Raw genomic sequence first — 56,435 nt, 5'->3', positions numbered from 1 at the left:
AGCTTTTCGGGCATGAGGTTACCGAATATCCGCAGGACGACGGCGGCAGCTACAGTACGTTGATGGTCAACGGTGACGAGGTGGCCGGCATCGTTCCTGCCGATGAAGGCGAGGACGCTGCCTGGCAGATCTACTTTGGCGTGGCCGACGTGCGTAAGGCCGCTGAAGCCGCTCTGGCAGCCGGAGGGGAACTGCTGGTCGAGCCGGAAGAAGGGGCCGAGACAGGCTCACTCGCCACGATTCAGGACCCGCAAGGCGGAATCCTGAGCTTGATCCAGGTGTGAAGACACTGGAGGCCCGGCCACGCTGAAAGCCTGAAGACACTGAAGGCGCTGAATGCGCTGAAGGCCTGAACACACCGAAGCCCCGGAAGGCCCCGGAGACGCACCCAAGGCGTCAACACACCGAAGACGCCGGAAACGTAAAAGAGCGGCCGGGCAGTTCATCACTGCCTGGCCGCTCTTTTATGAAGCAATAACGCGCTTAGGCGTAGGCGTTCACCAAACGCACAGCGCCGCCGTCGACGCCCTTGGCACCCTGGACGTAGTCCGGGCCGGTCTTGTCGATCGAGTCGCTGTCAGCCGAAACGGTACCCATGACCCAGGACGGCAGGCCGCGGTCGTTGAGGCGGGCCACTGCAGCGTCGGCTGCTTCGGCGGAAACAATGGCAACCATGCCCACGCCGAGGTTGAGCGTGCGCTCCAGGTCGGCCAGGGGGACGTTACCAAGCTCGGAGACCAGCTTGAAGATGGCCGGCAGTTCCCAGGTGTTGCGGTCAACCGTAGCTACCAGGCCCTGCGGGAGGACGCGTGCCAGGTTGGCGGCGAGGCCACCACCGGTGACGTGGCTGAAGCCGTGCACTGCCGCGCCGCCCGTGACGGGGAAGGTGCGGGCGAGGTCGAGGCAGTCAGCTGCGTAGACGCGGGTGGGCTCCAGAAGCTCTTCTCCCAGCGTGCGGCCGAGTTCGGATACCTGGCGGTCCAAGGCCCAGCCGGCGTGGTTGATGACGCGGCGGACCAGGGAGTAGCCGTTGGAGTGCAGGCCGGAGGATGCCATGCCGATCACGACGTCGCCGGCGCGGACGCGGTCCGGGCCGAGGAGGGCGTCGGCTTCGACGATGCCGGTGGCAGCACCTGCGACGTCGTATTCGTGCTCACCCAGGAGGCCCGGGTGCTCAGCGGTCTCGCCACCCACCAGCGCGGTGCCGGCCACGGAGCAGGCAGCTGCGATACCGCGGACGATGTCAGCGATGCGTTCCGGGACAACCTTGCCGCAAGCGATGTAGTCGGTCATGTAGAGCGGCTCAGCGCCCACCACAACGATGTCATCCACCACCATGCCAACCAGGTCAAAACCGATGGTGTCGTGGATGTCCATGGCCTGCGCAATGGCAACCTTGGTGCCCACGCCATCGGTGGACGTTGCGAGAAGCGGCTTCTTGTAGGTCAGCAGCTTTGAGACGTCGTACAGGCCAGCGAAACCGCCGACGCCGCCAATCACCGACGAGTTGTGGGTGGCCTTGATGGCACCCTTCATGAGTTCGACTGCGCGGTCTCCCGCTTCGACGTCCACACCCGCGGAGGCGTAGGTGATACCGGAGTTATTCTCAGCGGCGGGTGTTGCGGAGCTCATACAGACTCTTTCTTGTCGGCGTCGGTCAAACGATCAGCGTCGGTAAGCAGGTTTTCGAATTCGGCGTCAGGTCCGGGATCGCAGCCCGTGGCGCCGGGCTTCTCGGCCGGGTCCTCGGTATCGTCCACGGAATCGGCCTCAGAGGCAGCAGGCAGGCCGCCAAGGTCGGTGCGCTCCAGCAGGTTCTTCCCGAGCTTGTCCGCGTGGGGAAGCTCGATGGGGTACTTGCCGGTGAAGCAGGCGGTGCACAGACGTTCGCGCGGCTGCTGGGTAGCGCCGATCATGCCGTCCTCGGAGATGTAGGCCAGCGAGTCAGCGCCGATTGCCTGGGAGATCTCCTCGATGGTGGCGCCGTTGGCGATCAGTTCCGCGCGGGACGCGAAGTCGATCCCGTAGAAGCAGGGCCACTGGACCGGGGGAGAGGAAATCTTTACGTGTACCGCGGCGGCACCGGCTTCCCGGAGCATCCGTACGATGGCACGCTGCGTGTTGCCGCGGACGATCGAGTCATCCACCACAACAATGCGCTTGCCGCGGATCACCGACTCCAAAGCGTTGAGCTTGAGGCGGATACCCAGCTGGCGCAGGGTCTGCGAGGGCTGGATGAAGGTGCGGCCCACGTAGGCGTTCTTGACGAAGCCGTGCGCGAACGGGATTCCCGACTGTTCGGCGTAGCCCACGGCTGCGGGGGTGCCTGACTCGGGAACCGGAATAACGAGGTCTGCCTCGTGGGTGTTTTCGCGGGCCAACTGGCGGCCCATCTCCACACGTGCCTCGTACACGGAGCGGCCGGCAATGGCAGCGTCCGGGCGGGCGAGGTAGACGTATTCGAAAACGCAGCCGGCGGGGGTTGCCTCAGCGAAGCGCTGGGAGCGGACGCCGTCCTCGTCGATGGCAATGAATTCGCCGGGCTCGATTTCGCGGATGAAACTTGCGCCAACGGTGGCCAGGCCGGCCTGCTCGGAAGCGACAACCCAGCCGCGCTCCAGGCGGCCCAAGCACAAGGGGCGGATGCCGTAGGTATCGCGGGCTGCGTAGAGCGTTCCTTCATCCATGAAGACGAAGCAGAAGCCGCCCTTGATCTTGGGCAGCAGCTCCAGCGCGGTCTGCTCCAGGGTCTTGCCCTCTTCACCCTCAAGGAGTGCGGTCACCAAGGCGGTGTCCGAGGTGTTTCCCTGCTTCATTTCACCGGTCAGCTGGCCATCGTTGCGCTCAAGGATCATTTCCCGGAGCTCAGCGGTGTTGGTCAGGTTGCCGTTGTGGGCCAGGGCAACCGTGCCGGTTGCTGTTGCACCCAGAGTCGGCTGCGCGTTGGCCCAGTGGCTTGCACCGGTGGTGGAGTACCGGCAGTGGCCAACGGCCAGGTGCCCGGTAAGGGTGTTCAGGGTTGTCTCATCGAAGACCTGGGACACAAGGCCCATGTCCTTATAGACATTAATGCGCTTGCCGTCACTGGTAGCTATACCAGCCGATTCTTGTCCGCGGTGCTGCAGCGCATACAGCCCGTAATAGGTGAGTTTTGCTACTTCTTCACCGGGAGCCCAAACCCCGAAGACGCCACAAGCGTCCTGGGGGCCTTTTTCGCCGGGGAGAAGATCATGAGAAAGTTTTCCGTCGCCACGTGCCACTGGTCGATTGTCTCATGATGTCGGCGTGGTACGTTCCCCCGCAGCTTATGTGACCCCCGGAACGGGCCTTGATCAAGGGAGTTCGGCCGAAAATGCGGTGCGTCTCACACTTGGCACCCCCGCAAGCAGGTGGGCCGGGCGCCTGAGTTAGCGGACGCCGTCGTTCTCTGGTCCTTCGTCCGGAACCGAATCCGGAACGGGCTCAACCACGGCACGCTGTGTGCGCTTGATGCTGATCCGGTCCAGGACCAGGGCGAGGATGGAGAAAAGAATGACGCCGCCGCCTGCGCAAACGATCAGGAAGAAGCCGAACACCGTGCCGGCGTCGAAGGCGGGGTCTGCCTGGCGGCCGTACGCGATGATGGCTGCCACGATTGCACCAACCACTGCTCCCAAAATCATGAAGGGTACAAACTTGGGTGCCCGGCGAACCGTGATCTCGCGACGGGCGGAGTTGGGGGTGGTGTCCTCTGAAGCCATGCGTTAAAGCCTACCGTTCTCCGCCCAAGTGACAGTTAATGCCAATGTCCTTGAAGAACATTGGCATTAACTGGAAACTCGGCGGGGGTGGGTCAGCTGCCGCGGTACGTCGAGAATGCGAACGGGCTCAGCAGGAGCGGCACGTGGTAGTGCTCACCGGCGTCGGAAACTGTGAAGTTGAGGTCCACTTCGGGGAAGAACGTCTCCGTGCCGAGGCCCTCGTAGTAGGCGCCGGTGGCGAAGTTCAGGCGGTAAGCGCCGCCGGGAATCCGCTCGGGGCCAAGGGTCTTGATGCGGCCGTCGGCATCGGTTTCGCCCTTCGCCACCAGGGTCCAGTCGTCGCCTTCGCGGACGTAGAGTACGACGGCGACACCCGCCGCCGGGCGGCCGGAACCTGTGTCCAGGATGTGGGTTGTTACTTGTGAAACGCTCATGCGTTGACTCCTTCGCTGATCAAGCCGGAGAGGCGCAGCAGTGCGATCTCCCGCAGTTGGCCAGCCACGATTGTGTCTTCTTCTTCGGGCGTGTGGGTGATGCGTTCCTGGAGTGTGCCGAGAATTTCCTGCGCACTGCGTCCCGCGGCGCGGATCAGGAAGACCCTGCCGAACTTTTCCTCGTAGGCGCGGTTTCCTTCGGCGAGGGCGGTGGTGACCGCGCTGTCTCCCGGATCCACTCCCGCTTGCTCCGACCGTGACATTGCTGCCTCGGTGGTCTGTGCCTTGGGCCGTTCTCCGATCCTGGGGTGGTGGGCCATGGCTGACTCCACCTCCTCGGAAGTGAAGGGCTCTGCGGCCTGCTGGGCCTGCCCCAACAATTCCTCGACACTGGAGAAGGGGCGGGCGTCGACGACCAACTCCACCCAGCGGGTGATATCCAGGCAAGGGGTCAGGATCCTGATGGCCTCGTCCCGGTCAACACTGTTGAATTCTGCAAGCTCCATGCTTGTGACATCCTTGTGCAAATGCTGGCATCCATGGTGTGGGCTATGCGGAACTCCTGCTGGTGCAAGAGGAAGCACGTGCTTCAATGCTTCCGCATCATGGAACTGTTATTTCAGCATACGTAATTCAGTTAAGCGGAGCAGCCCCGCCGGTGTCAAGAGACTACCCTGCGGGGACTGCCATGGCGTCGGGCCCGCACGGTTAGATACAGGCGATGGGCGGTGATCACCAAGGCCAGCCAGGCGATACCGATCGCCCACGCGGCCAGCACGTCCGTCAGCCAGTGGTGGCCCAGGTATACCCGACTCAAGCCCATGGTCATGGCGAATACGGCCGCTACCAAAATGGTGATGACCCTGGACCGGGTGGTGTTGAGCCTGAGGATGATCAGATAGGCGACGATGCCAGCGATCACGATCGAATTCAGCGAGTGGCCGCTGGGGAACGATGGCGAGTGCTCATACGGCGGGATGGCGTCGGCGAGATCGGGGCGGGTGCGGCCAAACAATGGCTTGCCCAGGATGGTGATGAGAAGCGAACCAAGGCCGGCGGCGAGCATCAGGATTACCGGAGTCCATGAGCGACGCCTCAGGGCAAGGGAAATCATGATCGCCACCGCTATCAGCGGCATGCCCACCGTTCCGCCGATGTTCGTATAGGCGGTGATGGCAACGTCTGCGGCCGGTGATCTGACGGACTTGGCGGCATCGAGGACCGGGTGGTCAAGGCCCGCGACGCCATCAGCCTCGGTCACGGATTCGTAGACTTCCCCAAACGCCCAGGCCAGGGACAGTGCCACGGCCAGGCCCACCACCAGCGTGATGATCAATGCGGCGTAGGGACCCAGGAATCTGGTGATCCCTTCTGCTCCGCGTGCCAGAGTGTGGCCAACCGGCGACTTCCAGCGGGTCAGGTCCTTTCCCGCGACAAATCTGTCCTGGTTTACCTCACCGGAGACGCCTTGCTCCGGCGCCTCTTTTCCTTCAGTCGTCACTCGTGTCCCCTATCCGTGGCGGCCTCAGTATTGGTGAGTAACCTTAGCAGTTGCTGCCCGGAGGTTACTGGGTGTTCTTTTCGGTGAGGGGCCCGCTACTTCCCGGTGACAGGCGGCAGTGAGCTGTCAGGCAACGTTTGTCCCACTTTGACCAGCAATGTCTGTTCGGGTTTGAGTTCCATGCCGCTGTCCCCGAGGGGCCGAAGTTGCGGGACCGGCTGACCCGTGGCTGGATCCATGAGGACTGAATGGTGCTCTTTGGCGCCAAATGCATTGCGCTCGCCCCACTGCCGAAGGCTGAGGATCACGGTGAAGAGGTCCCGGCCGGCCTCCGTCAGTTGGTACTCACTGCGCGTACCGCGGTCGTTGGGAGCCCTGTTCAGGACACCCCTGTCCACAAGGAGCCGGAGGCGATCCGAAAGGATGTTCTTTGCCACCCCGAGCGACCTCTCATATTCGGAGAAACGACGCTTGCCGTCCAGGGAGTCCCTGATGATCAGCAGGCTCCACTTGTCCCCCACAAGATCGGCGGCGCGGGCAACCGGGCACTCCGGGTCGGTCCACTCGACATCACTTGGTTGCAACATGAAACCATTCTGCCATAAGGTCAAACGGTTGCATATTGAAACCAATCTATGGAGAGGGGCATCTTGGGCACCAAACAACCCATGCATTCCCGTGAGGGAATCAGCCGGGCTCTCTTGCTGCTGTTGGCCGTTGTGGCCGGCTTCATGGTCTCGAACATCTACTACGGGCAACCATTGCTTGAGCGGATCGGGGCCGATCTGGATCTGCCCACAGCAAGCCTCGGCTGGATCGTCGCGTCCTCCCAGGCCGGCTATCTCCTGGGACTGGTCCTCCTGGTGCCGTTGGGGGACATGGTGAGCAGGCGATTGCTCATTCCAGTGCAGGTTGCAGCCAGTGCCGTGGGCGCGTGTGCCGTGACACTGGCGTCATCGCAGGCTGCGCTCCTGGTTGCCTTCGGGATCCTGGGATTGGCGTCGTCAGTGGTGCAGACCATCGTTGCCTACGCCGCATCGGCCAGCACCCCCGACCAAAGGGGCGGAAACATCGGAACCGTCACGTCCGGCGTCGTGAGCGGCCTCATCCTGGCCCGGACCGTAGCGGGCGGCATGACCGATCTCTGGGGTTGGAGGTCGGTCTACGTTTTCGCGGCGGTGGCCGGGATTGTCCTCGCCGTCGCGGTTTTCCGCGCCCTGCCCCAAGAAAAGGCCCAGAGGCGCGGGGTGGGTTATTGGCGCGTTGTCTCGTCCGTGGTGGTCCTCACGCGGAGGAATCCCGTGTTCCGGACCCGGTCGCTCACCACCTTGCTGCTTTTCGCGTCCTTCGGGGTGCTGTGGAGTGGGATGTCGCTGCTGCTCAGCGGCCCGTCATGGCACCTTCCGCCGGGCATTATCGGGCTGTTCGGGCTGGCGGGCATGGTGGGCGTTCTCGCTGCTTCCAAAGCCGGCACCGCGTCCGACCATGGTTGGGGTCAGCGGGTCACAGGGTGGGGCTTGGCGGCGCTCCTGGCCTCGTGGGTCACGTTGTCCTTCGGCAGTTGGTCGCTGCTGTGGTTCATAGCCGGGATCATCGTGCTCGACGCTGCAGTCCAGGCCGTGCACGTCAGCAGCCAAACGCTCATTGTTGCGGGCGCCGAAGAGTCAGCCAGCAGCATCATCGGCAGCTATATGGTGTTCTACTCGGTAGGGAGCGCCGTGGGGGCAGCGGCTGTTGCGCCCGTCTATGCGGTGTGGGGATGGACCGGCGCCAGTGTTCTGGGGGCGGTATTTGCGCTGGGTGCGCTCGCCGTTTGGGGAACGGATCGGTTTCGGCTGCGGCGTGCTGGAACGCGGTTGGTTCGCTCCGGGCAGCAGGCTGGGGCAGAATGACCTCAACCAGCTGAAGGAGTTCGCACATGCACGATATTCTGACGTCCCGGTTCCTGTTCGGCCCCGGCCCGAGCAATTGCTACCCCGAAGCCATGGCTGCGTTGGCCTATCCGGTCCTCGGGCATCTCGACCCTGTGTTCATCGAACGCCTGGACCACACCTGCGAGGGCCTCCGGACGGTGTGGGGTACGTCCAATGCACGGACACTTCCGTTGAGTGCCACAGGTTCAGGCGGCATGGAAGCAGCTTTCGTCAACACAGTGTCCGACGGCGACGTGGCAGTGATCGCTGTTAACGGACTGTTCGGGGCGCGCATGTGTGAAGTTGCCCGGCGCTGCGGTGCCACGGTGGTCCGTGTTGACCACGAATGGGGCCAGCCCGTGGACGCCGACCGTGTGCTCTCGGCGCACCCCAATCCGAAAGTGATCGCGGCGGTCCACGCCGAAACCTCTGTGGGGGTGCTCTCAGATATCGCGGCCCTCGGCGCGGGCAAAGGTGACGCCCTGCTGATCACCGACGCCGTTACCTCCATCGGAGGCCTGGAACTCCGCGCGGATGACTGGGGGATCGACGTCGGATACGCCGGCACGCAGAAATGCCTGGGTGTTCCGCCGGGACTTTCGCCGTTTACCGTGTCCGACCACGCCTTCGAGCGCCGCGTCAAGGATCCACGGTCCTGGTACCTCGATATCGGGCTGTTGGGAGGGTACGTTGGCGCGGCCAGCGGTGCCCGGACGTACCATCACACCGCCCCCGTCACCATGATCGCCGGCCTCGAAGCCGCCCTGGACCGCATCCTCGCCGAGGGGCTGGACGTGGTGCAGGCCCGGCACCGCGCCGCCGGGACCGCACTTCAGAATGGGCTGCAGGAGATGGGGCTGGAACTGTTCGCTGCTGAAGGCTCCCGGTTGTCGAGCCTCACCACGGTCAAAGTGCCCGACGGCGTCAACTCGGTTGCCGTCCGCGCTTACCTTCTGGAGAACTTCAGTATGGAAATCGGCTCGGGCGTGGGAGAGTTCGCGGACACCGTGTGGCGGATCGGCATGATGGGTCCGAATGCGAACAGTGCCTCGGTGACCCTGGTGCTGGGAGCGCTGAAAGAGGCGATCGCGAAAGCCTGACGCTCTTGCACATCCCCGGGGTTTGGGCCGGACCGTCTCTCACATCCCCCGGGTTTGGGCTGAACCCTCTTGCACATCCCCGGGGTTGGGGCGGAACCCTCTTGCACATCCCCGGGGTTGGGGCGGAACCCTCTTGCACATCCCCCGGGCTTGGAGCGGGACCCTCCTGCACATCCCCGGGTTTGGGCCCAACCGTCTCTCACATCCCCGCCGACAATCAATCGGTGACGTGACCGGCGTCGTACGTCAACGTTGCTGAGGCCGCGGAACTGCTGTCGGCGGGTCGAATAGACGTGACCGTCAGCAAGCCCGCGCCCGGCAGGGTGATCGACTGGCCCTCGCGGAACGCCTGCTTCCGCTGCTGTTCGGCGGTCCGGATCCAGAATTGGATGGCGGGAGCACCGTCGGCGATACCGATCTTGACTACGCCAACCTTGACGCCGTCGAATGTGGGCTGCATGCCCTGCTTGACTGTAACCAGCTGTTCCATGGCCATCCTTACTTCACGTCCACGGAGTACACGGAGTCGAAGTTTTCCTTGTACTCATCTTCGGTGAGTTCCAGCGTTCCGGACTTATGGTCGTCGTCGCCTTCCAAGTATCCGCCGGAGGGTCCCCACGGGTTGGCCAGGACGATCACTTTGTCGCCGTCGTCGTTGGTCTTTACATCGACCACAACATACGCGTGGTTGGGCACGACGTCGGTGCGGTTGACTTCGTCGGACTCCCAGACCCAGTCGAAGTCGTCATCCTTCACATCTTCGGTGCCCACGGAAACAGCTTGGCCATCCGAGAGTTTGTCCTCGATATCGTCAAAGTTCAGCTCGCCGTCCTTGTCTGCGGACTGGCCGGTCATCAGTTCCATGGCCTCGTTGCTGAAGCCGCCGTCGATGTCGTCGTAGGACCCGCCGCGGTGCTCAGCAGCCGCGCGTTCGTAAATGGAAAGCCAGTTCGGCTCGCCGTCGGCGCCGCGGACACCGCCCTCAGTCGACTTGGCCTCCACAGTTACTTCGACTGGTTCGCCGTCTTCGTACAGTGTGACCACCCAGTGCGTGGGCGGATCGCCGACCGGACGCATGTGCGATTCGAGGAACTCGTCCAGCTTGCCTTCGCGCTCCAGCACTTGGGCCACGGAGCCGATTCCTGCCAGCAACCAGCAGTCGCCGATTTGTCCCTGGTTGATGTCGGCGGGGTCGCCGGCGTCGGGGTCGTTGCGAACGTCGCCGGGCACATCGACGTCGGGAGCGTCCGGATTCAGGGGGCCCGGGTCGCCGGGTGGGTTCGAGTCTCCCCGCCCGGAGCGATCGGAGCCCGAGGACCCGGAACTGGACTTGTCCTGCTCGTCCGCATTGCGGATCAGCTCTGTGGCCTGGGCCTGCAGCTCGCCGGAAATCTTCTTCAGCATGGGGCGGTGCTCGGAGTCCCACGAGGCCCTGAACATCGCCGCGTCGCGGCCGTCCCACCGCGCATTGCTGATCAAGTGACCCAGCTCCGTGGAGAGGGAGGTCATCCGTTCCGAGTGCCGGGACATGGTCTTTGCCAGTGCCCGCAACTGTTCAATGTCAGCGCCGTAGAATCCGGGCATTACTTCTCCCCCTGGGGTAGTTCGCTGGCATCGCAGCTTTCGGACTGCACTGGTGCGGTGATGTCGAGGTAGGCCGGAAACTTCGAGCGGATGGTCACCGTGGCGCCGGCGGCGTCGGTGCTGCGGGTGACTACCCAGCCTCCCGGGGTGGGGTCAGTTCCGTCGAACGCCGGGAACCCGTGCTGCTGCAGGATGGGATCGGCCGCGGCGAATACCTCTTCAAAGCTCCGTGAGGGTTTCACGATGTCCGCGCTGCTTTTCATGCTCCGTAGGGCGAGCACGCATTGGCCATCTTTTACCCGGCTCAGGCTTACGGGGTCGTCCACAGACCAAGTGATACCCGGCAGCTTCGCTTCAAGAGCGGCAACAAGTTCGGTGGTCAGGGCGTCGTACTTGGCGACACTCTCCGCCACGGGCGCCGGGCTGGCCGTAACCGGGGGTGCACTGCTTGGTTCCCGGGTGGGTCCGTCCGGGGTATTGCCGCAGCCCGCAGTGGCCATCAGCGCCAGGGCAGCAGCCAGCGCCCAAGGCTTAAGGTACGTGCTGCGGTTCATTTCGGCCCCAATTTCCGGTTAACGTTCGACGGCGGATCTCACCGAATGCTGTCAGGTTGCGTTTCGCTTGGCGATGGGCAGAACGACCCATGCAGGTGGGAGATGGTTCGGCTTATGGGTGGGGGATGTGAGTGATGGTTCGGCTCAAGGGTGGGGGATGTGGGAGATGGTTCGGCTCAAGGGTGGGGATGTGGGAGATGGTTCGGCTCAAGGGTGGGGGATGTGGAAGAGGGTCAGGTGTTGCGGGTGAGGATCCAGGTGTTGGTGCCGTCCTGGCGCTCGAACGTCACCGTGGTCACCAGAGCCTCGATGAGTGCCAGCCCGCGCCCGGACTCCGCATCCTCGTCCGGCATGGAAGCCTGCATGTCGTTGGCGAACGGTTCGCGGGCGTTGTAAGCGCTGACCTTCGCGATCAGGCGGGAGGGCCGGACGCTGATGTCGACGTCGATCTCCACGGGCTTCTCCGCCACAGGGAGTGCGTGCTGCACAATGTTCGCTGCTGCCTCAATGACGGCCGTAGCGAAGGTCATCCGATCCATGTCCGGCACGAACGAGGCATCGTCCCACAAGGCGTCGAGCTCGTTGTGGATGGCCTCGATCGCTTCCTCGTTGGAAGGCCCGTGGAACCCCCGGCGGGCGATGACCTCAGTCATCTCCGAATGCCTCTTCGGCAGTGGAGTACGCCGTGAGGACCCGGTCCATGTTGGTCAGTTCCAGGACCATCTTCACCTGGGGTTGAACGCCGGCAATCCGGAGGTCGCCACCTGCCTGGCGGGCTGCTTTGAGGCAACCGATGAGGGCGCCGAGGCCTGAGGAATCCATGAAGTCCGTCTCAGTCAGGTTGACCACAACCCTGCTGGACCCACCGGCTACAACCTCGTTCACTACCTCTCGGAGCTTGGGCGCAGCCACCATGTTCAGGCGGCCGACGCTCTTCACCTCCGCGTAGGAGTCCTTGACCTCATAGCTAAACTGCATCTGCGTTCCTTTCCTCGGGGCGCTCGGGCCCAACATCTTCGGGGCCGATACCTACAGGCGCATCGCCTGCAGGCACAAAGCCCTTATACAAAACTGCCTTGACCAGCACGCTCAGGACCACAAGGTCGTAAGCAACCCAGGCAACATTGACCAGCGTTCCCAGGGGTTCAGAGAGGCCGGTCAACAGCCGGGCAACACCAACCACCAAGGCGATCGCCAACAACACCGCCACAATGATCTGCGGCCGGATCAGGCTCCAACTCGGGCCGCCGCTCTGGCGTGCCTTGGGGGTGACCGCAAACCCGAGGGGGCGTCCGAACCAAACGTTCCGCGCCGCCGTCGTACATGCCTTGATCCAGGTGGGGAACAGCGCGAGGCTGTATTGCTGCCCGCGCCAGGTGGGGATGCCATGGCCGGCCACCACAAACAGCAGCTGGTTCACCACCATGAACGGGATGAAACGGATGAAGAAGTCGAGGCTGAGGCTGCTCACCGGAAGGATGCCCAGAATCAGGTAAATGATGGGCGCCGCGAAGTACACCACGGCTGCGAAGCCGCTCAGGTAGCTCCACATGGTGGAGAAGTACATGAGCCGCTGGCCCCACGACATCCGGCGTTGCACCAGCGGGTTCTCGCGAAGGAGGACCTGCATGGTGCCTTGGGCCCAGCGGAGGCGTTGGGTGAGCATGGTTTTGAGGTCTTCGGGTGCCAGGCCGTTGGCCAGGATTTCGTGGTGGTACACGCTCTTCCAGCCCAGGCCGTGCAGGCGCATGGACGTGGCCATATCCTCGGTGACGGAGATGGTGGCCAGCGGCATGATTGGCTGCGCTTCGTCGGTGCGTTCCACGGAGATGGCGGACAGGATGGCATGGACCGATTCCAGCGCACCCAGGGGGGACCAATCGCGTCCGGACATGCGGTCGACGGCGTCACTCGCCACCGTGGTCACGCCCGACTCTCCGACGTGGGCCAGTTCCATCGCGGCGATTTCTTCGAGGTCGGCCTGCAGCGCGGAGAAGTCGGCGGCCACCAGGGTGCGCACGGCTTCGTCGACTTTGCGGCGGACACGGTAGGTGATTTCGCTGAGGGGTGCCCTGGCCTCGAGTTCCAGTTGGGCGGCGTTGGTGGCGGCCTCTACCTCGTTGAGCATCTGCTCCACGAGCGGGTTTTTGGCTTCGGCCGAGCGCCGCGCTTTCTTGATGGCCGAGCGGGAAGCTGCCAAGGCCCGGCGGACGCTGTCCTCGGTGGCTTTGACGTAGCCCACCAGGCCCAGCTGCATGAGGGCTTCCCGGCGGAGGATGGCGTTGGAGCCGCAGAAGAACGCCGCGTTCCAGCCGTCCTTGCCCTGTTGGATGGGTCCGTAGAACAGGGGAGCCTGGCTGCCCAGGGGATCGTCGGCGGGGACGTTGATGAAGTATTGCGGGGTCTGGACCAGCGCTACGCGGTCGTCGTTGAAGTAGCCCAGCGTCTTGTCCAGGATGTCCGGCTCGGGGATCTGGTCGGCGTCGAGGATCAGCAGGTATTCGCCCGAGGTGACCATGAGGGCGTTGTTCAGGTTGCCGGCCTTGGCGTGCCGCGGCATGTCAGGCGTCCAGTCCGCGCCACGCGTCACGTAGCCAATCCCGTGCGACTCGGCGAGTTGGCGCATCTCGGGGCGATCGCCGTCGTCGAGTATCCAGGTGCTGTGCGGCCAGCGGATGTCCTTGGCGGCCAGTGCCGTGGTCATCACCAGATCCAGCGGCTCGTTGTAGGTGGTGATGAAGACGTCCACAGTGGCCTCAGCCGGGGGAGCGGGAGGCGGCTTGCGGATCTTGAGGTTCCACACGGTCAGGCCGAACAGGATCACGTCAATGAGGCTGTACGTTTCGGCGATCACCAACGGAACGGCGATCCACCACGCCTCCCAGTTCAGCGACGCCATCCAGCGCCACGCCACATAGTTGACGCCCAAAATGACTGTCAGGACAACGAACAGCCGGGTCCAGAAACGTGTCACAATCCCCCCTTTTTGTGGTTCGTTAGAGTCGGACGTCAGGTTTTCTGCGAACGACGACGGCGGTCACGTCGTCTTCCGCTGTCGCCGCGGGTGCCAACTCAAGAAGGGCAGCGCATACGCCGTCCGAGGTTGCCTCGCTCCGCGCCGACTTTTCCACGTTCCGGATGAAATCTTCGAGGGAAGCATGGGCGTCCAGCACGCCGTCGCTGACGATCACCAGGGTGTCACCGGGCTCCATCAACAGCTCAGCGGCGGGCCAGTGCTGTCCTTCGAGGATGCCCACCGGCGGGCCGGCGGAAACCAACCTCTGGACCGCCCCCTCAGCCGGGATGTACAGCGCAAGGCCATGACCGGCGTCGATGTAGCTGAGCCTTCCGGAGGGGGCGTCCAGCCGTGCGTGGAACATGGTGGCGAAGGAGCCGGACTGATCCAGGTCTGTGGTGATGGTGGCGCTGGCCGAGGAGAAAGCGGCGTCGATGGCCGGGGTGTCCGCTACCGAACGCATCACGGCGCGGACGGTGGCTGCGATCAGGGCCGCACCCATGCCTTTGCCCATGGCATCGGCGAACGTCAGGTGCATGCCGTCCCTGGTCTGGTACCAGTCGTAGAAGTCCCCGCCGACGCTGCGTGTAGGACGGAAGGCGCCGGCGACGTCGTATCCCTCAAGCCGAACTGTTTCCCGGGGCAGGAGGCTCTGTTGCACCACGGCTGCGCGCGCAAGTTCGTCCATCTGTGCGGTGTCTTCGGCGGGAGCGGCGGGTGTGCGGGCCCGGCGGAACAGTGCGCGGATGCGGGCCTGGAGTTCCTTGGGGCTGAAGGGCTTGTTGATGTAATCGTCGGCGCCGATATCCAGGCCGTTGAGGCGGTCGATCTCATCGGCCCTGGCGGTCAGCATGAGGATGTAAGCGTCCGAGAATTCGCGCAGGCGCTTGCACACTTCCATGCCGTCGATGTCCGGGAGGTTCACATCCAGGGTCACCAATTCAGCGTTGGTGTTGCGGACAGCCTCGACGCCAGACAAGCCGTCAGGTGCTTCGGTCACCACAAAGTCGAGCTGCTCGAGGACCAGGACGAGGAGGCCACGGATGTCGGCGTCATCTTCGACGACTACAGCGTGGCGGACGGGCGTGGGAGAGACCATGGCTCCATTAACTAATGCTGCTGGGTATTTGTCACGTTTAGTCACGGTACATGAAACGCCCGCTCACAAAAGTGGGCGGGCGTTACAAGTTTTGTGCAGTTATGTGAGAGAGGGATTCGCTCAGGCCCGGGGGATGTGGGAGAGCGTTGGGCTCAGGCCCGGGGGATGTGGGAGAGCGTTCGGCTCAGGCCCGGGGGATGTGAGAGAGGGATTCGCTCAGGCCCGGGGGATGTGGAAGAGCGTTCGGCTCAGGCCCTGGGGATGTGCGAGAGGGTTAGACGCCCAGCTCTTCCTTCAGCGCCTGGACGTGGCCCTGGGCGCTGACCTGGTACTGGGTGAGCTTCACGGTGCCTTCGCCGTCCAGGACAACGGTGGAGCGGACCAGGCCTTCCACGATCTCGCCGTCAACCAGCTTCTCGCCCCAGGCGCCGTAGGCGAGGGCAACCTTGTGGTCTTCGTCGGAGAGCAGCGGGAAGGTCAGTGCAAATTCGCCGGTGAACTTGGAGAGTGCTTCGGGGGCGTCCGGGGAGATCCCGATGACCTCGTAGCCCTTGCCCTGCAGGCTGGCGAGGTTGTCGCGGAAATCGCAAGCCTCGGTGGTGCAGCCAGGGGTGGCTGCCTTCGGGTAGAAGTACACAATGACGTTGCGTCCGCGGTAGTCGGACAGCGAGACCTTGGTGCCGTCGGCGTCGAGAAGCGCGAAATCAGGTGCTTGCGTTCCGACGAGGAGTTTCTGGGTCATGGCGATCCTTTACGTTTCACCGGCAAACAGCCGGCCTTCATTTCAAACAACAGCGGTCAAGCAAATTGCGGGGCGTTGATCTTTTACAACAGCGAAATCAGATGCTGTATTCCGCAGGTCCGCGCACTGTGGCATATGGGCCTGGCACGAACTGGTAGCCGCCACCACGGACGGTGGCGACGGTGTGACGGGCGGAGCCTAGCTTCCGCCGCACCCTTCCAACATAAACGTCGATCGAGCGAAATGCAGCGCCGGGGAGGTCAAATGACTCCAAAAAACGTTGCAATTCTTCACGACTGATGGCTCGTGAGCAGTTGACCACAAGGTAGCGCAGCAGCTTGTATTCCATGCCAGTAAAGGAAACCGGCTCGCCGTCCAGCAGCACTACTTCAGCGGCGAGGTCCACCGCAAGTTGACTGCGGCGACTGGCCAACGTTACGGGCTCGACGGCGGTGCTGTCGCCCGCTTCGGTGCGGTCACCGTCGTCGGACATGGCTTCCGCACGCGCCTCTGCGAGGGCATCGGCGAGCGAGAGAGAGCCGTTGGTACCGGCGTCGGCGGCTTCCTGCGGAGTGCCGCCCCAGGAAGTGTCGCCGACGCCGGAGTGCTCTGCCCCGGTGGCGGGCCAGATGCGGACTTCCGCCTCCGGGGCAAGTTTCATGGCGCGGGCCAGCACAAGGCGTGCTGCCCGCTCCCAGACTGCGGGATCGATCTCGTCGCCCTCGGCCGGGTTGACCCAGAGGGCCAGCCCGTGGGCGGTGAGGCCGTTCCGTTCATTCACGCTGCGAGGGTTCTGGCCGCGTCCCGTGAAAGATCCGCGTGCTGCGGGCCCTCGCGACGGCGGCGGCCCATAGGCATTGACTGCCATGACGGTTGACCTAAACGTTGCCGCGGCGGAGCAGCTTGCCGCCGGGGTTCTGGCCATCGATCGGGGTGCCGCGCAGGTAGGTCTTGCGGACGACGCCGGCCAGCGGACGGCCGTCGTACGGCGTGATCGGGTTCTTGTGCTTGAGCTTGGTGACGTCTACAACGAACGCTTCGTCCGGGGCGAAGATGGAGAAGTCGGCGTCGTAGCCTAAGGCGAGCTGGCCCTTGTTGTGCAGGCGGGCCAGGGCGGCGGGCTTCTCGGCCATCCAGGAGACAACCTGTTCCAGCGGGATGCCGCGGTGGCGGGCTTCGGTCCAGATCAAGGACAGGCCCAGCTGCAGGGAGGAAACGCCGCCCCAAGCTACTGCGAAGTCGCCGTTCTCCAGGTCCTTCAGGTCCAGTGTGGAGGGGGAGTGGTCCGAGACGATGCAGTCGATGGTGCCCTCCTGCAGGCCCTTCCAGAGGAGCTCGCGGTTGGAGGCTTCGCGGATGGGCGGGCAGCACTTGTAGGCCGTGGCACCGTCGGGGATTTCTTCGGCCATGAGGGTCAGGTAGTGCGGGCAGGTCTCAACGGTGAGGTTGACGCCGTCGCGCTTTGCTGAGGCGATCATCGGCAATGCATCGGAGGAGGAGAGGTGCAGGATGTGGGCGCGGGCGCCGGTCCAGCGGGCACGTTCGATGACCTCGGCGATTGCCTTGTTCTCAGCACCGCGGGGGCGGGAGGCCAGGAAGGTCTCGTAGTGGTCGCCGCCCGGGTGCGGGGCGCGGTCAATGGCGTGGGAGTCCTCAGCGTGGACGATCATGAGGGAGTCAAAGGACTTGAGCTCAGCCATGTCCTCTTCCATCTCGTCCGCGTCCAGGTGCGGGAACTCGTCCACGCCGGAGTGCAGGAGGAAGCACTTGAAGCCGAAAACGCCTTCGTCGTGCAGCGGGCGGAGATCGCTCTTGTTGCCCGGGATGGCACCGCCCCAGAATCCGACGTCCACAAAAGCCTGGTCCTTGGCGACCACGCGCTTCTGCTCCAGGCCGTCCACACTGGTGGTGGGCGGGATGCTGTTCAGCGGCATGTCGATGATGGTGGTCACGCCACCGGCGGCTGCGGCGCGTGTGGCGGAGGCGAAGCCTTCCCACTCGGTGCGGCCGGGCTCGTTGACGTGGACGTGGGTGTCCACCAGGCCGGGGATGAGGGTTTCGTCGTCTGCGAGTTCAATGACCTCGTTGCCCGTCAGGCCGTTGCCCAGGGGTTCGATGGCGACGATGATGCCGTCGCGGATGCCAACTTCGCGTGCTGCGAGGCCGGCGGTGGTCAGGATGCGCTGGCCCCGGATAACGAGGTCATAGGCGCCGATTGCTTCAGACATTGAGGTACTCCTTATTTTCGGTCCGTTCCGCCAGGTACACGCCTATGTGCTTACCTAATTGTTCAAGCAACGGACCTGCTTCAGCGATACATTTTTGGACATCTTTTTCCAGATCGGTCAGTGCGTGGACCGTGTGGAAGCCGGCATCCGTGAGTTGTTCCCGGCTCAGGGTACTCCGGCCGCACACTGCGATCACGGGAACCCCGTTCCGTTGCGCCGCCCGCGAGACGCCCATGGGCGTCTTGCCGAGCAGGCTTTGCTCGTCCAGGCTGCCTTCTCCGGTGATCACCAGGTCGGCGCCCTTGAGCCGGTGCTCGAGTTCAGTGAATTCAAGCACGACGTCGATGCCCGGCCGCCGCTCTGCCTTCAGCGCCGCGATGGCAATGTAGCCAACGCCGCCCGCTGCTCCGGCGCCTTCTGCCTTGGCGGCGTACTTGGCGTGCTGCCCGGTGGTTGCCGCGAGCACGTCCACGAAGTGGCTTGCTGCCGCGTCGAGTTCGGCGACGTCGTCCGGCGTCGCGCCTTTCTGCGGACCGAAGATGGCTGGGGCTCCGCTGGCCCCCAAAAGGGGATTGTCGACGTCGGACGCCAACACGAACTCCGTTGCCTCGACGCGGACGTCGAAGTTGGAGAAGTCGATGGTCTCGATGTCCGCGAGAGCCGCACCGCCGCCGGGGAGCTCGTTGCCGTCCTTATCCAGGAACACGGCGCCGAGGCCCTGCAGGACGCCCGCGCCGGCGTCGGTGTTGGCGCTGCCGCCTACACCCAGGATGATCTTCCGGCAACCGAGGTCCAGCGCGGCGCGGATGAGTTCGCCTGTGCCGATGCTGGTTGCGGTTTTCGCGGTCTCAGACGTGGGGCCGTCCGGAAGGAGGGCGAGACCGGAAGCTGCCGCCATTTCGATGACAGCTTCCTGATCCCGCACTGCGAAGTCGGCCTTCACCGGCTCTCCGAGCGGGCCGGTGACGGTGGTGGTCCGGCGGCTGAAGCCGGAGCCGATGGCGGCGTCGATGGTTCCTTCGCCGCCGTCGGCCACCGGAATGCGTGTTGCCTCAATGCCTTTGCCGAACCCCGCCTGCAGGCCTGTTGCCAGGTGCTTGGCTACGTCCGGTGCGGACAGCGAGCCCTTGAATTTGTCCGGGGCGATGACAACACGCATTCCGGTGCCTCCTTACTGTTTTCTCTAGGCTTTGGTCAGGATCGCGGTGGGTGCGTCCGCCGCGGACTCTGCCAGCTCTTCGAACTCGTTTACGCCGTTGATCTCAACGCCCATGGAGATGTTGGTGATCTTTTCCAGGATCACTTCAACCACCACGGGAACCTTGAACTCGCCCATCAGTGCCTTGGCCTTGTCGAAAGCGGCCGGCAGATCGTTGGGGTCCTCAACACGGATGGCCTTGCAGCCCAAGCCCTCGGCAACCTTGATGTGGTCCACGCCGTAGCCGTTGGTCTCCGGGCTGTTGATGTTCTCGAAAGCCAGGGAAACGTTCTGTTCCATGTTGAAGCCGCGCTGGCTCTGACGGATCAGGCCCAGGTAGCTGTTGTTCACCACAACGTGGATGTACGGCAGGTTGAACTGTGCGCCAACGGCCAGTTCCTCGATCATGAACTGGAAGTCGTAGTCACCGGACAGGGCAACAACAGTGGCGTCCGGGGTTCCACGAACCACACCCAGTGCGGCGGGACCGGTCCAACCCAGCGGGCCGGCCTGGCCTGCGTTGATCCACTTGCGGGCACCGAACACATGCAGCATCTGTGCGCCGGCGATCTGCGACAGGCCAATGGTGGACACGTAGGTGGTGTCGCGGCCGAAGGCCTTGTTCATCTCCTGGTACACGCGCTGCGGCTTGATGGGCACGTTGTCGAAGTTGGTCTTGCGGTGCAGGGAGCCCTTGCGCTCCTGGCACTCGGCAACCCAACCCGAGTAGTCCGGCAGGGTCTTTGCAGCCTGACGCTCGCGGGCCAGCTCCAACAGACCGTCCAGCGCCGCACCGGCGTCGGACGCAATGCCCAAGTCCGGGGAGAAAACGCGACCAATCTGCGTCGGCTCAATGTCGATGTGCACGAACTTACGGCCGGCCGTGTAGGTGTCCAAGCCGCCGGTGTGGCGGTTGGCCCAACGGTTGCCGATGCCGATCACGAAGTCGCTCTGCAGGAACGTCTCGTTGCCGTAGCGGTGCGAGGTCTGCAGGCCAACCATGCCGGCCATCAGCTGGTGATCGTCCGGGATGGCGCCCCAACCCATCAGCGTGGGGATAACCGGAACATTCAGGATCTCGGCCAGCTCAACCAACTGGGCCGAAGCGCCGGCGTTGATGATGCCGCCACCGGCAACGATCAGCGGGTGCTGGGCTGCGGTCAGCAGGTCCAAAGCCTTTTCCAGCTGCTTGCGGGAAGCCTTGGGCTTCTCCACCGGCAGGGGCTCGTAGGCGTCGATGTCGAACTCGATCTCGGCCATCTGAACGTCGATGGGCAGGTCCAGCAGAACCGGGCCCGGGCGACCCGAGCGCATCAGCTGGAACGCCTTCTGGAACGCGCCGGGAACCTGGCCCGGCTCCAGGATGGTCATGGCGAACTTGGTCAACGGCTTGGCGATGGACTCGATGTCCACGGCCTGGAAGTCTTCCTTGTGCAGCTTGGCAACGGGCGCCTGGCCGGTGATGCAGAGCATGGGGATGGAATCGGCCTGGGCTGCGTAGAGGCCAGTGATCATGTCCGTGCCTGCGGGGCCCGAGGTGCCGATGCAGATGCCGATGTTGCCATCAGCTGCGCGGCTGTAACCGTCAGCCATGTGGCTGGCGCCTTCAACGTGGCGGGCCAGCGTGTGGCGGATGCCGCCGTGGGCACGCATTGCTGAGTAGAAGGGGTTGATCGCTGCGCCGGGCAGACCGAAAGCTTCGGTTGCGCCTTCCTTTTCCAGGATGGCTACGGCCGCATCAACGGTGCGCATCTTTGCCATGGTGTACTCCTTGTTTTTTGCCCTTGCGGGCGAAGTCTGTGGTGTTTTTGGGTGTGGTGAGGGAGCCGCCGTCGTTTAAGTACGACGGCGGGTTCCCTGCTTTTGTTGCTTAGTTGCCTCTTGGGCGGCTGAGGTTAGCTGCGGCCGCTGAGCTGGAGGACCTGCTTGAAGAGGCCCGAGTGGTCGAGGCCGCCGTCGCCCTGGTTGACGGTTGCGGCGACGAGCTGGGCGACGACTGCGCCGAGCGGGACAGCGACGTTGGCTTCGCGGGCTGCGGAGGTGACGATGCCGAGGTCCTTGTGGTGAAGGGCCAGGCGGAAGCCGGGGTCGAAGTTGCGGTCGAGCATCTTCTGGCCCTTCTGGTCGAGGACCTTGGAGCCGGCCAAACCGCCGCCGAGGACCTTCAGTGCTGCGTCGGTGTCTACGCCGTAGGCCTCAAGGAAGGCGATGGCCTCGCCGAGAACCTGGATGTTGACGGCCACGATCAGCTGGTTTGCTGCCTTGACGGTCTGGCCGGAGCCGGACGGGCCGACGTGGACAATGGTTTTGCCCACTGCGTTGAGAACATCCTGTGCAGCCTCGAAGTCTGCTGCTTCGCCGCCGACCATGATGGACAGGACGGCGTCGATTGCGCCCTGTTCGCCGCCGGATACCGGAGCGTCGAGCGGGCGGATGCCGGCTGCTACTGCGTCCTCCGAGAGGCGCTTGGCGACGTCCGGGCGGATGCTGGAAGCGTCGATCCAGAGGGTGCCCTTCTTCGCGTTGGCGAAGACGCCGTCCTTGCCGCTGACTACGCCCTCAACATCGGGGGAGTCCGGGACCATGGTGATGACGACGTCGGCGTCCTTGACTGCGTCCGCGATGCTCGTAGCACCCTGGCCGCCTTCGGAGACGAGCTTGTCGATCTTGTCCTGGCTGCGGTTGAAACCGGTGACCGTGTGGCCGGCCTTGACGAGGTTGATGGCCATGGGAAGGCCCATGATTCCGAGTCCGATGACTGCAACGTTGCTCATTGTGGTTCTCTTTCTGGGGAAGTCTGTGTTTTAACTCGTGCGGGCTATTTGGTGAGCGCCGCCGCTGTGGTGAGTGCCGCCGTCGTGAGTCAGTTGGCGTTGGCGCGCTGGCGGATGGCCCAGCTGAAAGCCGATTCCTGGGGTTCCTTGTACTCGAGGCCGATGTAGCCGTCGTAGCCGAGTTCGCGGCTGCGGGCGATCCATTCGCCCAGGGGGAGGGTGCCGGTTCCGGGAGCGCCGCGGCCGGGGTTGTCGGCGATCTGGATGTGGCCGAAGTCCTTGGCGTGGTTCTCGATGACGGATTCGACGTCGTCCCCGTTGACTGCCAGGTGGTAGAAGTCGGCGAGGAGCTTGATGTTCTGTGCGCCGGATTCTGCCTTGACGCGGGCGATGACCTTGAGTGCGTCTTCGGCGGTGAGAAGCGGATATTTGGGTGCGCCGCTGACCGGTTCGAGGAGGACGGTGCCGCCGATGCGGGCGATGCCTTCTGCTGCTGCGGCGAGGTTCTTGGCGGCGAGTTCGTCCTGCTCTTCAGGGGTGAACTCGTCCTGACGATTGCCGTAGAGGGCGTTGAAGGCCTTGCAGCCCAGGCGCTCACCGATGCCGGCTACGACGTCGATGTTGTCCTTGAACTCGGAGCAACGTCCCTTCCAGGAAACCAGGCCGCGGTCGCCACCGGGCATGTTGCCGGCGTTGAAGTTCAGGCCCGTCAGCTGAACGCCGGCGTTCTTGATGGCTGTTTCGAACTCTGTTGTCTCTTTGTCGGTGGGAACCGAAGTGGCGAAGGGCCACCAGAACTCGACGGCGTCAAAACCGGCTGCCTTCGCGGCGGCGGGGCGCTCGAGCAAGGGCAGCTCCGTCAGGAGGATGGAGCAGTTCACTGTGTACGTCATCGTAGGTCCTTCCGAGGAGGGGCTTGGATCTATCTTCGCTTGCTTGGCTGCTGCCTTAGTGCTTGGCTTCAGTTTCCGCTTTGTGGAATTTAGATTCTGCTTTATGAAAAGTTTAGGGAAGGTGGGGGTGGGAGTCAAGGGGGTGGGGGAGGTGGGGGTTTGGGATACCAAAGAGCGTCCGCCCGAGTCCCCGAACGCTGAGACGAAGCATGGGTTCGACTGCATTGGCGTAAATGCTCGTTGCGGGCCACAAGTGAGGCTGTTCGGCGCAGCGGTGTGACCCGGCACCAAAGTGTGGCCGTGGCTGAAGTGCGGGCAGGGCGCGGAAAGCTGGCAGCCCGGAAGTCCAGGTCAGGATTGGCCGCCTTGATTCATCCCAACTGATATGCAGGGGTCAACTGATACTTTCGTTGTTAGTGGCGATCAAGGCTCGCTGCGTCGAATGCCTGTTTTGGTTAGGCTCCGGTCCGCGGGCGCTTGTAGGTGTAGGCGTGAGCTCGGCTTTGCTCGGTGGTGTGGCAGCTGATGCCAAACGGTACTGCCAGATCCTTTTTTGCGAAGAATACGGCTTGCCGTTGCTGGCCGCGGTGACGACGTACCCAAGCGATGAAGTCGAGCGGGAAGTGGGCGACAACGTCTTGACCCCTGCAACACGTTCGGCGCTCCGCCTGTGCTGGATAGTGAAGACTCCGAAAGATGCTCTACGGGGTAGATGCTCTTCCAAGCAAACCCCGTCCTTCGTTGAAGGCCCAGCGCTCTACTTCATCCCCGCCGACCGGACGGTCCGGGGTCGTGAGTCCACGGGCCCATTCCTGCATCAGTTCGCAGGCTGCCAAATAGGTGGACACGGGATAGCTTGTGGAAGGTGGCCTGAACGTGGTCACCGGTTTTTGCATAAAGCGCTGCGAGCACCCGCGCATCAACGATCAAGCTTGGATGATCCAGATTGCCAGCCCCCGAGAAGTACAGAAACTTAGTGAAGAAGTTCGGTCCCCAGTGCTTCAATGCCGTGCGGTTTGACTTAAGGAGAAGGAACGCTGTTCGATACACTTCGCGGCGGTTACAAACCTAAACAAGGTTAACTGAGCGTCTCTTCAAGCCAGACAATATACGGTGCTGTGCAATCAAGCTGGTAACTTGCCAAGTGTGGGTTGAAAAAACCTAGTGGCCGAGATCGGTTCAGGCGAGGAAAATGCATATAAGTCAAGGTTCAGGAGCAGGGGGACGCTTCTCCGAGCTGAACGGCAGAATGAGGCGAATTATAGGCCAGCCCCAGAAGCTTCAGGGGCATTTCGTTGAAGGCTACGTCTCAACTGTTCCGTCGAAGCACAGGCTAAAGGACTTTGCCTTCGCTGTTCTGGATGTTGAAACTACTGGCTTGGAGAAATCCGACAGGGTCGTCGAAATCGCGGTGGTTCGCATGTCCGCGTCTGGCGACGTTCTGTCAGAGTTCTCTGGGGTTGTTCGGCCTATCAAGCGCTCAGTCTCAGACAGCGCCCGCTATGTCCATGGGCTGGGTGATGAGGACCTGAGGACCGCCCCGACACTTGGAGAAATTTGGCAGTATATCGCTCCCCATCTTGTCGGGGCCATCGTCGTAGCTTACAACGCCCCATTCGACGTTGCCCTTCTTGGGCGGGACTTGGGTGCCCTAGGCCTAGTGCAATATCCCGTTCTGGACCTGCTATACGCATTTCGGTCCCTTTTGACGGCGCGCACATACAAGCTGGAACATTTGCTGAGGAACCTGCGAGGCACGTGGCCCCGAGGTCTTCATCAGGCACACGCTGATGCGCGATGTGCGGCTGAACTCTTACTGGTTCTAATGAGCCACCCTCAGCCCTTGTTCTGGCACGGCCCTTTGCCCACGGGAACGTTTTCGGTACCGCCCACGTATTCTGGATCGGCACGCTGGTCAGAAATACGGCCCAAAGAAATTCCAGCACTAGCGCCGCAGGTCGGTAAGAACGTGAAGATCCGTGCACCCAAGTTTGTGCCACCTAGCGACATTTTGGTACGTAGTGCTATCCGAAGGCAGCGCTTTTACCCTGGAAATGACGATGCTAAGACACGAGAGGTCATTGATCTTTTGGTCCAGCATGGCGGCGTTGAAGCAAAGAAACTGACCTCGACTACCCGGTACTTCGTAGGAAACCACGAAGATTTCCCGTGTGAGGGCCTCCCACAGGGAGTACAGTGGCGCACAGTTGACTGGATGCTGAGATGGATAGAGCGGGAACTGGCTGCAATTCAAATGAGAGTGGAGGAGGAGATCCAGTATCTTCGTGAAGCACACAAAGAAGACTATGCAAGCAGACGGCACTACGCTGTCGATTGGCGGCCCGCGGCGATGACTCCGGTTCAATACGTCGCAGACTTCCCCATGACCAGATGGGACTTCAGCTAAAGCTGTGCAGCGGGTGCGGTGCGCAATCTGGTTCTTGGCACTCCTGCTTGCCTGGGGCCTCGTGCCGCATAGCACCCGGTCGACTGAACTATTGTCCACCAGTCCGCCCCGTCATCGTGGAACGCCGGCGCAGATACTATGCTCAGGACACCTCCACCTTGAATATTGCAGCTGCCGCCACGGCAGAGATCAACGCAGAAAGACATATAACTATGGAAGAAAGTCAAGCAAGCTTTCCGCGCGGTTACATCACCTTTGCCAAGAAAATTTTGAAGGATGGAAAGCGCAACGAGGATGGTACGCTAAAGCCCGACGGTACTATCGTAAGCGATGAGCAGGTAATTTCTGTGCTCAATATGCTAATCGAACTCGATATCGATGCCACAGAAAAAGTCGGCCCAGGCATTGCGCACTGGGTTATCTATAGTAACCGAGATCAGAAGCGGAATAGTGTGGGTTACAGAATTATGCGCGTGGATGGCACTGGTCCGATTAAATTCGGTTACAGCGATGTGCTCAAACCGCCGAAGCCGCGAACGTATGTCCAACGCGCACTCACTGATGAAGTTGCAGGTCTTATGGTCGAATTCCGTAAGGCGCAGTTCAATGATGGCCCGGTGTATTGCGCAGTCACCGGGGTGCGAATTGAAGATTTCCTCTATTCTAAAGCCGTCCATCGTGAGCCATCACGGAGCGAATTGCATGAGGCCTTCCTGCTCGAAGAAGGACTCACCTTCGAAACCGTAGATTTGCGTCGACGGACTGCTCCACACTCAGGGTTCTTGCTTGCCGATCGTACCCTTGCCGCTCGATGGATCGAATACCAGCGCGCGAGGCTGGATGGCATGCAGCTCGTTCATATGGATCGCTTTGACCGTTAAGGGAATGTCTGCGCCTATGGCAAAGGCAACTTATAAGCTGCCAGGTCGTAGGGCTGCCTCGAATTCTGAATCGTGGGACACATTTTACCAGCATTGAATTTGTGTGCTGGCAGGCAACATTGCATACGTGTTGTGGCGGTTGGGTGCAGCTCTTTTCCGCGAATCTCTTATACTGGGAGTCCGAAAAAATGCTGACGGTTGTGCGAGGTTAGAATAAGTCGTTGCTATGAATTGCCTATACTGGCAATCTAAATTAATGTTGACGGTTGTGAATGGTCGCGGAGACATTCATTAAGCGTCTCATTTCAGTAGGGACTGTTTTTCTGGTTAAATCCATTGCGGTAAATTGGTTTTCATGTCGGCCTGTAGTCCTAGGCTGCGGAGTCAGTAGACTTAGTCCTCGATTACCAGCCGCTTCAGCTTTTATTGCCTTCCACTGGGCTGTATTCTTCGTTCAAAGTGAGCCTTGGGGATTGAAAGTAGATCGAAGCGTGTTCGTTGGGTGTTTGAACCTTCGTTGGGCTCTTCGCGTGGTGGCGCGATGAGTCGTTTACCGATGCGAGTACCGGGCTTCCCACAAGTTAAGCCGTGTTGTAGAGCCACCTGTACCGCAGAAGATGCAGTCACCTTGCGGAAGGTATCTGGTTACGCTGTTGCGCGGTGACCAGGGGCTTACCGTCTGAATGCCGACGTAATTTAAGTCGTCGTTCAGGCTTCCATCGGATGCGATTCTGTCCTTGACGGCCTCGGCGGCAAGTAGCACTCCGGCGAGGACGCTCAGGTACCCCACAGAGAATTGCAGTGGTTTAGGGTCAAGCGCCTCTCCCAGAAAGGGCAGTGCCCGGTTATCCAGCTCCCCGCACCGCGCCGTGCGTGCCCAAGTGTCCAGTTCGGCTACTGATATCGCGAGGGATTCTGCGAGTCTTGCCCGTGTTTCCGCGTCCGCTGCCAAATATCGCTCGCGCACTTTTTGGTCGCTGATCTCCGGCTCAAGCGGGTTGTGGCAGACCAAGCATGCCCGAGACCTTGGGGGGCCTGCGCGCATCAGACTGGCGCGGAGGTTGTACGTGGACGCCCCCAAAATGCTCATGGGGATCAGCCGCTGTAGCGCTAACCGTGAGCGGTTCGTATCTACCGCGGACAGCAGCAGGTCGAGGGGCTGTTGGCGCCGGGGGTGCTCCTGTGCAAGCCCGTTATGCGGATCCCACGTCAGGGAACCTGCGCCTCCAAACTCCAGTGCACGGGCTGCAGTAGTCGCTTTTGGGAGACCGACGGAAGGCATATCAAAGAGTACGCAGCGATTCAGATTTGTTAGATCGACGGTATCTCCATCTGCGATGTGAACGGTTCCCTCAAGTCCGGGTGTGGCCCAAAGTGCAAGCAGTGCCGCCGTTCCGACCGCACCGACTCCGGCGAGAAGGAAATTGCTCTTGAGACTGGCTCCTAGCGGGGGTGGATCCTTCGGAATCTCATGTGTCGTGGCGTGTTGCCAGCTGTCGTAGAAGAACGGGTCGAACTCGGTACGTCCACGTGAGGCCCGGAAGACTTGCCCGGCAGCGTGGGCGGCAGCGATATAGGGACCGAAAGGTAGTATTGCACCACTGTCCTCGCCAGCCGTGGACGTGATTCCTCCCCACCAGTCCCCGAAGATCAAGTAGAGCTGCGCGTCGTCAACGCCGCCGATGCCAATGACGAAGCTCCGTTCAGGGGCCTGTGCTGCTGGCGCCACCGATACCCCGTTGATTAGCTGTGCGGGCTTAAGGACCGCTGGTAGGAGGGAAGAGCCGACGGCGTGTCCCGGTGAGACTCCCGGCAAGAGCTTGTTTTCAGGGCAGGTCACAGTGAGGCTGGCAACAGCGCCGACTGCCCTGACCAGGAGGTTGACCAGCATCCAGAGAGCCCTTTGGCCCGCCACCGTGCCTGAAGCATAGGGAGAAACCGAGACGTGTACGTTCAGCGGCTTGCTTTGATCAGACGTAACCAGAACGCCTCCAGCCGTGCCAGAATGCCGGTTTTCGATGCTTTCCATGGAACTACCTCCTTCGGGTATTGGCTTTGGTCTATCTGAAAGGGAACCAGCCGGATCAATGACCGTGGGTCATCGCTGCTGAGACCTTCCCACCCGTCCGCCTCTCGGACGTGAACGGTCCCGTCCCAGGGTGCCGGGTCCCCCGCAGCATGGTGGGGGAGCACAATTGAAAGGGCTCCTATGTGTTGGGAATATGCCATGGCATCGTCAGTGGAAGAATGTGCCGTGCAAGCACTTCCGTGAGTATGCACCTGAGCGAGTCTCTGCAATCGATACTCCCTCAAGTGCTTGCCCGCAGCACTCATTTCGGCCGCACCGATCCTGTAGTTCCCAGGGGTGAGAACGGCAGCTGGAATGGTTAGCGTGGTGACGATACCGCCCCGGCCGGCCGCGAGGGGAACTCCGTCCAGGTAGGCGACTCTCTCCACGCCCTCCGGCGCCTGGGCGAAGTTCCGAAGAAGCGCTTGCCAAATTTCTTCAGGAATCCAGAGCACCGGCTCGACCCATGTAGTAGGGGGGACTGAGGACTTCATGTAGCCGACTAAGCGTGGCGGCCAGAGTGTGCGCTCCAGGCTGCCATTTCTCACCCGGCTGCGGTGTGTGGTTGGAGATGTAGTAATCCCGGGATTGCGAGAAGCACACCAATTGATCCGTGGATCCATCGGGATAGTTGTACGTCTGGTGGATCGCGAAGCCAAAAGGAACGTCGATGTGGCTAGGCAGCCACCGAGAGCCAGGCTGTGGTCTGGGACCCTGAGGATTTGCCGGTAATACGAAGTAGACGCCGGGAGGCATTTCGTCGTAGCTGCGGGCATCGAGCAGGATGCAGTAATCGTCGACGGAGCCATCCGCCGTAACGCCAATTGCGTCTACTCGGGCGTGAAGAGGATCCAGCTGGGTGTAACTCCATCCCCAACGTTCCGGCCGCCCAGATGCCCAAAACGTCTCCAGGTCGGCGGCGAATGTCAGCGCAGCGTATTCAGCGTCTGCCAGTGGAACGGCTGGCACTTAGGCACCACCGGTCGGGCCGGCAAGAAGCCAAACGGTGCCAGCCCCGATGAGTTGGAGGAAGTCGCCAAGGTGCTGGCTCAGGTGTTCAAAGACGTTTGTTCCCGACGTCTCCACCCGCAGCCGATCAGCGGGATTGCGCTCAATTCCCAACTCCGCGTACGCGCGTTCAATGATCGTCCGGACTGGGGTTCCGGGGCCGGCCTTGACCTCGACCTCTCGCCCGCTGTCCTCGTGTACCACCGTAATGGTGATGGCTTGGGAATTTTTCTGTTCTTTCAGGGCCTCGTGACTGTTCACGGTCGTCCTCTCCATGTCGCGGAGACCGGAACTCTTCCCGTCTCAACTAGGATTGACGGGACAACGTCAAAACTGTCCGGCCGTCACGGAGAACACTCGATGCAGACCTTGGAAGGGCCTTCGAACTGAGACGGAAGTTTGACGAGGAAACACTCAGCGCACATCCGTTCAGCGGCTCTCGTGCAGTCGCAGTGCCCTTGGGGGCAACGGGGCTCCCAGCATTGGGAACATGTTTTGGTGATCACAAAATTGGTTCCGCACGTATCGCAGTCCTCCCAACTACTTCTACTGGACGATGAGGCTGTGCCGTCCTTAGGTGGAGAGAAGCTCTTCCACGGGGCGCTGTACTCGACCATGACAGCAACGTAGAGTCCATCGCACCAGGTGATCTGGCCGTAGAGACGATTCGATGTGTGCCCCGTGGAGTAATGAATCAGGCTATCGTCGCGTTGAATGACTCGACCTGGAAAGGGCTCAGTCAGCGCCGCCGCGACCAACGGATTCCCGGACTGGTCCGAATTTCGTGCGGGAGGGAAAATCTGACCGCGGGAAGCTGCGAAGTTCACACGTCCTTCCGGATCAAGGACTGCGATAACGCCGGGGCTCTTTAGCTCCTTGGCCAGGCGAACGCAGATTGCTGCCCGGGAGGCCTTAGATACGCGAAAAAGATCCACCGCGCTTTCCGCTGTTGGACCGCGTTGCGTGTTCTGGCTGACGAGAGTCGATGGCAGTAGGATCTCGGCAGCAAACGCATCACACGCGGCGTCTTCAAATTCCTCAGAGTCTTCGGCTTCCATCAGCGCAGTACCAAGTTCAAGGTCAACGCTCTGGATGTGATGTCCGAGTTCGTGTAGCAGGGTGAAACGCTGCCGGCGCGTCGACATGGACTCCGCGAAGACAAGGGTCGGTGGTTCTGTGCCCCAGAGGTAGGCGCCGGCGACAGAACACCCGCCACCGGATCCGTGGGGGAGATCGGCCTCTTCGGGGACCGGCGCAACCTTCAGCTCATGCCAAGTGTCAAGTTCGGCGATGGCGTTTGCGGCTAGCCGATCAGCAGCTCCAGGCCGTAGCTGCTCCAGCATCGCCAGCATGCCCTCAACCTGTTTAGCCGTTCCATCAAAGAGCTTTGGCAAGGCTATCTCTCCTCGCTCGTACCGCGACTTAGATGAGCGAGGGCGATCGTCCGAAGCCTCTGCCTCCAGACATTTGTGCCATTGCCCTTTTGGCGCGCTGCTAGCGCGTAGGCCTCGCGCGCAACGGTCAGCTGCGCCTCGGATTCATCCGTTCCTATCTTCCTCGCCTCCGATTGGACGAGGAATCTCCAACGTGGTTGCTGCACTTCAATTAACAACTCATTGGGCAATTGTGCGGCCAAAGAGCTCACAGCCTCTGGTGGAACACCTGTGTGCAAAGCCAGCTGTTCAGTTTCCGCAGGACTGAGCTGGAACGTTCCCCGTAAGAAGTTCATGGCCTTACGCTGTGGAATGTTCAGCGCTTCCATCACCTGGTGCAGCGTAAAGGGAGGCTTTTCATGCGTCGGCCCCGAGTCTATTGTCGCGAACGGTAACGGCTTGAGTTCAGTGAGCCAGCACTCCAGAGTGTCTTCCATCTCAGCCTTTTTCTCCGCACTGGGAAACAACCATGGGGAAGTGCCTTGGTCGATGGCAGTGAGGGCGGCCGCTCTGGTGGTGCTCTTAGCCGTGTCGAGTGCCTGAGCAGGGAGCTCGCCGAGGCGACGTTCAAGAGTCTGAATTGGAACTTCGCGGGTGATGCCGAGCCAAACTGTGATTGGTAGTCCAAGAGGGTTCGTAGACGAGTCCAAGACAACTGCTTCCTGATCCAGTAACCCGGGCTCGATTGTCACGGGTGCGGCCAAGACAGTTTGAGGTGTGGACTCGCTAAGGACCAGGAGCATTAGGGTTGCGCCGGACCACCGCGCAAGCCAGAGTCCGTTACTCATAACATCAAAGTCGGATGAATCAACATCGGCGTCTTTCATTTTTTGATGGTCCGCAGCGATGGGCGTTTTTGTCCGACCTGCCAGATCCAGCAGTCTGCCCCGCTTATCTGTGTGGTTCTTGCTCATAGTTTTTGTCCTCCATCCTGAACTGACGGGACAAAGCGTGTCGTGTCCTCGGGGGGTGAACCTGGTGCGCCTTCGCTCGCTGCCGAACAAAGGGCAATGACCCGGCGTAGGACTTCCCGGGCGCTCGTCGCGTCACCGGAGATTTCTATGAGTCTTGATTTGAGCCCGCGAATTCGCAAAGCTGTTGTGCTTTTCCCGATTCCGAGCATGTCTGCGGCCGCTTTCGGGTTATCGAGGACGAGGACGAGATCGCGCTCTTGTGTGGACAGGGAATCGAAAGCTGCCGAGGCGCGCCGTTCGTAGTAGTCGTGATCCTCGTTTTCAATAACCTGCTCCAAGGGGAGCACCCCGCCTGCTTCAATATGTTCGGATACTTCGTCCTCGGTTGAGACTGTAAGCGGGTCCAAGACATGGGGGAAACGGTTGGCAATGACGTGGACGAGGGTGGCGATGTGCAGGCTTCCCTTAGCGGTAGTGAGGAGCTGCTCAAGCAAATTTTCAAGCTCACCGGTCTTCCCGAGCTGCGCACGTCGCCTTCCGTCCGAAGGTTCTGGAAAGTATGTGACGTGCACCCTTCGGGCCACTGTCGCCAAAGCAGCCAAGTCAGCAGTGCCAGCTTCAGCCGGGGCACCTGTCAGACGCCAGTAGTGACTGACAGGAGCTAGTTCGAATCTCGGATCGCGGCTCAAGCGCTTTTCCAAACGATCCCGTAGTGCACCCATAGCTGATCGGCTATGAAGATCGATCAGCCAATTGCGAACCCAGCGTCGAATCATGCGGCCCAATGCAGCGTCGTCGTCTGCTTCGAGCCGCGCCGCTGTCGCTAATTCCTTACCTCGATCGACGAAGAAGTCGTAGGCAAAATCCTCGAAGGTCGAGGCAATGTCGGCTGTCAAGCCAGGGAATCTCCCCAGTTCCTCACGGGTTGTGCGGAGAAGCAAATCGACAGTCAGGGGGCCAAAGCACTCAAGATCATGGAGTTCATCCACCATCTCAGTTAATGCAGAGTTCATTTCGTGGCCCATGCCGCCCCCGCCACCTCCTTATGTCGTAATATCCGAAATGCGTCCTTACGTCTGCGCGAACAATTGCACACCGGACCAGTCCACTTTGGCACCTGTCCGGATCCTACACGTCCAGCAAGCTTAGACTCATCAAGAATCGATGCATGGTCACTATGGTGAAGGATTATGGCAGGTGAGCCGGCTGTTCTGCACCTAGTGCAGTAGTAATGGGATTACCGCCCAACTCTTTCTGTAAGGAACCCGCCCCGGAGAACAAGGGCACCACATTGGAATTGGCAGTCTGAGAGGCGTTACCGGGTGTCACTTCGCTAGGAGTGGTTGCCCCAGGCGCCCACTCCTGAAGGAATCGTGGGGATGCCCCGAGCGCCCAGGAAGCTTTGAGGTAGGGGCTTTCTCCAAATTCCTTGACAAGCATCTGGCGAAGCAGAAGCGGCCGCTCGGGGCGTACGTCAACAGGTTCAGCTTTTCGCCACCCCTTGTAGGAGATTTGTACCATCAGCGATTTTCGGCGACTGTCAGATATGAGGCCTAGAGCATGCGCGCGGGCAACAATGGCTTGAATGGAGACACCCCAAGTTGCCTTCAATGTGAGATAGCCATTCAATGCGAGGGCCTCGGAGACGCTCTCTTGCATTGCCTCCTGGGGGATCAGTAATGCCCCTGCGAAGCGGTGCGCCTCACGCTCCCTAATCTTCTCTCCGACATCTGGCCGGAGACCGTGAAGGACAATATGTCCGAGTTCATGTGCCTCGGTGAACCGCTGACGGTCTCCTGGCTTTCCCGAAACGTAAGCGATGATGGGTCGCTCAATACGCTCGGAAGCTCGTGACGCACCATCATGTCCATCAAGCAAGCCTTCATCAACGCTCCCCACGGCGGCCACGATGATTCCGCGGCGTTCCATAGACCGAGTGAGGTTGAGAATGGGGTCCTGGGGTTCTAACTTTAGGGCGGCTCTTGTCTGAGCAGCTAGGATCTCAATGTCGTCCCCATCAATGTCGTCTTCTGCCTGGGGTAGGGATGCAAGCCGATACTTCGTACGGCTGCATAACTCTGCAGCCACACGTTCGAGTTCTTCGAAGCGAGCTATTGATGAGTCACGGCTTATGGCTGAAGCTCCCGCCAGCTTGCGGAAGGACAGTGCCCCAGAAAAAGAGGGCTGCATTTGGTCGAAGAATGAGAGTGGCATTTTCGTCGCGGCAGCTATCTGCGCCGCCGCTGAGTCCGACACCGAACGGTCCCCGCGTTCCATAAGAGATATCTGAGGCTGGCTGATCCCCGTCGCGGACGCGAGTTCTGTCTGACTCAGCCCAACAAGGCGGCGTAATGTAACCAAACGCTTACCGCGCTGCTCCTGAAGCATTGTCGCTCTCCTCGTCTCCATCGATATCAATCATTAGGTCTTCGTCGTGATCCTCGCCGACGAACTTCAATTCCTCGAAAGCTGTGCGAGTCGGCGCCAATTCCATGGAGAAGTCAATGGCCATTCGTCCTGAGTACCTTCCGGGCTCCAACGGCCGGACGGTGCGGACATTGAAGGTTCCATCGGGTCCCGGCGACCAGAGCAGGAGCAGTTTATGGACGGCAGGTGTATCGAAGAGGGAGTAAATGCCTAGATCAAGCATCGGGGTGTTTCGCCAGAACGCCCGACGTGCTTGGTTGTGTCCCGCGTGTGGTACCGCTGGGGTGGGCGGCCGCCCATCTTTAAGAAAGAGGAGAACCAGGTCTCTGTCGCTGTTAACAAACTGGAGTTGTCCCATTAGATTGGGATTTCCGTGAAGCGTCCACCCTTCGACACCGGCGGTGTGAAGGTGCTCTCGGACGCCAAGTCGCATGATTCCCGAGCGCAGGAACGACATGTTGCCTGCGTTCCTGTATGCAGGCAAATGCTTGTCGGCGTCTAGAGCGGCGGTTGCTAGAGCCTCGTGGAGGGGCTCAGTCAACGTCATCAGTTCGGCGTATAGACGGAGTGCAAGCTCGTGGTCCGGTGACGTCATGTTTATGAGTCCTTTCTGCGACTTGCAATAATATTACATGGAAAATCAACTACTGTTGTGGTGGGCTCAGGTGCATGAGTGGGTCATGGGTCGGACGAGTGTCCCCAGCGTTTTTGTCTTCATATGGGTCCTTCCATGCGGGACCCCGGGCGAACTAGGAACTTATGAGGCAGCTTTCAAGGCCATCGTGCTGCCGCACGACCTGACCATTAACTGCACTGCATCGATGCCGCTGCGGAGTTCGGCTGTCTTTCCATGCTTGGGCGCAATGTCTCTGTGATGAAGGCCCAGAAGCCAAGGGTCAGATTCGCGATGAGATTGCCTTCTGGGAACCCTGGACTTGGGGGAGTGCTAGGTGCGCGGAACTCCGGTCTTCTCCCGTGCGAAGTTTAAGCTCTTAAGCGCATTATAGTTTAGCTTGGAAAGTTTCTGTTGGCCGTTGCGGTGGACCCGGTGAGGGTCGTTGTCTAATGCGCGGGCAGATCAGAGCCAATCGAGATATTGTTGCCCCGGACGTTATTGTACTAATTGCGGATCGCAACATCACGAATGAGTTTGAGGGTTTGGAGACACCGACTTTTATCGAGGTAAAGAGCTCCACAAGAACTCACGTCCTTCTGGCTACAGAGTGGTCAGGTACCTTGGGATTAGGAATAATGAGGAGTGAGCTCATCATTGACGGGCCACTCTGTTCTTCGGATTGCCGGCGGGTGCGCTACGGCTCCAACTTTGTGGTGGGAGATAAGTCCTCGACTCTCCGCATCAAGTATTCGAACAGGCGTCCTGGGTCGCCAGCGGGACCTCCGGGAAGCTGCTCCCAGGCAGCCGAGATCCGCGGCGCATCGGGATGGAATAGGTGGCCTGCGGATAACCGCAAACCAAGTTACTTGCTGTGCCTTGATGGCGCAGCTGACTTTTTGTCCGCGAACCACGATGGTAAACGCCATGCCGGACCCGTTAAACCACAATCGCCACCAGCAGAGGAATCGCTTCTGCGGGTAGCGAACGTGGTGCGCTTCGTTACGAGTCGCCCGGGTTGTGCTCTTTGCGGAGTCTGGTCTTTCTTTCATGCCAGGTTTCGGTTACTGACCAGCACTGCAGGCAGATGTAATCGTCCGTAGCCATTGCCAGTGCGTATTCCCTGTCAATCTGTGGGTGTTCACCGGGGGAGCACTCCGGCTCGCCCGACGCAACGAACGCAGCGCGTCTCCGTGCTACTTCACTCATTTGAACCATAAGAATCACTTTCTATCGATTTGGGATTGAGTAATAATTATATCATTTTTGAGCCTGGAAAGCAAATTAAATTCAAATAGTTAGGAATGCTGTCTATCATGATGTTGATGAGATATCGACCATTTAGAAGTTGTTATGATGACACCCTCTGCGGGCGTGAGGCCAAATCCCTATGAATCTCTAGAGACGCGTAATCTGCACTTTTCATGTATTCAAAGTTCCGCGGAGGTTTGATTCCAGTCGCACTGCTAGCGAGTTGTGGGTTCCCGGCCCCGTCGTCGCAAATTTTAGCTCCTGAAAGGTGGGAATTTGAGCCATTATACTAGGTCATATTTTCAGCTTTACGTAATATCCAGCTCTCGGTGCGATCAGGTTAGCGGTAGCGGTCGGGCAGTCGCTAAGCACGATCATTACTCCCGCTAGACAAGCGTGGCGTTGAAGCAGCGCAGGCTTTAGTTTCGCAGCCCGCTAAGCTGAGAGTCGCCGTTGGCCATGCCAAGGCAAATGCGTATAAGCGAACGAACGGCCCCGGAGGGACAATCGAATGGCTCGGCCGACAGTTCAGGACGTCGCGAGGACCGCAGGTGTGTCCGTGGGCACTGTGTCGCGCGTCTTGAATGGGAGTTCGGCTGTCAGCGCGTCGGCCAAGGAGAAGGTCAACGCCGCCATAAAGCAGCTCAGCTATCGTCCTCTGGCCTCAGCGCGAGACCTAAGAAGAGACCGGACCATGCGAGTCCTGGCCTTGGCCAAGAACTTGGACTCCCTTGTAATCAGCGAAGTTTTCCGCGGTGTCGGCGACGCTGCGGCGGACTCGGGTTACGTCAGCCTCATCGCAGCGACGGACGGAGACCTGGACCGCGAACAGCAGCTCGTGGACATGCTGCGCAACGGCTCTGTGGACGGACTGGTGATCTTCTCGCCCACGATGCCGGACGAAGACGTCAACACGGTCGCTGAGCAGCTCAGCGTCATCCAAGTCTGTGAAATCGTGGATGCCGATGCCGCGTTCGGCGTCTCCATCGATGATCGCCAGGCCGCCTACGACATCACCAAACACCTGATCAACACCGGCGCCAAGAAGCTGGCCATGCTCGCCCACAGGGGTGCCCGCTCAGGACGGCTGCGTGAAGAAGGATTCCGCCAGGCACTCGCGGAAGAGGGCCTGGAACCAGACCAGATCCTATTCGGCGAAGGCAACTTCGGTTTCCACGCCGGCCGTACGCTCGCCAAGAAGCTCCTCAAAGCAAAAGACCGCCCGGACGCCGTCTTCTGCGGGACCGACGTCGTCGCTGCCGGGTGCGTTCGGGAACTCACGGATGCCGGACTCCGCGTTCCACAAGACATCGCCGTGGCAGGTTTCGATGACTCTGCCCAGGCAGAGATGTGTGTCCCGGAGCTAACCACGGTAAGACAGCCGGCCTACGAAATGGGCCGAGTCGCCTTCGCTGAACTCCTGGAACGCATGACGGTCGAGGGCTCACATCGCAAGGGACGAACCTTCCTCCCGCACGAACTCGTCATCAGAGACTCCACCAAATAAAGAGGGTTGACAGCCCTCAGTGGTCCCTGTCACACTACTTTGGAATCGATTCCACGGCTGCAAGGCCGATTCTTTTGAACACAGTTGGAATCGATTCCACGAACCAAAAAGAACTACCGGCAAAGAAGCCACCCTCAGCACGCGGACTAGCCAAAACGCGCGCTGAAAGCCACCGCCCACAGACCCCAAAGGAGCCACTTGTGGACTTGAACCGACCTGCTTTTCCGCTCCAGAGCCAGAACCAAGCAAAGCCCCGCAACCGAAAAGCCTTCGCATCAGCGGCGACAGCAATAGCCGCAGCCCTCCTCAGCGCGTGCGGCGGGGGAGCAGCACCCCAAGGTGCGGAACAGGCGGCAGCTGCCGATCCGGCGTCGGGCGCTAATGCCAGCGGCAACGTGAACATCTGCGGGGTCAAGGACGCGAGCGGTATCTACAAGGGAACGGCGGAGGCGTTCACCAAGGCGAACGGCAAGGTCACGGCCAAGTACACCGAGATCGGCGCCACCACGGATGAAGCCCGCACGCAGATCGTTCAGCGGCTCGAAGGCAAGTCCACCGAGTGCGACCTCTTCGTCACGGACGTCATCTGGACTTCCGAGTTCGCCTCCCAGGGCTGGCTGCTGGACCAGACCAAGCTGGTGGAAGCCAACAAGGACCGGCTCATTCCCTCCACTGTGGAAACCACCAAGTACGAGGACAAGTACTGGGGCTCGCCGTTCTTCACCAACGCCGGCTTGATCTACTACCAGAAGGACAAGGTAGCCAAGCCCGAGACCTGGCAGCAGCTCTATGCGGAAGCCGCCAAAGCTCCCGGCAACGGCTTCGTCTACCAGGGCAAGCAGTACGAGGGCCTCACGGTGAACTTCCTCGAAATGCTCTACAGCGCAGGCGGCGAAGTCCTTGATGACCAAGGCAACGTCAAGATCGACTCCAAGGAAACCCGCGACGTCCTCAACTTCATGAGCGACGGCCTCAAGAACGGCTCAGCCGACCGCGCCGTCCTCACCTACAACGAAGACCCCGCCCGCCTCGCCTACGAGTCCGGCGACTTCGGATACCAACGCAACTGGCCGCACGTGTACCGCCTGCTCAACGCGACACCGCTCGCGTCGAGCTTCGCGGTCGCGCCGCTGCCGGCATGGGAAGGCGGCAAGGCTTCCGGCGTGCTCGGCGGCTGGAACCTCGCTATCTCGGCCCACTCCACCAACCAAGCCGGAGCTGTCGCCTTCATCGACTTCGCCACCACCCCCGACTGGCAGAAGCACGTGGCCATGGACTACTCGCAGGCCCCGGTGAACGAGGCCGCCTACTCGGACCCGGCCGTGCTGCAGAAGATGCCGTTCGCCACCGAACTCCTTGCCTCCGTGAAGGGTGCCAAGCCGCGCCCGATCTCCCCGGTCTACCCGCAGATCAGCCAGGCGATCTACAAGAACGTCTACGCTGTCCTCTCCGGCACCGCCTCCACCGAGGACGCCGTGAAGAGCATGGCTGAGGAAATCACCGCCGCTAAGGCGAGCTTCTGATCATGGCCCTCAAGACAATTCAAGCCAGCGGCGCACCCGGAGGCCGCTCGCCAAACCGCGTAAGCGGCCGCGACCGGGCCGAGCGGAAGCTCGCGTTCCGCATGACCGCCCCATCGCTGGTCATCATGGCGCTGGTTGCGGCGGTCCCCATCGGCTACGCGATCTGGCTCTCGCTGAACCAGTACAGCGTCCGCACCGCTGGCCTGTCCCGCTTTGTCGGACTGGAAAACTACATCAACGCCCTCGTGAGCCAAGAGTGGTGGGCAGCGTTCGGCCAGACCTTCCTCTTCGCGGGTCTCTCCGTCAGCCTGGAACTCATCCTCGGCACGGCCATGGCGCTTCTGCTCAACCTCGCGTTCAAGGGCCGCGCCGTCCTCCGCACCGTGGTGCTGCTGCCGTACGCGATCATCACCGTGGTCAGCGCCATCACGTGGCAAACGATGTTCCAGCCGAACATGGGCCTGGTCACCAACGTCCTCTCCACGCTGGGGCTGCCGGGCGGCGATGTCGTGTGGCTCGGTGAGCACGGCTACGCGATGGCCGTGATCGTCATGGCCGACGTCTGGAAGACCACCCCGTTCGCGGCACTCATCATCCTGGCCGGCCTGCAGGTCATCTCCGCCGAAACGTACGAGGCCGCAGAACTCGACGGCGCCAGCAAATGGCAGACCTTCGTCAACATCACCCTTCCGCTCCTGCGCCCGGCAATCGTCCTCGCCGCGATCTTCCGCACCATGGACGCCCTCCGCGTCTTCGACCTGCCGTTCGTCCTCACCCGCGGCGCCAACGGCACCGAATCCATGTCCATGCTCGCCTACACCCAACTGCGCGAAAACCGGCTGGTGGGCGAAGGCTCGGCGCTGTCCATCCTGACCTTCCTCACCGTCATGGTGGTCTCCGTCATCTACGTCCGCTTCGCCGGCGGCAACATCCGCGACGTCGCCAAGGAGGAACAATGAGCACGCTGACTGCAGAACGCACGACGCCGGAACTCGCCACGCGCCCCAAGGCGCCGAAGCGTCGCTTGCGTGGGGAATCGAAACTGCATCCCCTGGTATGGGTGTTCGTGGTGGCCGTCATGGCTTTCTCGCTCATCCCTTTCTACTGGCTCGTCAACACCTCCCTCAAGAAGGGAGCGAGCCTGTCCAAGGGCGAGCTCTTCCCGAGCCAGCCGACCCTGGAGAACTATCTGGTGGTCTTTCAGAACCCCGAGTTCCTCCTGGCCTTGCGCAATTCGGTGATTATCGCCGTCGTGACTACAACGGTGGCGCTGGTGTTCGCGTCCTTCGCCGCCTATGCGCTGGCCAGGCTGAAGATGCGCCGCAAGGCGATGATCCTGACGCTGGTCCTCTCGGTCACCACGTTCCCGGCCATCGCCATCGCGGCCCCGATGTTCTCCATCTGGCGCGAGATAGGCCTGTACGACACGTTGCTGGGCCTCATCATCCCGAAGCTGACGTTCGCGTTGCCGCTGGCGATCTACACGCTGACGTCGTTCTTCAAGGAGATTCCGCGTGAGCTGGAGGAATCCGCGTACATGGACGGCGCCACGCCGTTTGTCGCGTTCCGGAAGGTGATTCTGCCGCTGGCGGTTCCCGGCCTGGCCACGACGGCGATCCTGGTGTTCATCTCGGTGTGGAACGAATTCCTCCTTGCCGTCACGCTGACCACCTCGCCGGAATCACGTCCTGTCCCGGTGGCTATCGCGTTCTTCAGCGGCACCAGCGAGTTCGACCAACCCCTTGGCACCATCAGCGCCGCGTCGGTGATCATCACCATCCCGCTCGTGATTCTGGTGCTCTTGTGCCAGAAGCGCATCGTGTCAGGCATGACGGCCGGCGCGGTCAAGGGCTAAGCCCGTCACGAAGTCCCCAAACCCCTCACAGACTCTAAGAAACCACCCAAAGAACAGGAACAACGTGAGCATTCAGCAGCAGGCCCCGTCCGCAACCCTCAAGGTAGGAGTTGTGGGCATCGGTTGGGCCGGCCAGCAGCACCTCAAGGCATACAGCAACATTCCCGGCGTCGAAATTGTTGCCGTCGCCGGCATGGAGCAGGAGCTTCTTGCCCAGCTGACCGAGGAGTACAGCATCCCTCATGCCTTCGCCCGTTGGGAGGACATGATCGAGCTCGAGGACCTCGACGCCGTTAGCGTCGCCGTGCCCACGTTCCTGCACGCACCCATCGCGATTGCTTCGCTTGAACGGGGCCTGCATGTGCTGAGCGAGAAGCCGATCGCTCGCAACGCCGTCGAGGGTCAACAGATGGTGGACGCCGCCCGCAAGGCCGGTCGTGTCCTGGACGTCGCGTTCAACCACCGCCGCCGCGGCGACATTCAGGCGCTGAAGGAAGTGATCGACGCCGGCACGCTGGGTCGCCCGTACTACGCCAAGGCATCGTGGCTTCGGCGCCAAGGCATTCCGATGCTGGGCAGCTGGTTCACTAACCCCGAACTTGCTGGCGGTGGTCCGCTGGCTGATATCGGCGTCCACGTGCTGGACTACTCGCTGCATCTCCTCAGCGAGCCGAAAGTCCTGGCGGTCTCGGCGTCGACCCACTCCGAACTCGGCCCGCGCGGCCTCGGCGGCAACGCCCGCTACACAGCGTCGAATTCCAGCCATAAGTTTGAAGTGGAAGACTTCGCCTCTGCATTTATTCGCCTGGAAGGTGGCGGTACCTTGATCCTCGAAGCTGGCTGGGCCACCTACCGCGACGAGCGCGACCTGATGGACTTCACCGTTTACGGGACCGACGGCGGTGCGGACTTGCGCTCGGTCGGCGCCTCCGAGAACCCGGTAGCGGACGTCCACGTCTTCACCGAGAAAGACGGCGAGAACGCTGATTTCGAGGTGGTGGCCGAACCCGGGCGAGCCCACCAGGCCGTCGTCGACGATTTCATTTCCGCCGTGCGCGGTGGCGAAACTGTATGGGGAAGCCATGACGGTTCGCTCGCCCTGAGCCGCGCGCTGATACTCGACGCTTGCTACAAATCCGCCCTCGAACAACGTGAAGTGGTGCTCTGAAAATGACTGATTCGAAATTGAAGATTGTTGTCTGGAACGAGGCCGTCCACGAGGCCCGCAACGAGCCTGCGACCATCGGCGAGATGTACCCGGAGGGGATCCATGGTGCCATCGCTGCAGGCCTCCGCAGTTTCTATCCTGACTCTGAGATCACTACGGCTACCTTGGCCGATCCCGAGCACGGACTCTCCGAAGAAGTCCTCGCACAGACTGACGTGTTGCTCTGGTGGGGGCACATTGCGCATGAGGAAGTTAGTGACGAAGTGGTGGAGCGCGTGCAGCGGCACGTCCTGGGCGGAATGGGTTTGGTGGTGCTGCACTCCGGACACTTCGCCAAGATCTTCACCCGTTTGTTGGGCACTACCTGCTCGCTGAAGTGGCGCAACGAGGGCGAACGCGAGCTGGTGTGGACGGTCAAGCCTTCGCACCCGATCGCGGCCGGGATTGAGAGCCCGATTGTGATTCCCCAGCAGGAAATGTACGGCGAGCTGTTCGACATTCCCGAACCCGATGACCTGATCTTCATCAGCTCGTTCACCGGGGGAGAGGTGTTCCGCTCCGGCGTGACGTTTTCCCGCGGCAAGGGCCGGATCTTCTACTTCAGCCCCGGCGACCAGGAATACCCCGTGTACCACCAGCCGCAGATCCAGAAGGTCATCGCCAACGGTGTTGGTTGGGTCGCTCAGCCGGGTGTGTTCCGGGAGGCGCCGGGGGTTTCCAACCCTGCGCGGGGGTGGTTCGAGGAGGCATAGGGCCGGGCTGCTCGCTGGGTGAGCGCCGGTCGGCGCACTTCGTACGGACAACAACGGAGGCTGGAAGTATTTTCCGGTTTTCTGCACTACTATGAGGGGATTGAAAGGAGTTCATGTGACCTCTGAACCGCTTCCTCTGGAGCCCTTCGTATCGTCCACCAACGCTGCGTCCGCTCTGGAATTACTAGGCCTGGACAGCGATACGCTGACGAACTCCGTGCTGAGGGGCGTCCGTCAGGCGCAGAACATTACCAACTTTCACCCCGTCACTGCCCGCGGTTTTGTCCAGTGGTCCGAGACGGTTGCAGCTCTCCGCGAGCAACTCAACGAGCGTGACTGGAGACAGGCAGACCCTCAGAACTCTCCACGGGTTTTGTCGCCTGACGGACTGACGTCGATCATGGTCATTGGTGGCAATGCGAATACTGCTGTTTCGGAGGACTTGACCCCTGGGACAGCCCGACGCCGCGGTCCGGCTACGGGTGCAGCCGTCCAGTGCAACGGCCAGCAGATGCTCGACCTTATTTTCGAGTTGCCCTCAATTAGGCAAACCCAGCCACCGCTAACGTGGGTGCTCCTGTATCACTGGTCCAAGGATGAGCCTGTGGTCAGGGCTGAGTTGTCGCTGCCGGCCCAGATCGTTGATGGCAACATCACGCAGTGGACCAGCAGGATTTTCCTGCCTCCCACTGACGTATCGGATCTGGAAATCTCACATCGTCCGGCCGGACCTCAGGACGACGTCGACTTTAGGATCGTTGAACTGTCATGACGCTAGAACCCTCTCGGATCACTCTGGCAAGGTTGCGGGCGGGAATCAGTAAAGCTCAATTGGCTGAGCGTCTTGACGCTACGCCGCGCACGGTGACGAACTACGAGACGCACGGCGCACCGGACAGGATGGCTGGTGCGCTAGCCCTTGCGATTGGGTGCAAACCTGCGTTCTTGTCTCTGCCCCCAACCGAGCCACTTGAAGAGGACCGGGTCTTTTTTCGGGCCCGTCGTCGCTCCAGTGCAGCGCAGAAACACGCGGCAACGTCTGCCGGTCGTGTCGGCGTGGAACTTTACGAATTCCTGACCTCCCATTTCGAACTCCCGGGGCTAAGCGTTCCTGATTTGTCGCTGCTGGGTCCTCTCCAAGCAGCTCAACAGCTTCGTGCCGAGTGGGGGCTAGGGATTGATCCGCTTCCGAACTCTGTGCGGCTGGCGGAGGCGCATGGTGTGCGCGTCCTGAGTCTGCCCGCTGGGGCTGAAGAGGTGGATGCTTTCAGTCTCTGGGAAGGCGGGCTGCCATATGTCTTCCTCTCCACGATGAAGACTGCAGAGCGTTCCCGTTTCGATTTAGCGCACGAGTTGGGACACCTTGTGCTCCATGCGGGCCTGGATGCTTCCACAGTAAGTGAGCGAAATGCTGAGAAAGAGGCAGACCAGTTCGCCTCGGAGTTCCTCATGCCTCGCGTACTCCTGCGCTCCAGTGTCGGTCGCGAACCGTCTGTCGATAGTCTTCTTCGACTGAAGGCTCATCTAGGCGTCTCCGCCATGGCGCTTGCCTATGGGTTCCATAAGGCCGGCATCTATACCGATTGGTCCTATCGCCAAACTTGCGTTGATCTGACTCGTCGCGGATATCGTTACGGAGAACCTGAAGGAATGGTCCGTGAGACTTCCAAAGTTTTCGGATTTGTACTCCCTGCATTGAGGAGATCGAAAGGTTGGGGTGTCGAAGACATTGCGCGTTCCATGGGTGTTTCGAACTCTGAACTGCACGGGCTGACCTTTGGTCAAGCTTTGAGCGCAGTGGGGGACCGCGCTGCAGTGCAAAAACCACAACGTTCCAGCGCTCAGCTTTCACTCGTTCGCTAGATGCGGGGCCTCAAATGTAGTCCGCTACCCATGCCCACCCGCCTCCAGCCCCGCCCCGACAGCCGCAACAAACGCATCCGTCTCCGCTGACCGCCGGCTCTTCAACCACAGTGCCGATGTCCGCCAGGCCAAGGGATCACCAACCAGCGGCCGCCACACCATCCCCGAAGGCAACGGCGTCCAGGGCTCCTCGTTGAAGTGCACGCCCCGGCCGGCCATGATCAGCCCGTGCGTGAAGTGCTGGTTCCGGGCATGAACGATAGCTGCCGGCAAATACCCGGCGTCCCGGCACGTGTGCAGGAATGAGTCGTACAACGTAGGGGCCATATGCCGCGGGAAGATGATCAACGGATTCCCGGCCAGGTCACCCAACGGCACAGCCTCCAACAAAGCCAACGGATGCGAGGCATTCAGAACCACCCCAAGAGCCCGCGAGTACAGTGGCCCTGACTCAAAACCCACGCTGCTCAAAGGGTGACGGACCACCGCAACGTCCAGTTCGCCGTCGCGCAGTCGCTCAACCTGCTCAACGGTGGTGAGTTCGTGCAAATTCAGCAGAACGTCAGGCGCAGACGCAGCAAACGAAGAGACCATGGTGGACAGCGCAACAGGGTTCGTGTCCGGCGGCACGGCCACCTGCAGGATGCCCGAAGCGCCGGGACGGATCCGCCGCATCGACTCCTGCGCCATGGCCACATGATCCAGCACCCCACGTGCGTGTTCCAGCAGCAAAGCGCCGGCCTCGGACAGCTCCACACCGGTACGCCGCCGATGAAACAACTGCACCCCGAGCTCTTTCTCCAGGTCCTTGATGCGCTGCGAAAGCGGCGGCTGGGCCATGTGCAAGCGCTGGGCGGCGCGTCCGAAATGCAACTCCTCGGAGAGCACCACGAAGTACTTGAGATGGTGAAGGTCCATCTCCGCACCATACCAGTTTGGTATCAAGCCGAGTAGATATTGATGTTAGACGGGTCACATTTACCGATGGTCAGATGGGAGTCAAGAAACCCCAACCAACCAAAGGAATCTCCCCAATGTCCCAGGATGTCCTCTTCGAACAGACCGGCCCCACCGCCATCATCACGCTCAACCGCCCTGACAAGCTCAACGCCTGGACCGACGCCATGCGCACCGAACTCATCGACTACCTCGAAGGCCTCAAAGGCAACGACGAGATCCGCACGGTCATCCTCACCGGCAGCGGACGCGCGTTCTGTGCAGGCCAGGACCTGGCCGAGACCGCGTCCATGAACCCCGAGGATCACGAGTCCGCGGAAGCATGGATCGACGGTTTCGACCGCCTCTACCGGGCCGTCCGCAACCTCGACCAGATCACCATCGCCGCGGTCAACGGCGTCGCCGCCGGCTCCGGCTTCCAGTACTCACTCCTCGCGGACCTCCGCGTCGGCGACTCCAAAGTCCGCATGGGCCAGCCCGAAGTCCTCTCAGGCATCCCCAGCATCACCGGCATTTGGGCCATGTGGAGCATCCTCGGCAAGTCCAAGACCTCCCAGTTCGTCCTCACCGGCGAGCTGGTGGACGCAGCCGAGGCTCAGCGTCTCGGCCTCCTTAACTACTTGGCGGACGACGGCGGCGTGCTGGCTTACGCCAAAGACCTCGCCGCCCGCTTGAGCCTCCTTCCCCCGGGCGCAGTCCGCCTGACCAAGAACCGCCTGCGCAGCCTGGAAGACGACGACCTCACCGACGCGATGGCAGAAGCCAAGCGCGTGCACCGGGAGGCCTACGGCACCGGCGAACCGCAGCGCGAAATGGCCCGCTTCCTCGCCGGCCGCCGCTGAAGGGACGGGACACCAACGTGAAAACCGCAATCCAAGATCGCTACGCCGAAATGCGGAACAGCCACCGCTGGGAGGTGCCTGAGCTCTACAACATGGCCGTCGACGTCGCCGACCGGCACCCAAGGGACAAGCGCGCGCTCATCCTGGAGTCCGCCGTCGAAGGTCAACGAGAGGTGAGCTGGGGCGAAATCCAGGACCGTTCCCGTCAGATCGCCGCCACCCTGCAAAAGGCCGGCATCAAGAAAGGTGACCGCGTCGCCGTCCTGCTCCCGCAACGCGCGGATACACCGGCCGCATACCTCGGTGTGCTCCGGACCGGTGCCATCCTGGTCACGATGTCCCTGCTCTGGGCTGCGGAGCCGATCCGCTTCCGGCTGGAGGACAGCGGCGCGTCGGTGATCATCGCCGAAGAGTCGGCTAGGCGCCTCTTTGAGGACTATGAGGGCACGTTCATCGACATCGACAGCCCGGAAATCAAAGAGGCAACCACCGAATTCCAGGATGTCGAAACCAAAGCCGACGATCCCGCCCTGATCTTCTATACCTCGGGCACCACCGGCCGGGCGAAGGGAATCGTCCACGCACACCGGACCCTCTTGGGCCACAACGAGTTCGAGTACTGCCACCAGATCGGCGACGGCGACGTCTTCTACGGCGCGGGGGACTGGGCATGGTCGCTCGCCAAGCTCATGGGGCCGCTCCGGCTTGGCGCTACGCACCTGGTTTTCCGGCCCCACGGCGGCTTCGATCCCGCGGCCCTGCTGGAGAGCATGAGCCGTCACCGCGTCACCAGCGCGCTGGTCAACCCCACGTTCCTGCGCAAGATGCGCGAAGACGTGCCCGACGCCGGTACTCGCTTCCCGCTGTCCCTGGGGACGGTTTGCTCGTCCAATGAGCCGCTGACGCCGGACCTGATCACGTGGTTCGAGTCGCAGTACGGGGTGACGTTGCTGGATTACTACGGTTCTACGGAGTCGTACCCGCTGCTGGGCAACTATCCGGACGTGCCGGTCAAGCCCGGTTCCATGGGCCGTCCACTTCCTGGATGGGAGGTCCGCCTGCTGGACGAAAACGAACAGGAAGTCCCCGCAGGCGAGACCGGTGAGGTCTGCCTCCGGGCGCGCTCCAACCCGCAATTTCCCTTGGGATACTGGAACATGCCGGAGGCGTCCGCCACAGCATTCGGGGGCGGCTGGTATCACACCAAAGACCAGGCCTACGCGGACGACGACGGCTACTTCTGGTTCCTGGGGAGGACCGACGACGTCATCAAAACGTCCGGCTACCGCGTTGGACCCTATGAGCTGGAGGCAGTCATTCGTGAGCTCGATCCCGTGCGGGACGTGTCCGTCACTGGTGTGCCCGACGAGCTCCGCGGCCAGTCCATCAAGGCCTGGATCGAACTGATGCCCGGTCACGCTGGGGGAGCGGAACTGAGCGAAACCATCGTGGCGCATGTGAAGGAGAACTTCTCCCGCTTCGCGTACCCGCGATTCATTGAATACGTCTCCGCGCTGCCGAAGTCAGCCACCGGAAAAGTCCAGCGGGCCCAGCTCCGCGAACTCCCACACGTTGTAGCCTCTCCCCGCCTCGAAGGACAACAATCATGAATACGATGACCCAGAAAGTCGCTGACACCGAGTCTTCCCCGCGGCGCAGCCTCAAGCGCGTAGCCGCGGCGGCCGCCGTCGGAAATTTCGTCGAATGGTTCGACTCCGCGGCTTATGCGGTCATGTCCGTCACCATTGCGAAGCTCTTCTTCCCGGATTACTCCACGACGGCGTCACTTCTGGCCGTGTGGGCGATCTTCGCCGGCGGCTTCATCGCCAGGCCGCTCGGGGCTGCATTCTTTGGACGCTACGGTGACAGGATTGGCCGGAACAAGATGCTCGGCCTCTGCGTGGTGATCATGAGCGCGGCGACGTTCTGCATCGGGATCTTGCCGACATTCGCGGTGATTGGCGTGTGGGCTCCCATCCTCCTCTTCCTGTTCCGCGCGGTTCAGGGCTTCACAACCGGTGGCGAGTACACGGGGTCATCGGCCTTCATCGTCGAATACGCTCCGGAAGGCAAGCGGGCAACGTACGCCAGCATCATCCCCGCCACTGTCGGACTGGCTTCGGTTGCCGGTGCGCTGCTGGGTGTGGCGATTACTTCCACGTTGAGCACTGCTGATCTGCAGGCTTGGGGTTGGCGGATTCCTTTCCTGTTGGCCGCGCCGCTTGGGCTCATTGGCCTCTACATCCGGTCAAAGGTGGACGACACCCCCGTGTTCCGTGGTCTTGAGAAAACGGGTGAAGTGGCAAAGCGGCCTTTGGGCGATGCCATCCGGATGTGTTCGCGCCAAATCTTCACTCTCTTCGGTTACAGCATCACTAACGCAATCGCGTACTACCTCATGAGCAGCTACATGATTGCGTACATGACCTCGAGCCTTGGCTACTCCTCGGCCGAATCCATGATCACCAGTGTGATCACCATGCTGGTGTACACAGCGGTTTGTCCCCTGGCTGCACGTGCCAGTGACCGCTACGGCCGGAAACGGATGCTGCTGGTGGCCTGCGTGGGCTTCGTGGTGATGACCATTCCCGCGTTCTCCATCATGCCGCTGGGTCTCGGTTTCGCGATCCTGGGAACGAGCGTCCTGGGTGCGTTGGTAGCCGTGATCGGAACGTCCAACGTGCCGGCGCTGGTGGAGATGTTCCCGTCGTCGGTCCGGGCATCCGGCTCAGCGATTGGTTACACCCTGGCCTACGTGCTGTTCGGTGGCACGGCTCCCTTTGTAGCCACCGGCTTGGTTGCGGGCTTTGGCTCACCGCTGGCTCCGGCCTTCTACCTGATGGGAATGGCATTGGTGTCGGCGGTGGTGGTGGTCCTGTTCTTCCGGGAAACCAAAGACCTGTCGCTGTCGCGGACCACGGTTCTGTAAGTTATTCAGCTGGAAAGAGGTTGGGTTGGGTGCTCGTCAGCGCCCAACCCAACCTATTGCTTTGCCCGTGATGAGCTTCGGCGCTGGAGCATCTTTACTCCGCCTGGCTCTGCGGTCATGAGGTCCCCAAGGCTGCAATGATGCGAGCTTCCGCGTCGGGATTCAGCAGGCCCCTCTCACGGGCTTGATGAGTGGCCTCGATAAGTCGGTCGGTCATAATCCTGCCGCGGGCACCGAGGATGGCGCTTTCGACAGTCATAGCCGGGACACCTTCTATGCTGTCTCGCTGATCCTCAGGCACGGCACGGCGGATAACTTCTACGGTCCCGGGGAGTTGGGCGCGCACGCGACGGCCGGATGCCACTCGAATTCGTCGCAGGTTGACCTGTGCCAAGTGGTGAGCAGCAAGGACTGCTTCGTCGGCTAGGACAGCGCCTTCCCCCACCAGGGCAACGGCCTGTGCGTACTCATCAAGCTCACCGGCAGGTGCTTCATCCATCCTGTAGACGCCTTGGCCGAGCCGGGTGAGAGCCCCCCGCGCAGCGAGCTTTCGCAGCTCCACTGTTGGAACTCCCGCGGCCTCTGCAGATCGGCTTGTCACTACTCCGTGGGTCTCGAAGGCCAGCTCGCGCAGTGTTCGACGATAAGTCATCCCGCCACCTCTCCTTTGTCTCAAACGTACCATTAATGGTACGGAATTGTCATGAAACTTCCCCGATGAATGCCTCCACCCGCGTGAAAACTTCAGCCTGAACTTGTTGAGAGGCACGCCAATCATTGGGAATCTGCAAGGAGTGATCGGCCCCCGGCACCTCAAAGAACGTGCCGGCAGTTTCTGACTTACGTCCGCCGTCCCACAGCTTGTCCCGGGAACCACCGATAAACAGGTCATCCTTTGACGATGCACGGATGGTGCTTCGGACCTGCTCGTCTGTGAGCAAAGGTGTCAGCCAGATCCCTGGGATGCGGACTTCCTCGGCCCAAGGAATGGACAAAGTGCTGAATGACTTTGCCACAATCAACCGCTGATGGGAATCGGGTGCGGCAGCAAAAGCCTGCCTGGCGGCGTTGGCCGCAAATTCGTGTGGGTCAGCACCGGGCGAATCGTCGGTGGTCCACCGGACAGCCTGTACATGCCAGCCCAGGGCGCCCAGCATTTCACCAATCCAGAAGAGGACGGGTCCTTCCACCGGATATCCGGAACCGGGAAGCAGAACAGCTACTTTGGGTTGCTCCGAGTTATCAGTGGTGGCTTTTGCCCAGGTGAAAGACTCCATAGGGGGGATGCTACTTGGCCGCTGTTTCGTTCTCGCCGAGGGCCTAAAAATTGATAGTTACGTGTCATGAACTGTCGGTCTCGTCTTTTACACTGAGGACAAATGCCCAGAGAAACCATCTGAGGCTCGTGCTTTGGGGGAGAACAGATGACAGAACCGGTGACGTGGAAAGCCATGTCCCCAGCCGAGGTCTGTGACCTTATGGACTTCTGGGCTGCCGCAGACTGGCCGTTGTCTAAAGACGAAGTGCAGAACCTCGCCGTCGAGCGTTTCGGCTGGAGCATCGAGGTGGAGGACGGCGTTTCCTATCTGATGAATACGGTTTCAGGATTCACCATTCCGGACGTATCGACCATAGGCAGCAAGGGGTCCCTGAGCTATATCAACCTCCGGGTTTCAGACGTGATCCGTCAGGTCACGCCCCAATCCACCGAATTCCTTGGCGACAATTTTGCGCTCATAGTGCGTGAAGGCCAGCAGCGTTGGGGAAAGCCGGCAATGCGGAAACCCGACGGCGCGGAGTCAGCAAGCTGGAATCTGCCCACGGGCGCCCGCATCATCTTGAACTGCAACCCGAAGAGTCTCAGTGCGATGTTCCAAACTCCGCAGGGCGTTGAGATCGACCGGAAGCTGGGCGACTAACGTGGCCAGCGCAAAAAGGCGCCAATCCCGCATCCCCAACAGTCCGGCGTCGAATCATTCCTTGGAAAAGGACCAGCCGACATCGCTCATCAAGCCTGGAAAGTATGCCGTCCTTGACAATGTTGAGTATCAGATCCTGCGCCGGGGAGATGCTTGGGTGTTGTTGACGGCTCAGCCAACGCCGGGTTTCAGTGCTTGGGGCAAGCACGGATACATCCGGGAGATCGGTCCGGCGGAGCAGTTGGAGTGCCATGACGTCAAGCATCGTGGCACGTACCGGGGCTTGATCATCGAAGTCCATCGGAGTGGCCCACACGGATTCTTGGTGAGCAGCCTGGACCCCTCGGCCGGTGACGAGGGGTTTGAAAGACGTGATCCTCGTGACCGGGATCAGGAAAAGAATATTCCTCACGATGACCCGGATCTGCATTTCAGCACTGTCCGGACGCGGGTGCCGATGCCTTGGGCTGAGCGGACACCGAGCGAACGGGCGACGTTCGACTGGATCGATTTCCGGGACAGGCTCGCAGTAACGCTCCGAGGCTTAACGGACCGTGCCATTCTGATCATCACCTCCAGCGTGTACCCGAACAGGTATGTGCAATTCGCGAGGCAGGGCGATCGTCTTGAAGCAGAGGCCCCGGGGAAAGATGTCGTGGGCAACGCCGTCGAGTCCGTGCTCAACGGCAGCGGTTGGCAGGCACCCGGGGTTGGGCAGCCGAACTGGTCCTCTGTCCTCCCGCTTCCCGCGTTGACCTCCGAGTTCCGTGAGCTCGCGGAGCGGTGCGTGGCCGCTTTGCGAAACTCCTACGGCGTCAAGAGTCCGGACGACCTCAGCTACCGGGCCTGGCATGAGGCAGAACTGATGGCACCAGGACAGACTTGGTCGGCGGAGCGGGTAGCCGGGATGGATCCAGGTTCCGCTTCCCTGGAACTCCCCGGACTGGGGCTGGACTCGAACCGACTCGACTCAACGGGGACAGTGGAAAGGGAGCGCCACCCCACCCTATGGGTCAGCTCCTTGGACCACCCTCTGGTCGAGGAGATTCTCAGCACCCCGCCCATGAAAGCGATCAACCCTAGGGTGAAGCTGAGCCTGCTCACTCACCCTGACGGTGTTCTGGAATGGAGGTTCCTGGCGGGGACGAAGGTCATTGCGGTGACCGATGATGGCACCCTGGAATTGCGTCATGCCGGCTCCAACCCAACGAAAGTAATGGCCCGGGCTGACTCTGTTCGGCCCTTCGTCCTGGACCTGGTGCAGGGGATGCTCTGGCCGGAGAAGCAGATAGCCACCTTTGAGGATGCGCCCGGGGTTGATGTAAAAGTCGGCCCCAATGGCACAGAGATTCGATGGGGACGCGGCCACTGGGTGGATTTCATCGGCGGTTTTGAGACCTTCCGGGCGGCCTACCCCCTGATTCACCTGCTCAATGCCACCGACGCCGAGATTGTTCAGTCAATCGAAGCCGCTGACGGTCGACCCGTTTTCAAGGTGGGTGAGTCGTTGAAGGATGCCGCTGCCGCGGCCGGGTACAACTTCAACTTTTTCAGCTACTCCGCTTGGAGGGTCTGGCTGGAGAGGGCAAAAAGCGAAAACCAAGAAAAAGGGGGAAACACGTGACCTGGAAATCAATGCCTCCCGCCGAGGTCTGCGACGTTATGGACTTCTGGATCGCGGCCCCATGGCCGCTGTCAGAGGACGAGACCCAACAACGTGCTGTGGAGCGGTTCGGGTGGACCACCGAAGTCGAGAACGGCAGGTCTTACCTGATGAACACAGTTTCCAACTTCACGTTCCCTGACGTCATGACCATCGAAGTCAAGAACGTCATGAGGTCAATGAGCCTCGATACCTCGGACACCATCCGGGACATCACGTCGGAATCCACTGATTTCCTCAATGATGCTTTCACCCTCATGGTTCGCGAAGGCCAAGCGAGGTGGGGAAAACCGACACTTCAGAATTTCAAGGACACCCCATCAGCACGGTGGAACGTCGACGGCGGCGCCCGCGTCACGTTCAGATTCAACCCCAAGGGTCTCTCGGCAGGATTCGAGACACCCCAGGGCGCGGAAATCGAAAGGAAACTCGGCGACCGCTGACGTCGCCGGCGCCCACTTAGATCAGCGGGTGTGAATCCTCTCGTCACTCGAGGAATTCTCCTGAACAGGCGGATGAAAGCGTCCGTATCGGCGTAGGCAGAGATACATGCCTATGAAGGTGACCAAACCCAGGATCGGTCCTGCCCACACCACGATTGACGAGCCGCGCAGAAGAATGCCCGCCACAGCAAAAGCTGTAGTCGCCATGACTATCGCAGGGCTGTCCGAAACAAGCTTGCGCTCCGCCTTGCGTCCGATCTGCCCGTAGAACGCGCCCACGACCACCTGAAATGGCCTCATCCGCCACCACCTAGGCCACCCCAAACCACCACCTAGACGCCCCCAAAACACCCCTAATTTCGGCTGATTCACCACCTAGTTTCCGCTTTCCGCCCTGTGGCCCTTCTGCCCGCCCATAGTGTCCTTCTCAGAACGAGCACCCGGAAATTCCGCCGGGACTGCTCCGGAGAAGAGTGCACAACTATTGGGGGTTGGGTCATTGAAGCTGAGTCAGCAACAGAGCATTGCCGCCGCTGTGGATCAGTGGGTCACCGGCATTCCCGGGCGTATCCGGGGCCATGTCATTTTTGTCGAGAATCCTGACCACACGGAATACGCGAAGACCCTCGCCGATGAGGATTCCGCGGTCCTGGTCATCAACGGGGACAGGACGGATACAGACATTGTGGTCGTCACAGGATCCTTCGATATCGCAGGGGAAGAACTCCTGGTAGACGGCACACTGAGCCTGGAAGTCCAGGATTATGTGGCCATCCCGTTCGTGAACCTGGTGGGCGTGACGGTAGTCAGGATTACCACCAAAGAGGACTGGCAAGCCTTCTTCGACGACGCCGAGGAAGCCTGCCGTACAGGGCACTTCGTGCAGCAACTCACCGAGGTCAACGCAGTGCTGGCTGAGCGGGGACTGCTGAATGGGCAACCAAAGGACAACCTCCTGCTGGCCCGGCTCCACATCACCTGGGACGGTTCGATTCTCAGCGGACCCTACGGGGCCAAAATCGGCGCCATTGGTGACGCGCTGCCAGACCTGAAGGTCAGGGCCATCGCCCTCCGGCCCGAGTCGGCGGTTGCCGCGGCCTACTACCCGTGGGACATCTACGAATCGCTGGCAGCCAAACCGTGGATCGCCCGCTACCTGGCCGCCTTGGACGCCTGGAAATTTGTGGCCCGCGAGGACCGCCCCGCCACCAAGCTGGTGGGATTCGGAGCCAGCCTTTACGGGGCCACACTGAGGGACGGCCTGCCGTCAGCGCACGCTCCCTTCATCCTGAAGCGGGGGAGCGAGCATACCCTCCTGGACCCCAGGACCGGCCGTCTCTTCAAGATCGGCCCGGACGCCGCAGCCATTATCGAAGCCGTCTCCAACCTGCGGGACGTTAAGGTAGCGGCCATAGCAGTGGCGCCCGCGCTCAACGTTCCGGCCGCGCTCGCCGAGGAGTCCGCCCGTGCTGTCCTGGACCGCTTTGAGCAACTCGATATCGACATTGTTGGTGGCCACTGATGACTGTCGTGCCGATCCTTCCTACCCCCAGAACCCAACTTCCGCTGTGGATACCCCTCATCACCCAGCACGACTTCGCAGGGGAAAGTCATGCCGCAGTCAGCGCCAACGGCGTGCACGTCACCTACGAAGACGGCCGCCAACGCATCTGCGCCAAGAGCGGACTCTGGAACACCAACCTGGGCTATGGAAACGAGAACATCGCTGAAGCCGTTGCCCGGGAACTCCGCACCGCGTCCTATCTGCCGCTCTTCCGCACAGCTCACCGCACTGCAATCGAAGCCTCCAACGCTCTTCTGAGCCTGCCGGCCCACAGCTTCCACCGGGTCCTCTTTTCCACCTCCGGAGGTGCTGCCAACGATGCCGTGATGAAGCTGGCTCGCCAGTACTTTGTCTTGGACGGGCAGCCTGAACGCAAACTCATCGTCGGGCTGAAGGGCAGCTATCACGGGCTGACCTATGGAAGTCAGGCACTGAGTGGTGACGAACTGGGACAGGCCGTGTACGGAGTGGACCGGCGAAACATCCGCCACATCGGCTTTGACGACGACGGCGCGGAACTGGCGCAGCTCATGTCCAGGGAAGGCCACAGGATTGCCGCGGTCATCATGGAACCCGTTCTGGGCTCGGGTGCGGAAGCTGTGCCGGATGCCTTCATTGAAGAGGTCATCAAGCACCGTGACCAGCACGGCTTCCTCCTGGTCGCAGACGAGGTAGCAACTGGTTTCGGCAGGGTGAGTGGCTGGTTCGCGTCAGAGAAATGGTCCCAACAGCCGGACGTCATCGTCACGTCCAAAGGGCTGACCAATGGCACCAGCGCCTGCGCAGCCCTGCTGATCGCCCAGCGCGTCACGGAGACCTTCGACAAGAACGAGTCGGTCTTCATTCACGGCGAAACCCAGGCCGGTACCCCGGCAACGTGCGCGGCGATCCTCGGCACCATCGCGGAGATGAAACGGCTGGACCACAACACCCTGACCAAGCAGGTGGCGGCCGGCCTCAACAACCTCATTGAGGAGCTGCAAAACACCCGGGGGATAGGCAACTCATCAGGGCGGGGCTGCATGAGGGCCATCAAACTGCGCTCACACAACGGAACGCCCCTGTCCTCAAACGGTGTACTGGCCGTGGTCCGGCGTATCCACGACGCCGGTGCAATCGTGCAGGCCGGGCCGGGACGAATCCAACTTCTGCCCGCGCTCATTTACACGGAGGAGAACTTCGAAGAACTGGGCACGGCCATCCATGCCGGACTGGCAGCGGCTGAAAAGGACGGGATCTTCGCATGATCGCGGACCACCTGTGGAGGACCCGCTGCGTGATCCTCGACGACGGCACGGCAGCCAAGTACATCGGTGGCCTGGCCCGGGGGCGGACCGGTTTGGTGGTGGACAGCCACCTGGAAGCACACCGGGACAAACTGCTGGCCGGCAACCTCAAAGGAGCTCCGGTCCTGGAACTGCGCGCGGCCCCGGTCACCGTTGAAACAGTCCGGACGGTGGGCAGCTTCATCCGCGAAAACGGGCTTCAAACGGTTGCCGGACTCGGCGGCGGTTCGGTACTGGATGCGGTCAAGCTGGCAGCACTTTTCACCGCCGACCCGAGCCTTGCCATTTTCGCCGAACGCCATGCCAAGCGTTCAGGGCTCCTGGTCCTCCCGCCGCTCACGAATCCCAAAGAACGTCCCAAAACCATTCTCATGCCGTCCACCGTG

Annotated in this window: 54 protein-coding genes and 1 pseudogene (2 of these 55 cut by a window edge); 22 read left to right on the top strand and 33 right to left on the bottom strand. The window is 61.3% G+C overall.

Annotated features, from left to right (window positions below; translation table 11 throughout):
• Window positions 1-284: the end of a VOC family protein gene (locus tag BLQ01_RS13190; RefSeq protein ID WP_091552204.1), read on the top strand. The gene continues 487 nt to the left of window position 1, outside the view; the window shows 284 of its 771 coding nt (coding positions 488-771); its start codon lies off the left edge, out of view; its stop codon occupies window positions 282-284.
• Between the two features lie 199 nt (window positions 285-483).
• Here the strand turns inward: BLQ01_RS13190 and purM are convergent, their stop codons facing one another.
• The 7 genes from purM to BLQ01_RS13155 all read right to left on the bottom strand — a co-directional run bounded on the left by purM (window position 484) and on the right by BLQ01_RS13155 (window position 6,262).
• Entirely contained in the window at window positions 484-1,632 is a 1,149-nt protein-coding gene (gene purM / locus BLQ01_RS13185; RefSeq protein ID WP_017199954.1) for a phosphoribosylformylglycinamidine cyclo-ligase, read from the bottom strand.
• Complete coding sequence (gene purF, locus BLQ01_RS13180) at window positions 1,629-3,260, bottom strand: amidophosphoribosyltransferase (protein ID WP_026547027.1); 1,632 nt, start codon at window positions 3,258-3,260, stop codon at window positions 1,629-1,631. Before purF ends, purM begins: the two co-directional genes overlap by 4 nt.
• Window positions 3,261-3,407: 147 nt before the next feature.
• Window positions 3,408-3,740, bottom strand: a complete 333-nt coding sequence (locus tag BLQ01_RS13175) for a hypothetical protein (protein WP_026543486.1) — start codon at window positions 3,738-3,740, stop codon at window positions 3,408-3,410.
• A 92-nt stretch (window positions 3,741-3,832) separates the two neighbouring features.
• Window positions 3,833-4,174, bottom strand: a complete 342-nt coding sequence (gene uraH / locus BLQ01_RS13170; RefSeq protein ID WP_017199951.1) for a hydroxyisourate hydrolase — start codon at window positions 4,172-4,174, stop codon at window positions 3,833-3,835.
• Window positions 4,171-4,680 (bottom strand): 2-oxo-4-hydroxy-4-carboxy-5-ureidoimidazoline decarboxylase, encoded by a 510-nt coding sequence (gene uraD, locus BLQ01_RS13165; protein WP_091552202.1) that lies wholly within the window; start codon window positions 4,678-4,680, stop codon window positions 4,171-4,173. Before uraD ends, uraH begins: the two co-directional genes overlap by 4 nt.
• A gap of 155 nt (window positions 4,681-4,835) precedes the next feature.
• The gene (locus BLQ01_RS13160) at window positions 4,836-5,675 is read right to left on the bottom strand and encodes a phosphatase PAP2 family protein (protein WP_026547025.1); all 840 of its coding nucleotides are present in this window, start codon (window positions 5,673-5,675) and stop codon (window positions 4,836-4,838) included.
• A 95-nt stretch (window positions 5,676-5,770) separates the two neighbouring features.
• Window positions 5,771-6,262 (bottom strand): winged helix-turn-helix transcriptional regulator, encoded by a 492-nt coding sequence (locus BLQ01_RS13155; RefSeq protein WP_091552200.1) that lies wholly within the window; start codon window positions 6,260-6,262, stop codon window positions 5,771-5,773.
• A 63-nt stretch (window positions 6,263-6,325) separates the two neighbouring features.
• Here BLQ01_RS13155 and BLQ01_RS13150 point away from each other — a divergent pair, with 63 nt between their 5' ends.
• Complete coding sequence (locus BLQ01_RS13150; protein ID WP_254779430.1) at window positions 6,326-7,567, top strand: MFS transporter; 1,242 nt, start codon at window positions 6,326-6,328, stop codon at window positions 7,565-7,567.
• A gap of 26 nt (window positions 7,568-7,593) precedes the next feature.
• On the top strand, window positions 7,594-8,688 hold the full coding sequence (locus BLQ01_RS13145; protein ID WP_091552199.1) for a pyridoxal-phosphate-dependent aminotransferase family protein: 1,095 nt from the start codon (window positions 7,594-7,596) through the stop codon (window positions 8,686-8,688).
• A 217-nt stretch (window positions 8,689-8,905) separates the two neighbouring features.
• On the opposite strand, the gene BLQ01_RS13140 is transcribed toward BLQ01_RS13145, so the two are convergent.
• From BLQ01_RS13140 to BLQ01_RS22905, 15 genes and pseudogenes are all read right to left on the bottom strand, one after another.
• Window positions 8,906-9,178: a hypothetical protein gene (locus BLQ01_RS13140; protein ID WP_091552197.1), complete on the bottom strand. Its 273-nt coding sequence runs from the start codon at window positions 9,176-9,178 to the stop codon at window positions 8,906-8,908.
• Window positions 9,179-9,186: 8 nt separating this feature from the next.
• The gene (locus BLQ01_RS13135; RefSeq protein ID WP_026543492.1) at window positions 9,187-10,272 is read right to left on the bottom strand and encodes a C2 family cysteine protease; all 1,086 of its coding nucleotides are present in this window, start codon (window positions 10,270-10,272) and stop codon (window positions 9,187-9,189) included.
• Window positions 10,272-10,826 (bottom strand): hypothetical protein, encoded by a 555-nt coding sequence (locus tag BLQ01_RS13130; RefSeq protein WP_026547020.1) that lies wholly within the window; start codon window positions 10,824-10,826, stop codon window positions 10,272-10,274. The genes BLQ01_RS13135 and BLQ01_RS13130 overlap by 1 nt, the downstream gene beginning before the upstream one ends.
• A 233-nt stretch (window positions 10,827-11,059) precedes the next feature.
• Window positions 11,060-11,479: an ATP-binding protein gene (locus BLQ01_RS13125; protein ID WP_026543494.1), complete on the bottom strand. Its 420-nt coding sequence runs from the start codon at window positions 11,477-11,479 to the stop codon at window positions 11,060-11,062.
• On the bottom strand, window positions 11,472-11,804 hold the full coding sequence (locus BLQ01_RS13120; protein ID WP_091552196.1) for an STAS domain-containing protein: 333 nt from the start codon (window positions 11,802-11,804) through the stop codon (window positions 11,472-11,474). The genes BLQ01_RS13125 and BLQ01_RS13120 overlap by 8 nt, the downstream gene beginning before the upstream one ends.
• Window positions 11,794-13,800 carry a glycosyltransferase family 2 protein gene (locus BLQ01_RS13115; RefSeq protein ID WP_091552194.1) on the bottom strand — a complete coding sequence of 669 codons (2,007 nt, stop codon included), beginning with the start codon at window positions 13,798-13,800 and terminating at the stop codon, window positions 11,794-11,796. Before BLQ01_RS13115 ends, BLQ01_RS13120 begins: the two co-directional genes overlap by 11 nt.
• Before the next feature lie 22 nt (window positions 13,801-13,822).
• Window positions 13,823-14,941, bottom strand: a complete 1,119-nt coding sequence (locus BLQ01_RS13110) for a PP2C family protein-serine/threonine phosphatase (RefSeq protein WP_091552193.1) — start codon at window positions 14,939-14,941, stop codon at window positions 13,823-13,825.
• Between the two features lie 274 nt (window positions 14,942-15,215).
• Window positions 15,216-15,683 (bottom strand): thioredoxin-dependent thiol peroxidase, encoded by a 468-nt coding sequence (gene bcp / locus BLQ01_RS13105; RefSeq protein ID WP_026543498.1) that lies wholly within the window; start codon window positions 15,681-15,683, stop codon window positions 15,216-15,218.
• A 97-nt stretch (window positions 15,684-15,780) separates the two neighbouring features.
• On the bottom strand, window positions 15,781-16,551 hold the full coding sequence (locus BLQ01_RS13100) for a winged helix-turn-helix domain-containing protein (RefSeq protein WP_091552191.1): 771 nt from the start codon (window positions 16,549-16,551) through the stop codon (window positions 15,781-15,783).
• A gap of 10 nt (window positions 16,552-16,561) precedes the next feature.
• Window positions 16,562-17,911, bottom strand: coding sequence for an allantoinase AllB (gene allB / locus BLQ01_RS13095; protein ID WP_026543500.1), 1,350 nt, complete (start codon window positions 17,909-17,911; stop codon window positions 16,562-16,564).
• Window positions 17,904-19,070: a glycerate kinase gene (locus tag BLQ01_RS13090; RefSeq protein ID WP_091552190.1), complete on the bottom strand. Its 1,167-nt coding sequence runs from the start codon at window positions 19,068-19,070 to the stop codon at window positions 17,904-17,906. Before BLQ01_RS13090 ends, allB begins: the two co-directional genes overlap by 8 nt.
• Window positions 19,071-19,094: 24 nt before the next feature.
• The gene (gene gcl, locus BLQ01_RS13085) at window positions 19,095-20,870 is read right to left on the bottom strand and encodes a glyoxylate carboligase (RefSeq protein ID WP_091552188.1); all 1,776 of its coding nucleotides are present in this window, start codon (window positions 20,868-20,870) and stop codon (window positions 19,095-19,097) included.
• Between the two features lie 134 nt (window positions 20,871-21,004).
• Window positions 21,005-21,889: pseudogene (locus BLQ01_RS13080) on the bottom strand (2-hydroxy-3-oxopropionate reductase); the annotation flags it as partial.
• Between the two features lie 83 nt (window positions 21,890-21,972).
• Window positions 21,973-22,776 (bottom strand): hydroxypyruvate isomerase family protein, encoded by an 804-nt coding sequence (locus BLQ01_RS13075; RefSeq protein ID WP_091552185.1) that lies wholly within the window; start codon window positions 22,774-22,776, stop codon window positions 21,973-21,975.
• 762 nt (window positions 22,777-23,538) lie between these two features.
• Window positions 23,539-23,826 (bottom strand): 8-oxoguanine DNA glycosylase OGG fold protein, encoded by a 288-nt coding sequence (locus tag BLQ01_RS22905; protein ID WP_368086117.1) that lies wholly within the window; start codon window positions 23,824-23,826, stop codon window positions 23,539-23,541.
• A gap of 142 nt (window positions 23,827-23,968) precedes the next feature.
• Here BLQ01_RS22905 and BLQ01_RS13065 point away from each other — a divergent pair, with 142 nt between their 5' ends.
• Both BLQ01_RS13065 and BLQ01_RS13060 read left to right on the top strand, forming a co-directional pair.
• Window positions 23,969-25,183 (top strand): 3'-5' exonuclease, encoded by a 1,215-nt coding sequence (locus tag BLQ01_RS13065; protein WP_091552181.1) that lies wholly within the window; start codon window positions 23,969-23,971, stop codon window positions 25,181-25,183.
• Window positions 25,184-25,341: 158 nt separating this feature from the next.
• Window positions 25,342-26,064: a hypothetical protein gene (locus tag BLQ01_RS13060; RefSeq protein ID WP_139183490.1), complete on the top strand. Its 723-nt coding sequence runs from the start codon at window positions 25,342-25,344 to the stop codon at window positions 26,062-26,064.
• A 550-nt stretch (window positions 26,065-26,614) separates the two neighbouring features.
• On the opposite strand, the gene BLQ01_RS13055 is transcribed toward BLQ01_RS13060, so the two are convergent.
• From BLQ01_RS13055 to BLQ01_RS13020, 7 genes are all read right to left on the bottom strand, one after another.
• Window positions 26,615-28,093 (bottom strand): ThiF family adenylyltransferase, encoded by a 1,479-nt coding sequence (locus tag BLQ01_RS13055; RefSeq protein ID WP_091552178.1) that lies wholly within the window; start codon window positions 28,091-28,093, stop codon window positions 26,615-26,617.
• A gap of 1,008 nt (window positions 28,094-29,101) precedes the next feature.
• Window positions 29,102-29,401 carry a ubiquitin family protein gene (locus BLQ01_RS13045; protein WP_091552175.1) on the bottom strand — a complete coding sequence of 100 codons (300 nt, stop codon included), beginning with the start codon at window positions 29,399-29,401 and terminating at the stop codon, window positions 29,102-29,104.
• 83 nt (window positions 29,402-29,484) lie between these two features.
• Window positions 29,485-30,483, bottom strand: a complete 999-nt coding sequence (locus tag BLQ01_RS22900) for an ImmA/IrrE family metallo-endopeptidase (protein ID WP_368086118.1) — start codon at window positions 30,481-30,483, stop codon at window positions 29,485-29,487.
• Between the two features lie 53 nt (window positions 30,484-30,536).
• A complete protein-coding gene (locus BLQ01_RS13035) occupies window positions 30,537-31,487 on the bottom strand; it encodes a hypothetical protein (protein ID WP_091552172.1) in 951 nt (316 codons plus the stop codon).
• Window positions 31,484-32,512, bottom strand: a complete 1,029-nt coding sequence (locus BLQ01_RS13030; protein WP_091552170.1) for a hypothetical protein — start codon at window positions 32,510-32,512, stop codon at window positions 31,484-31,486. Before BLQ01_RS13030 ends, BLQ01_RS13035 begins: the two co-directional genes overlap by 4 nt.
• 163 nt (window positions 32,513-32,675) lie before the next feature.
• Entirely contained in the window at window positions 32,676-33,875 is a 1,200-nt protein-coding gene (locus BLQ01_RS13025; RefSeq protein WP_175493436.1) for a helix-turn-helix domain-containing protein, read from the bottom strand.
• On the bottom strand, window positions 33,853-34,509 hold the full coding sequence (locus tag BLQ01_RS13020; protein ID WP_091552167.1) for a hypothetical protein: 657 nt from the start codon (window positions 34,507-34,509) through the stop codon (window positions 33,853-33,855). The genes BLQ01_RS13025 and BLQ01_RS13020 overlap by 23 nt, the downstream gene beginning before the upstream one ends.
• Before the next feature lie 1,780 nt (window positions 34,510-36,289).
• On the opposite strand from BLQ01_RS13020, the gene BLQ01_RS13015 reads away from it, so the two are divergent.
• The 8 genes from BLQ01_RS13015 (at window position 36,290) to BLQ01_RS12980 (ending at window position 44,446) form a co-directional block, all read left to right on the top strand.
• The gene (locus tag BLQ01_RS13015; RefSeq protein WP_091552165.1) at window positions 36,290-37,285 is read left to right on the top strand and encodes a LacI family DNA-binding transcriptional regulator; all 996 of its coding nucleotides are present in this window, start codon (window positions 36,290-36,292) and stop codon (window positions 37,283-37,285) included.
• A gap of 200 nt (window positions 37,286-37,485) precedes the next feature.
• Window positions 37,486-38,808 carry an ABC transporter substrate-binding protein gene (locus tag BLQ01_RS13010; protein WP_091552163.1) on the top strand — a complete coding sequence of 441 codons (1,323 nt, stop codon included), beginning with the start codon at window positions 37,486-37,488 and terminating at the stop codon, window positions 38,806-38,808.
• Window positions 38,809-38,810: 2 nt separating this feature from the next.
• On the top strand, window positions 38,811-39,767 hold the full coding sequence (locus BLQ01_RS13005) for a carbohydrate ABC transporter permease (protein WP_091552162.1): 957 nt from the start codon (window positions 38,811-38,813) through the stop codon (window positions 39,765-39,767).
• Window positions 39,764-40,663, top strand: a complete 900-nt coding sequence (locus BLQ01_RS13000) for a carbohydrate ABC transporter permease (protein ID WP_091552160.1) — start codon at window positions 39,764-39,766, stop codon at window positions 40,661-40,663. The genes BLQ01_RS13005 and BLQ01_RS13000 overlap by 4 nt, the downstream gene beginning before the upstream one ends.
• 64 nt (window positions 40,664-40,727) lie before the next feature.
• Entirely contained in the window at window positions 40,728-41,831 is a 1,104-nt protein-coding gene (locus BLQ01_RS12995) for a Gfo/Idh/MocA family protein (protein ID WP_091552159.1), read from the top strand.
• Between the two features lie 2 nt (window positions 41,832-41,833).
• Entirely contained in the window at window positions 41,834-42,583 is a 750-nt protein-coding gene (locus BLQ01_RS12990) for a ThuA domain-containing protein (protein WP_091552157.1), read from the top strand.
• Window positions 42,584-42,698: 115 nt separating this feature from the next.
• Window positions 42,699-43,355, top strand: a complete 657-nt coding sequence (locus BLQ01_RS12985) for a hypothetical protein (protein WP_091552156.1) — start codon at window positions 42,699-42,701, stop codon at window positions 43,353-43,355.
• A complete protein-coding gene (locus tag BLQ01_RS12980; protein WP_091552154.1) occupies window positions 43,352-44,446 on the top strand; it encodes an ImmA/IrrE family metallo-endopeptidase in 1,095 nt (364 codons plus the stop codon). The genes BLQ01_RS12985 and BLQ01_RS12980 overlap by 4 nt, the downstream gene beginning before the upstream one ends.
• 24 nt (window positions 44,447-44,470) lie before the next feature.
• Here BLQ01_RS12980 and BLQ01_RS12975 read toward each other — a convergent pair whose 3' ends face one another.
• On the bottom strand, window positions 44,471-45,364 hold the full coding sequence (locus BLQ01_RS12975; protein ID WP_091552153.1) for a LysR family transcriptional regulator: 894 nt from the start codon (window positions 45,362-45,364) through the stop codon (window positions 44,471-44,473).
• A gap of 116 nt (window positions 45,365-45,480) precedes the next feature.
• On the opposite strand from BLQ01_RS12975, the gene BLQ01_RS12970 reads away from it, so the two are divergent.
• From BLQ01_RS12970 to BLQ01_RS12960, 3 genes are read left to right on the top strand one after another with little or no spacing between them, the layout of a single operon-like run.
• Complete coding sequence (locus BLQ01_RS12970; protein ID WP_091552151.1) at window positions 45,481-46,245, top strand: enoyl-CoA hydratase/isomerase family protein; 765 nt, start codon at window positions 45,481-45,483, stop codon at window positions 46,243-46,245.
• Between the two features lie 17 nt (window positions 46,246-46,262).
• Entirely contained in the window at window positions 46,263-47,855 is a 1,593-nt protein-coding gene (locus tag BLQ01_RS12965) for an acetate--CoA ligase (protein ID WP_091552149.1), read from the top strand.
• Window positions 47,852-49,174 (top strand): MFS transporter, encoded by a 1,323-nt coding sequence (locus BLQ01_RS12960; RefSeq protein WP_091552148.1) that lies wholly within the window; start codon window positions 47,852-47,854, stop codon window positions 49,172-49,174. Before BLQ01_RS12965 ends, BLQ01_RS12960 begins: the two co-directional genes overlap by 4 nt.
• A 115-nt stretch (window positions 49,175-49,289) precedes the next feature.
• Here the strand turns inward: BLQ01_RS12960 and BLQ01_RS12955 are convergent, their stop codons facing one another.
• Window positions 49,290-49,826, bottom strand: coding sequence for a type IV toxin-antitoxin system AbiEi family antitoxin domain-containing protein (locus BLQ01_RS12955; protein ID WP_175493435.1), 537 nt, complete (start codon window positions 49,824-49,826; stop codon window positions 49,290-49,292).
• A gap of 49 nt (window positions 49,827-49,875) precedes the next feature.
• Window positions 49,876-50,451 carry a hypothetical protein gene (locus BLQ01_RS12950; protein WP_254779428.1) on the bottom strand — a complete coding sequence of 192 codons (576 nt, stop codon included), beginning with the start codon at window positions 50,449-50,451 and terminating at the stop codon, window positions 49,876-49,878.
• Window positions 50,452-50,652: 201 nt separating this feature from the next.
• Here BLQ01_RS12950 and BLQ01_RS12945 point away from each other — a divergent pair, with 201 nt between their 5' ends.
• From BLQ01_RS12945 to BLQ01_RS12935, 3 genes are read left to right on the top strand one after another with little or no spacing between them, the layout of a single operon-like run.
• Window positions 50,653-51,093: a DUF6301 family protein gene (locus BLQ01_RS12945; RefSeq protein WP_026542033.1), complete on the top strand. Its 441-nt coding sequence runs from the start codon at window positions 50,653-50,655 to the stop codon at window positions 51,091-51,093.
• A gap of 1 nt (window position 51,094) precedes the next feature.
• A complete protein-coding gene (locus BLQ01_RS12940) occupies window positions 51,095-52,717 on the top strand; it encodes a TY-Chap domain-containing protein (RefSeq protein WP_091552145.1) in 1,623 nt (540 codons plus the stop codon).
• Window positions 52,714-53,199 (top strand): DUF6301 family protein, encoded by a 486-nt coding sequence (locus BLQ01_RS12935; protein ID WP_139183489.1) that lies wholly within the window; start codon window positions 52,714-52,716, stop codon window positions 53,197-53,199. The genes BLQ01_RS12940 and BLQ01_RS12935 overlap by 4 nt, the downstream gene beginning before the upstream one ends.
• Window positions 53,200-53,220: 21 nt before the next feature.
• Here the strand turns inward: BLQ01_RS12935 and BLQ01_RS12930 are convergent, their stop codons facing one another.
• A complete protein-coding gene (locus tag BLQ01_RS12930; RefSeq protein ID WP_139183488.1) occupies window positions 53,221-53,499 on the bottom strand; it encodes a hypothetical protein in 279 nt (92 codons plus the stop codon).
• A gap of 199 nt (window positions 53,500-53,698) precedes the next feature.
• Here BLQ01_RS12930 and mpaB point away from each other — a divergent pair, with 199 nt between their 5' ends.
• The 3 genes in view from mpaB to mpaC are tightly spaced (each overlapping or abutting the next) and all read left to right on the top strand, a layout consistent with a single transcriptional unit that may run on beyond the window.
• On the top strand, window positions 53,699-54,721 hold the full coding sequence (gene mpaB, locus BLQ01_RS12925) for a daptide biosynthesis RiPP recognition protein (protein ID WP_091552140.1): 1,023 nt from the start codon (window positions 53,699-53,701) through the stop codon (window positions 54,719-54,721).
• Window positions 54,721-56,010 (top strand): daptide-type RiPP biosynthesis aminotransferase, encoded by a 1,290-nt coding sequence (mpaD, locus tag BLQ01_RS12920; protein ID WP_091552139.1) that lies wholly within the window; start codon window positions 54,721-54,723, stop codon window positions 56,008-56,010. The genes mpaB and mpaD overlap by 1 nt, the downstream gene beginning before the upstream one ends.
• On the top strand, window positions 56,007-56,435 hold the 5' portion of the coding sequence (mpaC, locus tag BLQ01_RS12915) for a daptide-type RiPP biosynthesis dehydogenase (RefSeq protein ID WP_091552137.1). 795 nt of this gene lie beyond the right edge of the window; 429 of the gene's 1,224 nt are visible here — the first part of the coding sequence; the start codon lies at window positions 56,007-56,009; its stop codon lies beyond the right edge, outside the window. The genes mpaD and mpaC overlap by 4 nt, the downstream gene beginning before the upstream one ends.

The organism is Arthrobacter sp. UNCCL28 (assembly GCF_900102805.1).
GTDB classification, from domain to species: Bacteria; Actinomycetota; Actinomycetes; order Actinomycetales; family Micrococcaceae; genus Arthrobacter; species Arthrobacter nicotinovorans_A.
The sequence above is the reverse complement of the archived record's forward strand: the minus strand, read 5'-3'. Positions and strand labels throughout refer to the sequence as shown.

What these genes read in the sequence shown, in the direction of transcription:
- allB (WP_026543500.1), bottom strand. Translation starts at nt 17,911, where the DNA reads ATGTCTGAAGCAATCGGCGCCTATGACCTCGTTATCCGGGGCCAGCGC.
- BLQ01_RS13065 (WP_091552181.1), top strand. Translation starts at nt 23,969, where the DNA reads ATGCATATAAGTCAAGGTTCAGGAGCAGGGGGACGCTTCTCCGAGCTG.
- BLQ01_RS13005 (WP_091552162.1), top strand. Translation starts at nt 38,811, where the DNA reads ATGGCCCTCAAGACAATTCAAGCCAGCGGCGCACCCGGAGGCCGCTCG.
- BLQ01_RS13075 (WP_091552185.1), bottom strand. Translation starts at nt 22,776, where the DNA reads ATGACGTACACAGTGAACTGCTCCATCCTCCTGACGGAGCTGCCCTTG.
- BLQ01_RS12960 (WP_091552148.1), top strand. Translation starts at nt 47,852, where the DNA reads ATGAATACGATGACCCAGAAAGTCGCTGACACCGAGTCTTCCCCGCGG.
- BLQ01_RS13055 (WP_091552178.1), bottom strand. Translation starts at nt 28,093, where the DNA reads ATGGAAAGCATCGAAAACCGGCATTCTGGCACGGCTGGAGGCGTTCTG.
- BLQ01_RS13100 (WP_091552191.1), bottom strand. Translation starts at nt 16,551, where the DNA reads ATGGCAGTCAATGCCTATGGGCCGCCGCCGTCGCGAGGGCCCGCAGCA.
- uraD (WP_091552202.1), bottom strand. Translation starts at nt 4,680, where the DNA reads ATGGAGCTTGCAGAATTCAACAGTGTTGACCGGGACGAGGCCATCAGG.
- BLQ01_RS13000 (WP_091552160.1), top strand. Translation starts at nt 39,764, where the DNA reads ATGAGCACGCTGACTGCAGAACGCACGACGCCGGAACTCGCCACGCGC.
- BLQ01_RS12990 (WP_091552157.1), top strand. Translation starts at nt 41,834, where the DNA reads ATGACTGATTCGAAATTGAAGATTGTTGTCTGGAACGAGGCCGTCCAC.
- BLQ01_RS13130 (WP_026547020.1), bottom strand. Translation starts at nt 10,826, where the DNA reads ATGAACCGCAGCACGTACCTTAAGCCTTGGGCGCTGGCTGCTGCCCTG.
- BLQ01_RS12955 (WP_175493435.1), bottom strand. Translation starts at nt 49,826, where the DNA reads ATGACTTATCGTCGAACACTGCGCGAGCTGGCCTTCGAGACCCACGGA.
- BLQ01_RS13015 (WP_091552165.1), top strand. Translation starts at nt 36,290, where the DNA reads ATGGCTCGGCCGACAGTTCAGGACGTCGCGAGGACCGCAGGTGTGTCC.
- BLQ01_RS13155 (WP_091552200.1), bottom strand. Translation starts at nt 6,262, where the DNA reads ATGTTGCAACCAAGTGATGTCGAGTGGACCGACCCGGAGTGCCCGGTT.
- uraH (WP_017199951.1), bottom strand. Translation starts at nt 4,174, where the DNA reads ATGAGCGTTTCACAAGTAACAACCCACATCCTGGACACAGGTTCCGGC.
- BLQ01_RS13090 (WP_091552190.1), bottom strand. Translation starts at nt 19,070, where the DNA reads ATGCGTGTTGTCATCGCCCCGGACAAATTCAAGGGCTCGCTGTCCGCA.
- BLQ01_RS13140 (WP_091552197.1), bottom strand. Translation starts at nt 9,178, where the DNA reads ATGGAACAGCTGGTTACAGTCAAGCAGGGCATGCAGCCCACATTCGAC.
- BLQ01_RS13120 (WP_091552196.1), bottom strand. Translation starts at nt 11,804, where the DNA reads ATGCAGTTTAGCTATGAGGTCAAGGACTCCTACGCGGAGGTGAAGAGC.
- bcp (WP_026543498.1), bottom strand. Translation starts at nt 15,683, where the DNA reads ATGACCCAGAAACTCCTCGTCGGAACGCAAGCACCTGATTTCGCGCTT.
- BLQ01_RS12950 (WP_254779428.1), bottom strand. Translation starts at nt 50,451, where the DNA reads ATGGAGTCTTTCACCTGGGCAAAAGCCACCACTGATAACTCGGAGCAA.
- BLQ01_RS12980 (WP_091552154.1), top strand. Translation starts at nt 43,352, where the DNA reads ATGACGCTAGAACCCTCTCGGATCACTCTGGCAAGGTTGCGGGCGGGA.
- purM (WP_017199954.1), bottom strand. Translation starts at nt 1,632, where the DNA reads ATGAGCTCCGCAACACCCGCCGCTGAGAATAACTCCGGTATCACCTAC.
- BLQ01_RS13125 (WP_026543494.1), bottom strand. Translation starts at nt 11,479, where the DNA reads ATGACTGAGGTCATCGCCCGCCGGGGGTTCCACGGGCCTTCCAACGAG.
- BLQ01_RS13035 (WP_091552172.1), bottom strand. Translation starts at nt 31,487, where the DNA reads ATGAGCAAGAACCACACAGATAAGCGGGGCAGACTGCTGGATCTGGCA.
- BLQ01_RS12975 (WP_091552153.1), bottom strand. Translation starts at nt 45,364, where the DNA reads ATGGACCTTCACCATCTCAAGTACTTCGTGGTGCTCTCCGAGGAGTTG.
- BLQ01_RS12970 (WP_091552151.1), top strand. Translation starts at nt 45,481, where the DNA reads ATGTCCCAGGATGTCCTCTTCGAACAGACCGGCCCCACCGCCATCATC.
- mpaD (WP_091552139.1), top strand. Translation starts at nt 54,721, where the DNA reads ATGACTGTCGTGCCGATCCTTCCTACCCCCAGAACCCAACTTCCGCTG.
- BLQ01_RS13020 (WP_091552167.1), bottom strand. Translation starts at nt 34,509, where the DNA reads ATGACGTCACCGGACCACGAGCTTGCACTCCGTCTATACGCCGAACTG.
- BLQ01_RS13110 (WP_091552193.1), bottom strand. Translation starts at nt 14,941, where the DNA reads ATGGTCTCTCCCACGCCCGTCCGCCACGCTGTAGTCGTCGAAGATGAC.
- BLQ01_RS13025 (WP_175493436.1), bottom strand. Translation starts at nt 33,875, where the DNA reads ATGCTTCAGGAGCAGCGCGGTAAGCGTTTGGTTACATTACGCCGCCTT.
- BLQ01_RS13175 (WP_026543486.1), bottom strand. Translation starts at nt 3,740, where the DNA reads ATGGCTTCAGAGGACACCACCCCCAACTCCGCCCGTCGCGAGATCACG.
- BLQ01_RS13145 (WP_091552199.1), top strand. Translation starts at nt 7,594, where the DNA reads ATGCACGATATTCTGACGTCCCGGTTCCTGTTCGGCCCCGGCCCGAGC.
- BLQ01_RS22900 (WP_368086118.1), bottom strand. Translation starts at nt 30,483, where the DNA reads ATGCTGGAGCAGCTACGGCCTGGAGCTGCTGATCGGCTAGCCGCAAAC.
- BLQ01_RS13030 (WP_091552170.1), bottom strand. Translation starts at nt 32,512, where the DNA reads ATGGGCCACGAAATGAACTCTGCATTAACTGAGATGGTGGATGAACTC.
- BLQ01_RS12930 (WP_139183488.1), bottom strand. Translation starts at nt 53,499, where the DNA reads ATGAGGCCATTTCAGGTGGTCGTGGGCGCGTTCTACGGGCAGATCGGA.
- BLQ01_RS13135 (WP_026543492.1), bottom strand. Translation starts at nt 10,272, where the DNA reads ATGCCCGGATTCTACGGCGCTGACATTGAACAGTTGCGGGCACTGGCA.
- BLQ01_RS12945 (WP_026542033.1), top strand. Translation starts at nt 50,653, where the DNA reads ATGGACTTCTGGGCTGCCGCAGACTGGCCGTTGTCTAAAGACGAAGTG.
- gcl (WP_091552188.1), bottom strand. Translation starts at nt 20,870, where the DNA reads ATGGCAAAGATGCGCACCGTTGATGCGGCCGTAGCCATCCTGGAAAAG.